The sequence below is a fragment of the Caulobacter sp. GW821-FHT12D05 genome, from assembly GCF_058807295.1.
On sequence record NZ_JBXAQO010000006.1, the window covers coordinates 108,975 to 162,730 of the forward strand.

The following is a 53,756-nucleotide window of genomic DNA, read 5'->3' on the forward strand; positions in this document are numbered from 1 at the left end:
GAGGCGCCAGCCGTTCTTGCCGATGGTGTCGTACCACTTCTTCAGCGAGGCCTCGCCGGCCATGTCGCCGATGTAGTTCCAGCCGCCGGCCGGGTTCTGGATGGCGATCAGGGCGTCGGCGGCCTTGCAGGCGGCGTCGTAGTAATACTCGTCGCCGGTGGCGTGATAGGCGTCCAGGAACAGGTGACCGACCGTGCCGGTGCCGGGGGGCTGCACCCAGATCATCGTCGGGAAGGCTTCCATCTCGCCCCAGCGGCGCGAGAAGTCGGGCAGGTAGCTCCAGACATAGCCGCCCTTGTAGGCGGCCTTCTCGACCATGAACGTGGAAGCCTTCTTCATCACGTCCAGCGCCTGGGCCTTGCTGGTCTGGGCCAGGGCCTTGAATGGCAGACCGGCGGCCGCGAACGCGGCGGCGGTGGTGGCCATCAGACGGCGACGGGAGATGGGGCTGAGCGGCATGCGGTAACTCCGGCTGGCGCGGAGCCGTCATCGTACCGGAAGGGGCTGGCCAAGGGATGGGCCTAAGAAGCGTTCCTCCCGGGCCGATCAGGGCCCCGTCGTCTTGTAGCGACGATCTGGGCGCAGCTTGCTACCGGTGTCATTGATTTGACCACCCATTTTTGCGACCGGTCCCATTCGTGGCCTATAAGTGCGGCGGCTCGTCGCAGGGAAATCTTGGTTTCTGGTCGAGCCATTGATCGCAAACGATTTCTAGCTTGACCGGCTCCTCAAAATGGGGCCTGCGACAGGGCGACGCGTTGCCTGCCGATCCGCGTTCGGCGAAAAGGCGTCATCAGTTTTGAGGCGACGCCGCCGCGCTTGAGTTTCAGCGCCGCCGACGCCGTCCTGTTGGGGAACAGGACAACGCCCCCGGACCTTCCAGGTCCGGGGGCGTTTTCATTGGTCGCTATGCTTGCGATTTAACATTCTGTGACAATCGGGCGCACGCCAAACCTTGGTTAATGAACCGTGTGCGTCCAGCGGTCGCATGGTGGTGGCGTTCATGTCCTGTAAACGTTTGCACCATGGGGAACCGAAACGACCACCTGACCGAAGCCGAGCGTCTCGAGCGTCAAGCCGAGATCGCCGACAACGCTCACGCCCGGGCGGCGCTGCTGCGCATGGCCCAGGCCTCGCGCGGGGCGGCGGCCCTCTTGGGCATGTTCGAGGACTCGTATGACGACGTCCCGTTCAGGACTCTGAACAGCTAGGACTCGAGGCAGACGGCCACGCAGCGCTTGGCCAGTTCTTCCGTCGCATCCAGGAACGGCACCGACAGGTCCGCTGCGCCCAGCACCAGCGGCACCTCCGTGCAGCCCGCCACGACGCTTTGCGCGCCCTTGCCGACTAGGCGGTGGGCCAGGGCGGCCATTGTCTCGCGCGAGCCCTCGCCGACATCACCCTGCTTGATGCGATAGAGCAGGGCCATGAACTCGACCTGCTCATGGTCGTCCAGCATCACCACCTCCAGCCCCATGTGCGAGAAGCGATCGCGATAGAGGCTTAAGGCCAGGCTGGTGCCCAGCACGCCGACGACGCTGGCGCCCTTGGCCTGGGCGGCTTGGCCGGCGGTCTCCAGCATGTCGACCAACGGCAGGCCGCTGGCGCGAACTTCCTGCGCATAGGCGTGGGCGGTGTTGCAGGCGATGGCCAGCACCTGGGCCCCGCCGTCGCGCAGGCCGGCCGCCATGGCCGCCAGCACCGGACCGGGATCGGACGTCGAGACATTGCGGTCCGGCACGTGCGGATTGATGTCGACCAGCACCCGCAGGTGATCCTGCTCGCGCTTAACCGGCGTCGCGGCCTGGAGCTTCGCGAGGAAGTCCAGGGTCGCCGCAGGTCCCATGCCGCCCAGAACCCCGAGGATCTTGCTCACAGCGCGGGTTCCAGGATGCTCTGATAGCCGAACAGGCCCTGCGCGCCGCCAGTGTGCAGGAACACGACCCGCTCACCCTTGAACGCGCCCTTGCCGGCCTGGTCGATCAGGCCTTTCAGCGCCTTGCCCGAATAGACAGGATCGAACAGCAGGCCCTCGGTGCGGGCCGCCATGGCCAGGGCGTCGATCACGCCCTGGTCGACCAGGCCATAGCCTTCGCCGACATAGTTGCAGTCGGCCACGACCATCTCGCGGGTCACACGGCCGGCCGCGCCGATCTTCTCGGCGGTCGCGACGGCCAGGTTGAAGACGTTCTCTTCCTGCTTGGCCTTGGGCGCGCGGACGCCAAAGCCCAGGATCGGGATGTCGACCGACAGGGCGGCGAAACCGGCGACCAGGCCCGCATGGGTGCCGGCGCTGCCGGTGGCGGTGACCAGGCGGTCGATCTTCAGGTCCATCTGGTCGGCCTGGACCACCAGCTCACGAGCGCAGTCGACATAGCCCAGGGCGCCGACCGTGTTCGAGCCGCCGCCGGGGATGACATAGGGCTTGCCGTCGCGCTGGCGGACGCTTTCCGCCGTGCTCTCAAGCTCGGCGACCATGTCCGTGCCGCCCGGCACATAGCGGATCACCGCGCCCATCAGCTTGTCGAGCAGGACGTTGCCGTTGCCCATGTAGTCGCTGGCCTTGGAGCCGGTGCGCTCTTCCAGGATCACCTCGGTCTTCAGGCCATAGCGGGCGCCGGCGGCGATGGTCTGGCGCACGTGGTTGGACTGGACCGCGCCTTGGGTGACCAGGGTGTCGGCGCCTTGGGCCAGGGCCTCGCCCAGCAGGAACTCCAGCTTGCGGGTCTTGTTGCCGCCGCCGGCCAGGCCCGTGCAATCGTCGCGCTTGACCCAGAGATCGATGCCGAGCTCCGCGCCCAGGCGGGGCAGGGGCTCCAGCGGCGTAGGCAGGTGGGCGAAGCGGGCGCGGGGAAAGCGGGCGAGGTGCATGGGACGCGGTTCCTGAAGGGACTCGCCGCCTCTGTTAGCACGACGCGGGAAAAGCGCGAGCTAGCGCTTGCCGGCGGCCGCGGCCGCCGCCTTTTGCTCGCGGATCTGCTCGGCCTTGCGCTGGTACTGCGCCTGAACGGCCGCGACCAGTTCGGTGGGCGGCACGTCCTCGATCGGACCGTCATTCCGTCCGCCGGTATTGGCCTGCCATCGATACCAGCCACGCAGCGTGTCGCATTGGATCCTGGGGATGCGGCTGCCCAGCGGCTTGCGGTCCAGGCAGACCACGCGATCCGGATTTTTCTTCAACAGGTCGTTCAGGCCGTCGGTGATCTCCAGCCTGGACGGGACCTCCGCAGCCTTTTTGCCTTCGATCACCAACGGAGAGACGAGGTTGCCGGGCGGTGGCGGGGCGGGGTCCTGGGTGGCCAGCAGGGCCGTGAAGACGAGAAGCAGCATGGCGCTAGCGCTTGCCGGCGGCTTCGGCCGCCTTTTTCTGCTCACGGATCTGCGTGGCCTTGCGGACGTACTGGTCCTGGACGGCGGCGACCAGTTCGGTGGGCGGCTCGGGGTTGATCGCGCCTTCAAAAACGCCGTTCCGAGTCTGGAACCGATACCACTGGCGAAGCGTGCCGCAATTCCAGCGTGGGATGCGCGAGCTGGTCGGCTTCATCATCAGGCAGATCATGCGATCCGGGTCTGTTTTCAGCAGGTCGTTCAAGCCGTCGGTGATCTCCAGCCTGGACGGGACCTCCGAGGCCTTTTTGCCTTCGATCACCAGCGGGGCGACGACGTTGCCGTCCTGCGGAGGACCAGGGTCCTGGGCGGCCAACAGGGCCACGATGGCGAGAAGCAACATGCTGGGGCTTCCTTGAAAGCTTCGCGATGGTGAACCCGGGCGAGCCGTTCCGCAACCTTGAATTTAGCGTGTCGATCTCGCGCGCCTCGCGTGGAATCCCTGTCAGGCCGGGCCTGGACGGTGCTATAATCGGGATCATGAGGCCGGCCCCGAGACCGGCCCAGGGAGGACGACATGAACCGTACGTTCCCGCTCGTCGCGCTTGGCGCGGCGGCGTTTCTTTCCGTTGCCGGCGCGGCCGCCGCCTCGAACATGGTGATCGGCAGCGGCTCTGCCCAGGAGTGCTCCGATGCCGCCCTCAAGGGCCGCGCTGACAGCCGCTCCGTCCTGGCCTGCACCACGGCCCTGCAGGTCGAGACCCTGAACTTCCGCGACCGCGCCCGCACCTATGTGAACCGCGGCGTGCTGCAGATGCGCCAGCGCCAGTTCGGCGCCGCCCGCGCCGACTTCGACCAGGCCTCCAGCATCGATCCGGACCTGGGCGAGGCCTATGTGAACCGCGGCGCGACCTTTGTCGGCGAGGACCGCTATCGCGAGGGCGTCGAGCAGATCGACAAGGGCCTGGCCCTGGGCGTGAAGGATCCCGAGAAGGCGTTCTTCAATCGTGGCCTGGCCAATGAAGGCCTGGGCGACCTGAACGCCGCCTATCGCGACTACAACCGCGCCTCGGAGCTGGCTCCCGACTGGCTGGCGCCGAAGACCGAGCTCGCGCGTTTCACGGTCAAGCGGCCCTGATACGCTTCTGCGCGTCATTGGCCGCCCAAGTCGAAGGTTTGTCGACGAGGAGTATCCGATGACGCGTGGGCTTCTATTGCTGACGGCCAGTCTTCTTTTCGGAAGTCTGGCGGTGCTGGGCGGCGGCGCCTATGCGCAGACCGCGTTGCAGGACCGGTTCATGACCGAGCACGCCCTGCAGGATGCTCGCCGCGACCTGATGGCTGCTCAGACCGAGATCCAGAACGCCCAGGCGCGCGCCGACACCACCGTGCGGCTGCGTGGTCTGGAGGAGCAGGGCGCCGCCCCGAGCCTGCGGCCGCTGACGACGGATGCGGTTCCCAGCCGCGACACCGACCTTTCCGCCTCGACCCAGCAGCTTGAGCGCTTGACGGCGGAAGCTCTGGCCGAGAGCAATGCGCGCATGCGGGCCATCCGGCCGGCCAGCGAACCGAAATAACACCAGACACGAGGATCACCCATGGAGTGGGAAGGCGGCCGTCGGTCCGGCAACATCGAGGATCGGCGCGGCATTGGGCCTGTGGGCGTCGCCGGCGGCGGCATTGGCGCGGTGGTGCTGGCCGCCATCGGCTACTTCGTGTTCGGCATCGATCCGCGCACGACCCTGGAGGCGACGCAAGGGTTGCAACAGCCTGCTCAGCAGGAAGGTGTGCGGGGCGAGGTCAGCGACCGCGACGGCCGGTTTGTCGACGTGATCGAGACCTCCAACCGCGAGGTCTGGACGCCGATCTTCCGCAACGAGGGCGTCGACTACCGGCCGCCCGAGGCCATCGTGCTCTACAAGCAGGCCACCGGCACGGGCTGCGGCACGGGCCAGTCGGCGATGGGGCCGTTCTATTGCCCGGCCGACCAGAAGGTCTATCTGGACCTGTCGTTCTGGAGCGAGCTGGAGACCCGCTTCGGCGCGCAAGGCGAGTTCGCCCGCGCCTATGTCATCAGCCACGAGATCGGCCACCACGTTCAGCACCTGCTGGGCGCCGACCAGCAGGCCCGCCGCCTGGGCGCGCGCGGCGAGGAGAGCGGCTCGGTGCGGCTGGAGCTGCAGGCCGACTGCTATGCCGGCGTCTGGGCGGCGCATGCCAACAAGGCCTCGGGCGGCCAGATCGTCATCAACCGGTCCGACATCCAGGACGGCCTGGGCGCAGCCGCCGCAGTCGGCGACGACACCATCCAGAAGCGCGGCCAGGGCGAGGTGGTCCCCGACAGCTTCACCCACGGCACCAGCGCCCAGCGCCAGCGGTGGTTCACGCGCGGCTTCGACCAGGGCGATCCCGCGGCCTGCGACACCTTCTCGGCGACGCGGCTCTAGGGTTTCGGCGGCCAAAACTACTTGGGAATGTAGGCGATCAGCTGGATCTCGACGATCCCGCCGGGCGCCAGCAGGCCGGTCGTGCCGACGGCCGTCCAGGCCGGGTTCGGACCCTTGATGAACTCGCTCTTCACGGCGTTGATCATGTTGATCTGCTCCCAGCGCGGAGCCGGTTGATCGGGGCCTTCCCAGACGTGGAAGCTGTTGATCATCACCACGTTGTCGAAGCTGGTCCCGGCGGCCTTCAGCACCGCGTCCAGGTTCGCGAAGGTGCGGCGCACCTGTTTCTTGAACGACTCCGGGTCCGTGCCTTCGTCCTTGCCGCGCCCGACGATGGCGCCCGAGACGTACAGCATGTCGCCGACCCGGCGGGCCGGGGCGTACTTGATCTCATCGTAGGATTTCTGGTGCCGCTCGCTGGGGATGATCACCTCGCCGCCGGGGGCGGGGATCTTCTTCGGATAGGCCTCCTGGGCCAGGGCGGGCGTCGCGGCGAGGGCGCAGAGGACGGGCAGGATCAGGCGGCGGATCATGGCGGATCTCCGGAAGAACGTTGGTCTCCCGGATCGCGTGGCTACCCGCCGCCGGCAAGTGAAATAACCGTCACCCGGCGAGTTGAAGCCGAGCCAGCGTGGAGCCTACGATAGGGGCATGGCAAATCGCGTGGACCGAGTGGGTCGCCCTTGGCGTGTGGCTGCGATTTCGGCAAGCGCGGGTTACTTCACGTTCTGCCTGGCATGGTCGGCCGCGATCGCGGTTTTCGAGCCCGAATTCAGCAGCATCGAAAGTCAGGGCTTGGTGTGGATTCTGGAATGGATCCTCAAGTCTCTTGCCTTTGGCCTAGTCTGGCTGGCGGTGGGCTGGATATTCTGGGGCGCGGCCTTTCTGGGCGCGCGAGGTTTGGCGGCTGCCCTTCATCGCCTTCGCGCCTTCCACCTCGCGTGGTTCCTGTTCGCCGGTGAAGTCTTCGGCTTGCTGATGGGGTGGATTTTTTTCTTGGCCTGGGATGTCGGTCCGGACCGCTGGATCTCGCCGATGGTGGCCGGTGCGGTGGCTGGGCCGGCGGCCGCGTTTGCCTCGTGGTTCGCCGACCGCGTCTATCGCGCTTGACCTGTGCGTCAGCGAGCCTAGTGTCCGCCCGTTGTTCACCGGGGGGTCGCTCGCGCGGCTGAGATTGGGCTTTGGCCCTGACCCGTAGAACCTGATCCGGGTCATGCCGGCGAAGGGAGGGAACGCGGTCGCGGCTCGCAGCCCGTCCGTAAACCGACTTAGCGCGACACGTCCGGGTCTCCTTAAAGCCGAAGGAGCGCCCGACTATGAATATCCAGACGACCATCAAATCCGTGGCCGAGACCATCTCGACCGGCCCGATCCCCGGTTCGCGCAAGGTCTATCAGGCCGGCGAGCTGTTCCCCGAGCTGCGCGTGCCGTTCCGCGAGGTGGCTGTCCACCCGTCGGCCAACGAGCCGCCGGTGACGATCTATGACCCCTCGGGCCCCTACAGCGACCCGACCGTCAGCATCGACATCGAGAAGGGCCTGCCGCGCACCCGCGAGGCCTTTGTCGTGGCGCGCGGCGACGTCGAACTGGTCACCGAGCCCCGCCTGGTGAAGCCCGAGGACAACGGCTTCGCCCAAGGCAAGCACCTGGCCCCGGAATTCCCGGACAACAGCCGCCCGATCTATCGCTCCAAGCCCGGCAAGCTGGTCACCCAGCTGGAATACGCCCGCGCCGGCATCATCACGGCCGAGATGGAATATGTCGCCATCCGTGAGAACCTGCGCCGCGAGCAGGACCGCCCGTGCGTGCGCGATGGCGAGGACTTCGGCGCCTCGATCCCCGACTTCGTGACGCCCGAGTTCGTGCGCCAGGAAATCGCCCGCGGCCGCGCCATCATCCCGGCCAATATCAACCACGGCGAGCTGGAGCCGATGGCGATCGGCCGCAACTTCCTGGTCAAGATCAACGCCAACATCGGCAACTCGGCGGTGCTCTCCACCGTCGCCGACGAGGTCGACAAGCTGGTCTGGGCCACGCGCTGGGGCGCCGACACGGTCATGGACCTGTCGACGGGCCGCAACATCCACAACATCCGCGACTGGATCATCCGCAACTCGAGCGTCCCCATCGGCACCGTGCCGATCTACCAGGCGCTGGAGAAGGTCAACGGCGTGGCCGAGGACCTGAACTGGGAGGTCTTCCGCGACACCCTGATCGAGCAGTGCGAGCAGGGCGTCGACTACTTCACGATCCACGCCGGCGTGCGCCTGCCGTTCATCCCGATGACCGCCAAGCGCGTCACCGGCATCGTCTCGCGCGGCGGTTCGATCATGGCCAAGTGGTGCCTGGCCCACCACAAGGAGAACTTCCTCTACGAGCGCTTCGAGGACATCTGCAAGATCATGCGCGCCTACGACGTGTCGTTCAGCCTCGGCGACGGCCTGCGTCCGGGCTCGACCGCCGACGCCAATGACGAGGCCCAGTTCTCGGAGCTGCGCACCCTGGGCGAGTTGACCAAGGTGGCCTGGAACCACGGCGTGCAGGTGATGATCGAAGGGCCGGGCCACGTGGCCATGCACAAGATCAAGGCCAACATGGACGAGCAGCTGAAGCACTGCCACGAGGCCCCCTTCTACACCCTCGGCCCGTTGACCACGGACATCGCGCCTGGCTACGACCACATCACCTCGGCCATCGGCGCGGCGATGATCGGCTGGTTCGGCACGGCGATGCTCTGCTACGTCACGCCCAAGGAGCACCTGGGCCTGCCGGACCGCGACGACGTCAAGACCGGCGTCATCACCTACAAGCTGGCCGCCCACGCCGCCGACCTCGCCAAGGGTCACCCCGGCGCGGCGATGTGGGACGACGCCATCAGCCGCGCGCGCTTCGAGTTCCGCTGGGAGGACCAGTTCAACCTGGGCCTCGATCCGGAAACCGCCCGCAAGTTCCACGACGAGACCCTGCCGAAGGAGGCGCACAAGACCGCCCACTTCTGCTCGATGTGTGGTCCCAAGTTCTGCTCGATGAAGATCAGCCATGAGGTCCGCGACTTCGCGGCCGGTCTCGCGCCGAACAGCGCCGAGCTCGGGATGGCGGAGATGAGCGAGAAATTCAAGGAACAGGGGTCCGAGATCTACCTGAAGACCGAGTAGGCGATTTTCACTGGCGCGGCGGGGGAGACATCTTCACCGTCGCGCCCATGAAACGTCTGAGTCTCCTCGCGGCCGTCGCCGTTGTGTCCTTCGCTGCGCCGGCCATGGCGGAAAGCCCGTTCTGGCCCGTCCAGCCCAAGGGCGGGTCCGTGGCGGCTGAGCTGCGGGGCGCCTGGAAGTCGCGGGGCTATGGCTGGATCGTGCAGTTCGGGCCGGATGGCGCCCAGCTGTTCCAGACCGCGGGCGAGGCCTGCTATCCCGACCCGCGTCGTGAGCCCGATCCCGATGGCGTGCTCAGCCAATGGCGGCCCGAGGGGCAGGGGGCGATCAGCTTGACCGGGGATCCGGACGGCACGCGCTACATGTTCGATCGCCTGCCCAACGTCCCCAACGCCTGCATCAGCGCGGCCGGCTGGACGCCCGACCGCATCGTCGCCTTTGCCGCCGACACCTTCGCCGAGCTCTATCCGCGTCCGGGCATCGACTGGAAGGCGCGCAAGGCCGCTGTGCTGGCCAAGGTCACGCCGACCTCGACCGAGTTCCAGCTGTGGACCGCCCTGGCCGACCTGCTGGCCGGCCTGGACGATCCGCATGTCGAGCTGCACGGCATGGTCGACGGTGCGCGTCGCGACCTGGAGCCCGGCGATGCTCCCACCCTGATGCGCGTGCGCGCCGCCGATCCGGCCGGCGACGAGAAGGCCTGGCTGCAGGCCTATCGCGAAGGAATCCTGACCCAGGTCCTGCAAGGTCGTGGTCGCCAGGCCGGCAACAACCGCGTCTTCTGGGGCCGGGTCGATGACATCGGCTACCTGAACCTGGTGACCATGGGCGCCTTTGCCCGCAACGCCGCGCCAGACGATCCCCGGCCGCTGGACGCCATCCTGGACGAGGCCATCGCCGCCTTCGCCGGGGCCAAGGCGGTGATCGTCGACGTCAGCAACAACCGGGGCGGCTACGACACCATCAGCGCGCGGGTCGCCGGCCGCTTCGCCGATCAGTCGCACCTGGCCTATTCGAAGGTCGGCGTCGGGGCCAAGGCGCCATTGCAGCCCGTGCGGGTCGAGCCGGCCAGCGGCGTGCGCTTCACCGGGCCCGTCTATCTGGTCACCAGCGACGTCACGGTCAGCGCCGGCGAGACCTTCACGCTGATGATGAAGGCCCTGCCCAATGTGAAGCAGGTCGGCGGGACCACGCGCGGCGCGTTCTCGGACCAGATGCCCAAGCCCCTGCCGAACGGCTGGGCTCTGGGTTTGCCGGTCGAGGTCTACAAGGGACCCAAGGGCGAGGACCTGGAGGGCAGGGGACTGGCCCCGGACACGCCGATGGCGGTGTTCCCCGAGACCGACCTGAACGGCGGCCACGCCAAGGTCATCCAGGCGCTGATGCAGAAAATTCGCGAGGACGTGCGCTAGGCTGTCGGAACCGCCGGTCTTCCCGCGTCCTTGGTTCGTCAACGACGACCAATGAGGAGGAACGTCATGGCCTATGTCGATGGTTTCCTGGTGCCGGTCCCCAAGGACAAACTGGACGCCTACAAGGAGATGGCCGAGCTCGGGGCCAAGGTCTGGATGGAGTACGGCGCGCTGTCGTACGTCGAGTGCGTCGCCGACGACGTGCCCTATGGCGAGCTGACCTCGTTCCCGCGCGCGGTGCATGCCGAGGAGGGCGAGATCGTGATCTTCTCGTGGATCACTTACAAGGACCGCGCCAGCCGCGACGAGATCAACGCCAAGGTCATGGCCGACGAGCGGCTGAACGGCTACATGGACAAGATGCCGTTCGACGGCAAACGGATGATCTTCGGCGGCTTCCAGCCGTTCCTGGAGCGCTGACGCGTCCAGGTTGCGCCGCCTGTGGGGACAGCTTCGCGGGCGGCGTCTGATTCCGGCCTCGCCGGACGCCCTGCGGCCCAATGGCGCAGTTTGTTTCCCATTTGTAACATCATTTCCGATGCAACATGTCACTGCTCAAAATGTGACGTTATTTCAATGCTCAGGCCGTGATATCGGCTCTGGAAGACACACCAGTGTGCGCTTTATGCTGCATTGCCTTGTCTTAACGCCGGGGGGCGTTGCGAGGTGGGGCGCAGGCCCGTAAGGAGCGGCAACCCAGCGTTGGCGTCGACAGGTGTCGGCGTCTTCCGTCACTCCTGTTTTACGGGCCTCAATGACCCTTTCGACCGTGCTTCTCTACGGCCTGGCCGCCGCCGCGCTGGACCCCGCGACCGCCGTGAGCGCGCCCTTGGCGCCGGTGGCCGTGGAGCAGGCCAAGTCGCAGGTGAAGGACGAGGGACCCAACGAGGTCGAGGGCCTGACCATCCAGGCCGATCCGCGCGGCAAGGTCGAGGGTATGATCGAGCCCGAGATCGAGCTGAACGAGGCCGAGATCCAGAGCTTCGGCGCGGGCTCGATCGGCGAACTGCTGACCATGCTGACGCCCCAGACGACCAGCACGCGCGGCCGCGACGGCGGCGGCGGGCCGGTGATGCTGGTCAATGGCCGCCGCATCTCGGGCTTCCAGGAGATCCAGGGCATCCCGCCCGAGGCGATCGAGAAGTTCCAGGTCCTGCCCGAGGAGGTCGCGCTCAGCTACGGCTACAAGGCCGACCAGCGGGTCGTGAACATCATCCTCAAGAAGAACTACAACGCCCTGATGACCCAGGTGGCGGCCACGGTCGCCACGGACGGCGGCCGCATCGACCCCAACGCCGGCGCCAACCGCGTGCACATCAACGGCGACAAGCGCTGGAACGTCGACCTGCAGGTCTCGCACGACCCGTACCTGCTGGAGCGGGACCGCGACATCGTCCGCTCGCCGAACGGCCAGCCGTTCGACCTGGTCGGCAATGTCGGCGGCATCGGCGGCGCCCAGCTGGACCCAGCCCTGTCGGCCCTGGTCGGCGGGCCGGTGACCTTCGCCGGCGTCCCCGGCTCGGCCCAGGCCGGCCGCGCCAGCCTGTCGGACTTCGCCGCCAACGCCAACCGCTACAACACCGGCGACCTGACCCGAGACCGCTCGCTGCTGGCCGAGTCGGACAAGGCCACGCTGAAGGGCTCCTACAGCCTGGACCTGAACAAGCAGACCCAGCTGACGATCACCGGCAATCTCGAAGACGGCAGCAGCCGTTCGCTGCTGGGCCTGCCGGGCGTGACCTTCACCCTGCCGGCCGGCAGCCCGTTCTCGCCGTTCTCGCAGGCCGTGACCGGCTATCGGTTCATCGACGCGCCCAGCGCCATGGCCCGTGACGTCGACACCCTGCGCACCCAGGTCAGCACGGCCGCCAACGGCCGGATCAAGGACTGGCGCTGGAACATCACCGGCGACTTCGACCGCACGACGACCGACACCACGACCGGCCGCGGCCTGGACATCAGCGCCTTCCAGGCGGCGGTGACGGCGCGCGATCCGAACGTCAATCCGTTCGGCTACATCTCGCCCAGCCTGTACAAGACCGCCGCGCCCGACACCGCCCACTCGGTCTCGACCTCGGCCAGCGCCGAGCTGGTGCTGAATGGCAACCTGTTCCAGGTCCCGGCCGGAGCGCTGCAGACGACCCTCAAGATCGGGGCCAACAGCAAGAGCCTGGATTCCAAGACCGTCCGCTCGGGCGTGACCACGACGCGCGACATCACCCGCACCACCGAGAGCGTTCAGGGCAGCTTCAGCCTGCCGCTGACCAGCACGCGCCAGAACGTCCTGGCCAAGGCGGGCGACCTGTCGGTCAACTTCAACGCCGGCTATGACGAGTTGTCGGACCTGGGCGGGCTGACCACCCTGGGCGGCGGCGTGAACTGGTCGCCGATCAAGAAGATCAGCTTCATCGCCAGCTTCACCGATGAAGAGGGCGCGCCCACGACCAACCAGATCAACGATCCGGTGGTGGTGACCCCCAACGTCTCGGTGTTCGACTTCACCACCGGCCAGACGGTGATCATCAGCCGCACCGACGGCGGCAACGCGGCCCTGCGCAACGACAACCGCCAGGTCCAGAAGCTGGGCGTGAACTACAAGCCGATCGAGAAGGTCGAGCTGACCTTCAACGCGACGTACACGCGGTCCGAGACCAAGAACATGATCGCCTCGTTCCCGGCCATCACGCCGGACCTGGAGGCCGCGTTCCCCGACCGCTTCACCCGCGACGCTAGCGGTCGCCTGCTGGCCATCGACGCCCGGCCGGTGAACTTCGCCAGCGCCGAGGCCGAGAACATCCGCTGGGGCTTCAACCTGTTCAAGGCGGTCGGCACACCGACCCCGGGCGCGCCGGGGGGCTTTGGCGGTCCGGGCGGTGGTCGCGGCCCCGGTGGCGGCGGCATGATGCGCATGGGCGGCGGCGGTCCCGGTGGTCCGGGCGGGGGCGGCGGCATGGGCGGCCCGCCTCCGGGCATGATGCGGCCGGGGCAGGGCATGTTCCAGCTGTCGGTCTACCACACCTGGCGCCTGACCGATGAGATCACCGTCCGTAAGGGCTTGCCGGTGCTGGACCAGCTGGACGGCTCGGCGCTGAGCGCGCGCGGCGGCCAGGCGCGGCATGAGCTGCAGATCCAGGGCGGCTACTTCAAGGACGGCCTGGGCATGCGCTTCAACGGCGCCTGGAAGGCCTCGACCTGGGTCAATGGCGGCGCGACCGGCGGCCAGACCCTGTACTTCTCGGACCTGGCCACGGTGGGCGTGAACTTCTTCGCCAACTTCAGCGTCCCGGCGCGGAAGAAGGCGGTCGACAAGTTCCCGATCCTGAAGGGCGCGCAGGTGTCGCTGAACTTCGAGAACCTGCTGGACACCAAGCAGACCGTCCGCGACCAGAACGGCGCCACGCCGCAGGCCTATCAGAAGGACTATCTGGATCCGCTGGGCCGCACGGTGCGGATCAACTTCCGCAAGCTGCTCTGATCCGCGAGGGACGGGCCTCAACCCGTCCTTAAGCTGTCAGGCGCACCCTGTGCGTCTGAGCGGTCGCTTTCGGCCGGATCGGAGACCGTCATGGCGATCATGACTTCCAGCACGCGGCGTACGGGCGACCACTTCGAGCCCAGCGACGTCGATCCCCAGGTCCAGCGGCGTCTGCGCGGCTATCTCGAGCAGATCGACTACACCGCGTTCGCCTCGAACAAGGCCGTGCTGGGCGCGACCATTCCCCATGCCGATGCCGAACGCTTTCAGCGTCTGGCGGTCGCCGCCGCCACCGCCCGCGCCAAATGGGTGGCCGAGGCCGCGTCGATGACCGAGGCGGGGGCTTCGCTATCCGAGGCGCAGGTCGCGCGCCTGGCTCACCTGCGGTCGGCCTATGACGAGCTGTCGGCGGTCTATGAGGCCACGCGGCGCATGGTCGAGCGGGGCTACATCCCGTACCGCGCCTCGCAAGCCTAATTTACCCGGATCTTATTGACTCTGCATTTCGTCCGGGTAAAAGGCGCGCCTGAGGAGGCCGTCATGTCCGGACGCAAGGCGCTGCTGCGCGAATACAAGGAACGCAAGGTCGAGGCCGGCATCTATGCCGTGCGCTGCCTGATCACGGGCCAGGCCTGGGTCGGGTCGACGGCTGATCTGTCCACCCGCCAGAACGGCATCTGGTTCTCGCTGCGCCAGGGCTCGCATCGCGAGAAGTCCCTGCAGGCCGCCTGGACCGCGCATGGGGCAGAGGCCTTTGCCTTCGAAGATGTGGAAACGATCGACGTCGAGGGGCTGGACAGGTTCGGGCGTGACAGTCGACTGAAGGAACGCCGCGCCCACTGGATCGCGACGCTGAATGCCACGGGATTGCTGTGATGGATGAGCTTTACGTGGTTTTCCACGGCCAGGATCGCGTGGCTGTCGGCTCACGCCTGGACGTGGCCCTGGCGGCCCAGCGGCTGGCGGGGGAGGCGGGTGTGCTGATCTTCGGCCCCGACGGCCGGGGCGTCGACTTCGACCTCAGCGGTGGTCCGGAGGCTCTGACCGCGCGCCTGGCGCCGCCGGAGGAAGCCCCGCGTGGACGCGGCCGACCCAAGCTGGGTGTGGTGCCCCGCGAGGTGACCTTGCTGCCGCGCCACTGGGACTGGCTGGCCAGCCAGCCGGGCGGGGCGTCGGTGGCGTTGCGCAAGCTGGTCGAGGCCGCCCGTCGCGAGAGCGAAGGCCCCGACCGCATCCGCGCCGCCCGCGAGGCGGCGTATCGCTTCGCCTCGGCGATCGGCGGCGACCTGCCGGGCTTCGAGGAGGCGATGCGCGCCCTGTTCGCCGGCGACGACGCGGGCTTCGAGGCGAAGATCCAGGTCTGGCCGGCTGACATCGCTGCCCAGCTGCGCAACTATGCCGCCGAGGCCTTCGGAGCGGACTAGCCGCCGGACTTGGCGACCACCTCGTCCAGCACCGCCTTATAGGCCGTTTCGAACGGGGCCTTGTCGCTGTCGGGCTTGGCCGGCCACAGCGGGCGCAGGGCGGCGGTGCGGGCGGCGGCGTCGCGCAGCCAGGCCGGATTGGCCTTGGCCAGCTTGGCGACGCGGGCCTCCACGTCCGCCTTGGGGCGGCCGTCATAGGCCAGCAGCGAGCGCAGGGCCCACAGGGCCTGCTCGTCGGCATTGGGCTTGGCAGAGCCGGGCGCGCGGTGCGCCGTCCAGCGGACGGCGTCGACGATCTGGGCGCGGTAGCGCGGATCGTCCCAGGTGCTGGGCGTGTGGCCCAGGTTGGAGTGGTAAAGGCGACCCTGGCCGATCTGGCGGGTCCAGGTGATCGGCACGAACCATGGGCGCTTCAGCGGCGTCTCGGTGAAGTCCAGGGCCTGCAGCACGCGGACCTTGGCTGGGTCATAGTCCGAGTACTGATAGATCTCTTCGGCGAAGGCGAAACGGGCAGGCCAGGCGGTGTTCAGCGGGTCCTTGCCGCCCAGAGCCTGGACGGTGATCGGCGTGCCTTGCGTCCACGGATGGCCGGCGAATTTGCCGTTGATGAAGGCGGTGTAGGTCTGGCCGGGGCCCGTATAGTCCCAGTGGGTGTCGGTCGAGCTGTGCAGGCCGACGAACCCGCCCTTGCCGCTCTCGACCCACTTCTGGATGGCCGCCCAGCTCTCGGCCGGGATCGGCAGCTCGCCGGTGGTGTAGAAGGCCAGGACGTCGACGTCCTTCAGCTTCTCGGGGGTGATCGTGCGGGCGTCCTGGGTCGACTCGACCGTGAAGGCCCCTGACTTGGCGCCGATCTCGGCCAGGGCGATCTCGGACGGCGTCGGGCCGTTGCTGTTCTTGGGGCGGGCGACCGGGCGGTGCACGAAGCCGACGGACTGGTCGAGGTACAGCACCCGGATCTTCGGCGCGGCTTCGGCCACGGATGTGGAGAGCGCGGCGACCGCCGCGATGAGGGTCAGCAGGCGGGCCATTGTTCTTCTCAGTGCTTGGGTTGCAGCAGGTCCCAGCGATTGCCGGACAGGTCCTCGAACACCGCCACCGTGCCGTAGGCCTCGTGGCGTGGCTCCTCCAGGAAGGTGACGCCGGCGGCGCTCATGCGGGCGTGGTCGCCGGCGAAGTCGTCGGTGTGCAGGAACAGCCAGACGCGGCCGCCGCCCTGATTACCGATCGCCGCGGCCTGGTCGCCGACGGCGCGGGCCAGCAGGAAGTTCGTCCCATCGCTGCCGGGCGAGACCACGACCCAGCGCTTGCCGTGGCCCATGTCGGTGTCTTCGACCAGGGTGAACCCTAGCTTGCCGACATAGAAGCCGATCGCCTCGTCATAGTCGGCGACGAGCAGGGACACGAGAGCGACGCGGCGGGCCATTTGCGACTCCTTGTTCGGAGCCGATTGCATAGCATGCGTCAGCCGGTTGTCAGCGTGGTCAGTCTAGAAGCGCGTCCATCCTTCCCGAAGACCAGGAGATTACCCCATGAACCGCGCTCTCATCCTGACCCTCGCCGCGCTCGCCATCGCCCCGGCGGCGTTCGCCGACGCGCCCAAGACCAAGGTGACCGAAGTCGCGGTCAAGGACATCCCCGCTGCCGTGGTGACGGTGGTCAAGGCCGCGGCGCCGGGCATGACCATCAAGGAAGCCGAGCTGAAGGAGCGCGCCGACCGCCGCTACTACGACGTCGAGGGCGTGATGCCGGACGGTTCCGAGATCGAGTTCGACCTGCTGGAGAAGAACGGCGCCTGGGAGATCGTCGAGACCCAGCGCGACATCGCCTGGGCCTCCGCCCCGCAGCTGGTGCGCGACACGGCCGCCGCCTCGGGCAAGGCGATCAAGCCGGTCCGCGTGATCGAGAGCAAGCAGACTGACGGCATGGTGATCTACGAGCTGTTCGCGGCCGGCAAGCCCGACGAGCCCTCGATGGAGGTCAGCCTGAAGGACGGCAAGGCCAAGGTGCTGGCCGAGGTCTGGCCGCACTAACCCCCGTTGTACCCACCGATAATCGGCAGGATCTCGCCCGTGATGTAGCTGGCCGTCTGCGGCGAGGCCAAGAAGACATAGGCCGGCGCGATCTCCTCGGGTTGCGCCGCCCGCTTCATCGGGGTCTTGGCCCCGAACTGGGCGACGTCCGGGCCCAGCTTGTCGGCCGGGTTCAGCGGGGTCCAGACCGGGCCGGGGGCCACGGCGTTCACGCGGATGCCCTTCTCGATCAGATGCGTGGCCAGCGAGCGGGTGAAGGCGTGGATGCCGCCCTTGGTCAGGGAGTAGTCCAGCAGGTCCTTGTTGCCGAGCAGGCCGGTCACCGAGCCGGTGTTGATGATCGAGCCGCCGTTGGGCAGGTGCTTCACCGCCGCCTTGGCCATGTGGAAATAGCCGTAGAGGTTGGTCCGCAGGGTGCGGTCGAAGTGCTCCTCGGTCAGGTCCTCGAAGTCGAGCACGTGCTCCTGGAAGGCGGCGTTGTTGACCAGGATGTCCAGCCGGCCAAACTCGGCCACGGTGCGCTCGACCGCCGCCTTGGCGTAGGCCGGGTCGGCCACGTCGCCGGGCAGCAGGATGGCGCGCCGGCCTTCCTTCTCGACGGCTTCCTTGGTCTCCTGCGCGTCGGTGTCCTCGCTGAGATAGCCGATGGCCACGTCCGCGCCTTCGCGGGCGAATAGCACCGCCACGGCCCGGCCGATGCCGCTGTCGGCGCCGGTGATCAGGGCGACCTTGTGCTCCAGCTTGCCCGAGCCCTTGTAGAAGGGGGCGTCGTACATCGGGGCGGGGTCGAGCCTGTACTCCTCGCCCGGCTTGGCCTGGTGTTGCTCGGGGTAGGGCGGGGCGGGGTAGGGACGGGCGCCGGCCTGCATGGCGTGGCTGCGCTTGTCGTCCTCTTCCTTCGGCTCGAAGGACCGCTGCTCCTTGGCGTCCAGCGGGGCCTGGATGTCGCGATAGGCCTGGGCGACGCGTTCGCCGGTCTGTTCGAACTCGGGGGTCTGGGTCTCGGACATAGCGCGCTCCTGAAGGGCTGAGCCCCGAAAACCACTGGGCTCGCGCGACGTTCCAACCTGCGCCGAATGCGGGTTGCCCGAAAAACGGGCATGGGCCACCCTGCGCGCCTTCTTTGACATTGGTGACGACCATGCCGCGCGACGCGGCCGGAACGGCGCTTCCTCCGAAGCGGCCGCGCGGCCCCATCATGACCGATCTGATCGAACTGCTCCGTTTGGCGGGGCCGGTGATCCTGTCGCGCCTGGGCATCATGGTCATGGGCCTCACGGACGCCATCGTCGTCGGTCACTTCTCGGCCCAGCAGCTGGGCTTCCACGCCATGGCCTGGGCGCCGTCGTCGATCTTCGTGACCATGAATGTCGGCCTGCTGGTCGGGGTGCAGGTGATGACCGCCCGCGCCATCGGGGCCGGCAAGCGGCACGAGACCGGCGCGGTGCTGCGCCGGGGCCTCAGCTATGGCCTGGGGCTGGGCCTGGCCTCGATGGTGCTGCTGGCGCTGTTCGGTTCGCTGTTCCTGCACAGCCTGGGCTTGAAGGATGGCCTGGCCGACGGTGCGACCGTTCCGCTGATCGTCTTTTCGCTGTCGCTGCCAGTCTACGCCATCTCGGTGGTCCTGACCTTCTGGCTGGAGGGGCTGGCGCGGCCAGGGCCGGGGGCGGTGTTCATGTGGCTGGCCAATCTCGTCAATCTGGCCGCCAACCTGCTGCTGGTGCCGGGGACCTTCGGCCTGCCGGCGCTGGGCGCGACAGGCGGGGCCTGGTCGACCTTCATCGCCCGCACCGCCCTGATGCTGGCCCTGGCCATCTACGTCCTGCGCATGAAAGAGGCCCGCGCGCTGGGGGTCTTCGACAAGCCGGCCCGCGACCGCCCGGCCGAGATCGAGCAGCGCAAGATCGGCTACGGGGCCGGCGCGTCGAACTTCTTCGAGGTCTCGGCCTTCGCCGGCATGAACCTGGTCTGCGGCTGGATCAGCGCCATCGCGGTGGCCGCCTACACCGTGGTGCTGAACGTCTCGGCGATTATCTTCATGATCCCGCTGGGCATGGCGACCGCCACGGCCGTCCAGGTCGGCCGGGCCTATGGCGCGCGCGATCCGGAAGGCATGAAGCGCGCCGGCTGGATCGCCTTCGCGGTGATCGGCGTGGTGGGCGTGCTGTCGGGCCTGATCCTGTACCCGACCAAGCACTGGGTGGCCCTGGCCTATACGACCGACCCGGCGGCCCTGCAGATGATCCTGCCGGCCCTGGTGCTGGCCTGCTTCTTCCTGGCCCCGGATGCGGTGCAGGTGGTGGCGGCCCAGGCCCTGCGGGCGCGGGGCGAGGTGTGGGTCCCGACGGTGACCCACCTGATCAGCTACGCCCTGGTCATGGGTCCGCTGGCCTGGTTCCTGGCCATCCCGCGCGGCATGGGCCTGAACGGGGTGCTGATCTCGATCATCGTCACCAGCTTCCTGGCGGCGGCCTTCCTGCTGACCCGGTTCCGGATGCTGGACTGGCGGGACCGGAAGCTGGCGGAAGAGCGGGTCTAGGCCCCCAGGATCCAGCCCTCTTCCGTCTCGGCGGCTGCGACGGCGTCCTCGGGCAGGCTCTTGGGCGCGGCGAAGATCGCGCCCAGCTTGCCGGCTTCGTCCAGCTTGGCGAAGTGTTCGGCGAGACCCCGCACCTGGGCCAGGTCCTTGACCTCGCCGGCGCCCGGCACGGCCTTGATCAGCGACGGATAGACCTCGGCGACCACGGTGGCGACGCCGTCCAGATCGGCCTCGGTCAGGGTCTTGAAGCCGGTCTCGAACGGCCACACCCGCACGGTGTCGCCGCGCGCGTCCTTCAGGCGGCGCACGGCCGGGATGCCGACGATCGCCTGACCGCCGACCGAGCCGTTGTAATAGAGCTTCCAGATCGAGTGCGCGCCCTTGGCGGCCTCGTCAGCGTAGCGGAACTCTGGCAGGTCGTCCGGACCGTGCTCACGCGGGCGCTTGGGCTGCAGGGTCGTCAGGGCGTCCTTGGGCGGGCAGCCCCAGAACGGGAAGGGACCCCCGGTCAGGCGCCGGTTGATCTCCGAGCCGACGCCGAAGCGGTTGTTGGTGTTATCGGCCTTGTCCTTGACCATCTTGGCCAACTGGTCCCAGACCGCGCGCCAGCGGACCTCGCCCGGCAGCGACAGGGCCGCTGAGAGCCCGCGCGGGAAGCCCAGTGGGAAGTCGAAGCCCACCAGGGCCCGCTCATTGCGCTTCTTCAGATCGTCGAGGACGGCGGCCAGCCGGGTCTCGGCCTCGCCGCGCGTGGCGGGATTGTAGCTCTCGAAGGTGAGCCGGAAGCGCACGTCGCGCTTGAGCACGCCGATCCAGATGGAATCCGCGCCCGTGGTCGGCTTGGCCGCCGCGCTCCAGTCGACGATCACATAGGCGCTGAACAGACGCGACACGGCACGCGGCTCCGTCGAGGTGAGGGAAGCCGCGCTTCTACTCCCCCGAGAGCCTCCGGGCCAGCCTAGGAAAGCGCTTGACGCCCTTTATCAGGCGGCGTCGCGCACTTCGTTGCTGGGGCCGATCGGGCTGCCGTTGCGGGCGAACCAGCGGATCGGCGGTTCGCACGACGGACCCAGGGCCGCGCGGACGATGGCCGGCGGGCGGCGCTCTTCTGGGGTCATGAACAGACCGTTGGTCTTCAGCTTCAGGCCGGCGACCTTGTTGGCGCCCAGCATGGTCAGCGGCACGGCGACGATCAGGCCCAGCAGGATCGGGGCGGTCGAGGTGAACAGGTCCGGCGTGAACCAGAACACCGCGCCCAGGGCCAGGCCGGTGGCGCTGATCCAGCCCATGGCGGCGCAGGCCTCCTTGAAGCTGACCTTGTCGGCGTCGCGGCGCTGGGTGGCCCAGCCGCCGACCTTGCCGGCCATGATCTCGATGATCGCGCGGGTCTGGGTGAACATCAGCATCGGGGCGACCAGAGCCGAGAGCAGCATCTCGACGGCCAGGCCGGCGGCCACGCGGCGCTTGCCGCCGAAGCCCTTGGTTTCCTGCTTGCGCGAGAAGACCAGGATCGAGCCCAGGATCTTGGGGCCGAACAGCAGCACGAAGGTGATGATCATGGCCCAGGCGGTGGCCTGGATCTCGCGCCAGTCGATCAGGGCGTGAGCGGCCGCTTGCAGGTCGGCCATGGTGAAGGCCGCCTTCTTCAGCTCGGGCATCAGGGCGCGCGAGGTGATGCCGGCCGACAGGGCGATGAACCACAGCGGCGACAGGGCGTAGCTCAGCACGCCGATCACCAGGTGCAGGCGGCTCATCCAGTGCAGGCCGGGCAGGGCGATCAGCGGCACGTGCTGGACGTTGCCCCGGCACCAGCGACGGTCACGGGTGGCGAAGTCCAGCAGGTTCGAGGGGCTCTCTTCGTACGAGCCTTCCAGGTACGGAGCCAGGTGCACGCTCCAGCCGCCGCGGCGCAGCAGGGCGCTTTCCAGGGCGTCGTGGCTCATGACCTCGCCGCCGAAGGGCTTGGGGCCGCCCAGGTGCGGCAGGCCGCAGGTCTCGGCGAAGGCGCGGGTGCGGACGATGGCGTTGTGGCCCCAGAACGAGCTCTCGGTGCCCGACCACCAGGCCAGACCCGTCCAGGCGACGCGGCCGTACAGGCGCGTGGCGAACTGCAGGGTGCGCGCGAAGATCGTCTGGGCGTTGATGATCATCGGCATGGTCTGGATCAGGCCGGCGCCCGGATGACGCTCCATGGCGTCGGCCAGGCGGACCATGGCCTCGCCGGTCATCAGGCTGTCGGCGTCCAGCACCAGCATGTGCTCGTAGGCGCTGCCCCAGCGGCGCACCCAGTCGGCGACGTTGCCGGCCTTGCGGCCCGTGTTTTCCTTGCGGACGCGATAGAAGACGTTGCTGTGGGCCTCGCGGCGGAAGCGGGCGAAGCAGGCCTGCTCGGCCAGGGCCACCTGGGCGTCGCGGGTGTCGCTGAGGACGAAGATGTCGAAGTGGCGGCTCATGCCCGTCTCGGCGATCGAGGCGTCCATGGCGCGCAGGCGGGCGAAGACGCCGGCGGCGTCTTCGTTGTGCACCGGCATCAGGATGGCGGTGCGGGTGTGCAGCTTGGGCATGGGCGCTTCGCCATCGATGCCCAGCGGATCCTTGGGCTTGCCCAGCAGGATCGCGAAGCCGGCCACGGCGGTGCAGAACCACAGCGACAGGGCCAGGAACAGCGGGGCCAGCAGCACCACGACCACGGCTTCCAGGCGGGTCACGCCGCCCAGGGCCACGGTGTCGAAGGTGGCCTTCCAGCCGGCGAAGCCCATGATGATGGTCGCCACGGCCACGATCCAGCGGCGCATGGTCATGTTGGCGGCGAGCGCCGTGGCTCGGCGCGAGCCGCCTTGCCAGAAGCCCAGCGGCTGGACCGGCATGGCCAGCGGCACTTCAGCCGGGATCTCGACCGTGTCACGGCGAACGACCTGATCGAGGGTGACGCTCGTGGAGGAGCGTACGTCGAAGAGGCTGGAGCGATCGCTCATATCGTCAGATCTCGGACTTTTCCGGCGGGCCGGGCTCTCTCCGCACGCTTCGACGTCTGGAGCCTCTTTCCGCTGGCCCGCGCATCCGCTAGGGACGGGCAGGGCGGTTGTGACAGCTTCGTGACGGTCGAAACCGGCGTGGAGAGCCGCCGGTCATCCCTACAGTAAAACTTCGATCACAAATTCGCTACCGGAAATCACGCCGATTTCGCAGTTGCGAGAAAAAACGTCGGAAACGCGTCGCGCGAGCGGCGCTCGCCGATCTGGGGAATTTCGGTAAGGCTATGAATATTAGGTACTTTGTCGCCGCTGTCGCCGTTCTGAGCTTGACCGCATGCGGACAAGCTTCGCAGGACGGCCGTTCAAAACCGGGCGTGGTCGAGGTCATGCCGTCAACGGAATCGCTACCCGCCTATGATGCGCAGGGAGTGATTTCCAGCCTGGACGGCCAGATTCTCACGCTCGATCACGACGGCGCGAGCGCGGCGGGCCTCAAGCCCGGCCGTAACCAGTTCAAGGTCTATGCGGACGTGATCGCCGAGGCGCCGATCACGCCGGGGACGCGGGTGAAGTTCCAGTTCAAGAAGACGCAGGCGGGGCTCGAGCTGTCGAAGCTCGAACCCCGCGAGTAGGTGGCCGCTACTTCAGCTTCACCAGCATCTTCCCCAGGTTCTCGCCCGAGAACAGCTTCAGGAAGGCGTCCGGCGCGCGCTCGACGCCGTCTTCCACCGTCTCGTTCCACTTGATCTTCCCGGCCTTGATCCACTCGCCCATGTCTTTGGCGAACTGCGGATAGAGGTCGTAGTGGTTCGAGACGATGAAGCCCTCCAGGCGCAGGCTCTTGCCGACGGCCAGGATGATGTTGGAGGGGCCTTCCGGCTTACCGGTCTCGTTATATTGCGAGATCATCCCGCACAGGGCGAAGCGGGCGAACGGGCGGGCGGAGTTGATGGCCGCCTCCAGGTGGATGCCGCCGACATTCTCGAAATAGACGTCGATGCCCTTGGGGGCGACCTTGGCCAGTTCGGCGACGACGTCGGGCGTGGCCTTGTAGTCGATGACGTGGTCGACGCCGATCGACTTCAGGAACGCCACCTTCTCCGGTCCGCCGGCCGAACCGATGACCGTGTGGCCCTTCAGCTTGGCGATCTGGCAGACGACGGAGCCCACCGCGCCGGCGGCGGCCGAGACGAACACCACGTCACCGTCCTTCAGCGCCGCGACGCGCAGCAGGCCGGCATAGGCGGTCATGCCGGGCATGCCCGCCACGCCCAGGAACGCCTGGGGCGGGACGCCCTGCGTATCGATCTTGGTGATCGCCCCCATGCCGGCGGCGGCCAGGGCTTTCGGATTGGCGTTGAAGGCCTCGCGCCAGCCGAACATCGAATTGACGATGTCGCCCGGCTTGAAGTCCGGATCATTGGAAGCCGTGACCTCGCCGATCGCGCCGCCCTGCAGGGCCTGGCCGATCTGGAACGGCGGCACATAGCTGGGGCGGTCGTACATGCGGCCGCGCATATAGGGGTCGACCGACATCCACAGGTTCCGGACCTGGACTTCGCCGTCGCCCGGCGCGGCCAGCTCGACGGTCGCCAGGTCGAAGTCCGAAGCCTTGGGCAGGCCGACGGGACGGCTCTTCAGGCGGATCTCACGCGAGGTGGTCATGGGCTTCCTCCGACAGGCTCTTGGCGAGCGTTGCTAATTTAAACGGATGTTTAGCGCGCCCTTACGGAAGTCTCCAGTGCTTCTAAGCGGTCCCGAAGCGCGGTAGACAGCCGGCATGACCCAAGACCTCAAGGCAGGCGTCGTCGGCGCCGGTGTGTTCGGCGGCTATCACGCCAAGAAGTATGTCGAGCTGGATGGCGTCACGCTGGTCGGCGTCTACGATGTCGACCTGGCCCGCGCCGAGGCCTTGGCCGGTCCGCTGGGCGCCAAGGCCTTTGACGACATCGACGCCTTCCTGGCCGAGGTGGACGTGGTCACGGTCGCCGCGCCGGCGGTCCACCATGCCGCGCCGGCCCTGGCCGCGCTGAAGGCGGGCAAGCCGGTCTATTCCGAAAAGCCGATCGCCGTGACGCCCGAGGACGCCGACAAGATGGTCGCCGCCGCCGCCAAGGCCGGCGTGCCGCTGGCCTGCGGTCATCAGGAGCGCGTCGTGTTCCAGGCCATGGGCCTGTTGGACATTCCCGAGCAGCCCCTGCGCCTGGAAGCCGTCCGCCGGGGCACGCCCTCGGACCGCAACCTGGACGTCTCGGTGGTGCTGGACCTGATGATCCACGACATCGACCTGGCGCTGGCCCTCTGCGAAGGCCAGCCGATCACGGTGGAAGGCGAGGGGGACGTCACCCGCTCGAGCTCGCTGGACTGGGTGAGGGCCGAGGCCACCTTCGACAACGGCTTTGTCGCCATCTTCGACAGCTCCCGCGTGGCCGAGGCCCGCGAGCGGACGATGAAGGTTGTCTACCCCTCGGGCGAGGTCGAGATCGACTTTCTCGCTCGCACCTTCCGCAACACTACCTCGTTCCCGCTGATCGAGAACTTCACCGAGACTTCCGCCGGCAAGGACCCCCTGGGCCTGTCGGTCGCCGGCTTCCTGAAGGCGGTGCGCGGCGAGGCCCCGCGTCCGGTCGTCACCGGCGAGGAGGCCGCCCGGGCGCTGGACCTGGCGCTGGCGGTGGAGTGGGCGGCGGAGGGCTAGGATCGTCGGATGCGGGAAACGTTCTGCGTATACCTTTCGCAGTGGTGGGTTCGGCGAGACGTTTTTACCTGGCTGGACAGGTTTGATCGGATGTCGGCCGTCTTGGACGGCGCACGCTTTCCCGTGAGATCGGCGTTTGAGAGCGACGCCAGGCTGTCGATTTCCGCAGGAGGCATTCCCGAGAACGTCGTGGCGGCGCTCAAAAGCAACGACAAGACCTTGCTGGTGCGGACTGACTTCACGTCAGCCTTGAAGCTGGAATTCGAATACGAAGTCCCTTCGGACGAAGAGCTGAGACGTCAGATCAGCGCATCGGACGGGCGCGACCTCGACCACCTGGCTTTGTGGCGCTTCGCCGTCGAGAGCGAAGTCCACCACGAGGTCGCCATCTTCAATATCGCGATGGACCTGTCGCTGCCCGGATCCAGCTTCCATGGTCTCTATGCCCTGGAAAATCGTGGCGTGGTCACGGTGCACGATAGCAAGAGCGCGCATATCAATGACGATTTTGACTATATGGAAGAACAGGGCCTGGCGCCGCGTCCTGACCTGAGCTTCGAGGCAGTCTGGAAGACGCTGAACTCGACCCGCGGCTTGAGGGAAGGCGTTTCGAACACGCCTTTCGGCAAGATGATCGGCGCGATCACCTACTTCTATACGGAGGGCGGTGACCCGGCCCGTTTCCAGGACGTGGGATGGATCTGCCGCGGGCTTGAAGGCTTCTTCTGCGAGGGATGGGCAAAACGCGCCCAGCAGGTGGAGAGGAACGCGTCCGTTTTTCTGGGGATCGAGAAGAAGCGGGCTCGATCCCTTCTGAAAAATCTCTACGCGGTGCGGTCGCCGCACATCCACGGAAACAGCGACATTTCGAGCGCGTTCGTCGATGTGGAGCCGCACCCAGGCGAGGCCTCCACCGAAGAGTGGAATGCGAAGCACATCGGCGCGTACTTCCTCATCGAGACCGCCCGGGAATGTATCCGGCGTGGAATAGATCGTCAGGCGTTTGCGTAGGTCGCGCGGGAGCATGACGCGCGCTCGACGGTGACGCCCTCAACCTCATCGCCGTCTTCCGCCCGAGACCTGCAGCAGCACGGCGATCATCGCCAGGCCGCCGCCCAGCACCGCCACCGCGCTCCAGCCGCCGTGGGTCCAGGCCGCCGCCGCGGCGGCCGAGCCGCCTGCGCCGCCGAGGAACATCGCGCCCATGAAGAGGGTGTTCAGCCGGGCGCGGGCCTGGGGCTTGAGGGCGTAGACCAGCGCTTGGTTCGAGACCAACGCGCCCTGCACCGCGAAGTCCAACACGACCACACCCACCAGCAGGCCCGCGACCGAATTCCATAGGCCGAAGATCAGCCAGGCTACCAGAGTCAGGATCGCGCCGAGCGCAATGGCCAGGTGCGGGCCGCGCTTGTCGGCGAACTGTCCGGCCAGCGGCGCGGCCATGACGCCCACGACACCGACGATCCCAAACACGCCGGCGACGTCGGCCCCCAGGCCAAAGCGCGGCTCCTGCAGGTGCAGGGCCAGGATCGTCCAGAAGGCGGTGAAGGCGGCGAACAGGTTGGCCTGGGTGAAGGCGGCCAGGCGCAGGGCAGGGTGCTCGACCCACAGCTTGCCTAGCGAAGCGAGCAGGGCGCCGTACGACAAGTCGCTGTCGGGCTTGCTGCGCGGCAGGGTGGCGGCCATCAGCAAGCCGGCGGCCGAGGCGATCGGCGCGGCCAGCCAGAACATCGCCCGCCAGCCCAGGCCCGTGGCCACGAAGCCGGCGACGGTGCGGCTCAGCAGGATCCCGCACAGCAGGCCCGACATCACGATGCCCACCGTGGCGCCGCGCTTGTCGGCCGGGGCCAGATGCGCGGCCAGCGGCACGATCTGCTGGGCGACCGTGGCGGCCATGCCCAGCAGCAGCGAGGCGGCCAGCAGCCAGCCGGCGGTCGGCGCCTGGGCCGCCAGGACCAGGGCGAAGGTCAGCGCCATGAACTGGCCGACGATCAGCGTCTTGCGCTCGACGCGGTCGCCGAGGGGCGCGAGCAGCAGCAGGCCGGCGGCGTAGCCCAGCTGGGTCGCGGTGGGCACGAAGGCCGTCAGCGGGCCGGGCAGCTCGCGCTCGATCAGGCCCAGCATCGGCTGGCTGTAATAGATGTTGGCGACGGCCAGGCCGGCGGCGGTCGCCATCGAGAACGTCAGGCCCCGGCCCAGAGGCGCGGCCTTGAAGGCCGCGCGGGGGATGATGAAGGTCATGGTCGGCTCCAGGGAGAGCAGCGTTCGCTCTCCGTCGGGCCGGGATGTATGGACTATCGATTTCGCGTATAATTGGCCATATTTGATAAGGCGGCCGATCGGATTTCGATATAATGGACCTCGCGGATGTAGGCGTGTTTGTCGAGGCGGCGCGAGCGGGCAGCTTGGCCGCTGCAGCCCGGCGGTTGGGCATCGCGGCCATGGCGGCCTCGCGCCGGCTGGCGGCGCTGGAGGATGAGGTCGGAGCCCGACTGGTCCACCGCACGACCCGCGCCCTGTCCTTGACCCCCGAGGGCGAGGCGTTCCTGCCCCACGCCCAGGCCATGCTGGAGGGCGAGGCGGCGGCGCGGGCGTCGATCCGGCCGTCCAGCGCCGGGGCCTCGGGCATGTTGCGGGTCACGGCCTCGGCGCCGTTCGGGCGCAAGATGGTCGCGCCGATGATCCCCGCCTTCATGCGGGCCAATCCGGACCTGCAGGTCGACCTGCAGGTCACGGACGCCATCACCGACATCGTTGCCAGCGGCATCGATGTGGCCATCCGCATCGCGGTGCTGCGCGACAACTCGCTGATCGCCCGCCGTCTGGACGCCAATCCGCGCAAGCTCTACGCCTCGCCGGCCTATGTGGCCGAGCACGGCGCGCCGAAGGTCCTGACCGACCTGGCCGATCACCAGTGCCTGGCGATCACCGGCGTCAGCCACTGGACCTTCATGATCGGCGACAAGCCGGTCCAGCAGCGGGTGGCTGGACGCTTCACGGCCAGCGGCATCGAGACCCTGCACATGGCCTGCCTGGGCGGCCTGGGTCTGGCCATGCTGTCGGACTGGAACATCCGCGAGGACGTCGCCGCCGGCCGCCTGGCCGAGATCCCGCTGGCCGACGCAGTGCTGGAGTCCTGGTCGATCTGGGCCGTCTATCCCAGCGCCCGGCTGGTGCCGGCCAAGACGCGCCTGTTCATCGACGCGCTGGGCCGGCACTTGAAGAGTCCTACAAACTGACCTGAGCGCCCAGCTCCACCACCCGGCCCGGAGGCAGGTGGAAGAAGGTCGTCGGGTCGGCGGCGTTGCGGGTCAGGAAGGTGAACAGCTTGCGCTTCCAGGCCGGCAGGGCGTCGCTGGCCGTCGACGGCACGATGGTGCGGCGGCTGACGAAGAACGAGGTGCTCATGATGTCGAACTTCAGGCCCTGCTTGCGGCAGGCGGCCAGGGCCTTGGGGATGTTCGGGCTTTCCATGTAGCCGTAGCGCAGGGTGACCAGCGAGAAGCGGTCGTCCAGGGTCTGGGTCTCGATCCGCTCGGCGTCGGGCACGTAGGGACGGGTCTCGGCGACCACCTTCAGCAGCACGTTGCGCTCGTGCAGCACCTTGAAGTGCTTGAGGCTGTGCATCAGGGCCGGCGGGGTGGTGTTCGGGTCCGAGGTCAGGAACACGGCGGTGCCGGCGGTCGAACCGGCCGGGCGGCGCAGGATCATCTCGCGGAAGTCGCCGAACGGCAGGCCGTCCTTGCTGAGCTTGAGCCGCAGGCGCTCGGTGGCGCTGACGAAGATCGACATCAGCAGGCACAGGCCCGCGCCCAGGGCCAGCGGCGCCCAACCGCCGGTCAGCACCTTGAGCAGGTTGGCGGTGAAGAAGGTCAGGTCCAGCGCGAACAGCGGCACGATCAAGGCCAGGGCCGTGACCAGGCGCCATTTCCAGACGTGGCGCACGACGATGTAGGCCAGCAGGGTGGTCACCACCATCGTGCCGGTCACCGAGATGCCGTACGCATGGGCCAGGGCGCTGGACGAGCGGAACGACAGCACCACCAGCACCACGCCGACGAACAGCAGCCAGTTGATCGGCGCGACATAGATCTGGCCGGCCTCGGTCGACGAGGTGATCTTGATGTCCATGCGCGGCAGCAGGCCCAGCTGGATCGCCTGCTGGGTCAGCGAGAAGGCGCCGGTGATCACCGCCTGGCTGGCGATGACGGTGGCGACGCCGGAGAACAGGACGAGGCCCAGGCGCCACTGGTGCGGGGCCATCAGGAAGAACCAGTCGGCGTTGGGCAGAGCGGTTCCGCTGGCCTCGGCGATGGTCAGGGCCTTCGAGGCCAGAGCTCCCTGGCCGAAGTAGTTCAGGGCCAGCATCGGCAGGGCCAGGCCGAACCACGACATCTGGATCGGGCCGCGGCCAAAGTGGCCCATGTCGGCGGTCAGGGCCTCGGCCCCGGTCACGGTCAGGAACACCGCGCCCATCACCAGGAAGCCGGTCAGGCCGTGATGGGTCAGGAAATAGATGGCGTAGGTCGGCGAGATCGCGCCCAGCACGCTGGGATCGTCCTTGATGTGCCAGACGCCCAGGGCGCCCAGGCACAGGAACCAGCAGACCATGATCGGGCCGAAGATGCCGGCCACCTTGGCCGTGCCCTTGGCCTGGAAGCTGAAGAGCCCTGTCAGGATCACCAGGCTGACGACGATGACTTCCTGCGTGCCGAACCAGTGCTCGAAACCCTTCACCGACTTCAGGCCCTCGACCGCCGACAGCACCGAGACCGCCGGAGTGATGACGCCGTCGCCGTAGAACAGCGCCGCGCCGATGGCGCCGAGGGCGAAGATCAGGCCGGTGCGGCCCGCCGCGCCCTGTTGGGCCAGGGCCATCAGCGACAGCACCCCGCCTTCGCCCTTGTTGGAGGCGCGCATCAGGAACAGGACGTATTTGACCGTCACGACCAGGATCAGCGCCCACAGGGCCAGGGACAACACGCCCATGATCTCGGGACGGACCAGCCCGTCGCGGGCGGCCTCGCCCAGCGCGTCGCGGAAGGCGTAGAGGGGGCTGGTGCCGATGTCGCCGAACACGACGCCCACGCTGCCCAGCGCCAACGGCCAGAAACGCGACGCCGCGTGACCGGTGTGGTGGGAAGCTTGAGTTGTCGGGGTGGTTGGTTCGGACGCGGCGAGGGGGTCTTTACCCGCCATGCAAGCACGAGGCTCCAAAGCGCCGGTTCGCGACCGGCGGCCGGCGCTTTACGCCCGTCGCTGCGTCGCAGCAATCGAAAAAGGCAGAACGGCGATAGCCGATCCCGAAAGCGTGATCAGCGCTAGTCGTCCAAGTCGAACGGCAGCTCGTCCTGGTCGCTGGCGGTCTCGCGACGGGCCTTCGAGACGGGTTTGTATTCCGGTTCCGGCGCGGGACGCAGAGCCGGCAGCTCATCTTCGTCGTCCCACGGCGGGTCGTCGAACATGTCGGGCTCGGCCGTGCGCGCCTTGGCCGGAGCCGGAGCCGGCGCGGGCGCGGGCGCTGGCGTGCTCGGGCGCGAGATCGGGCGGGCCGCGCCAGCGCGGGGAACGTTGTCGAACGACGAGCGACGCGACAGCGGCGGCGGGGTGTCGGGCAGGGGCGGAGGCGGCGCCTGGAAGTCGTCGTCCTCGTCCTCGAACGCCTCGTCGTCGAAGTCGTCGACCAAGGGCGCGGGGGCCGGCGTTGGCGCGGGAGCGGGGCGAGTGGCGACCGTCGCCGGCGCCGCGGCCGGCTTCTCCGGACGTGGCGGCAGCGGACGGCGGACGATCGCCTCGCAGCGGGCCAGCCAGCGGTTGGCCTCCTGCACCAGCTCGGCGGGCGAGGCGGTCTCGCGGCGCTGCTCGTCGCCGGGGGCCCACAGGTCCAGAGTGAAGTCAGGGTGGCGCGGGTCGTCGAAGATCAGGCGCAGGGTGACCCGCTCGGCCTGGGGCGCGACGTGGTCGATGGCCCGGCGGCCTTCGCCTCGGAACACCCGGCCCATCACCTGGCCGTCGACCAGCAGCTCGGCGCCCATCATCTCGTCCAAACGATAGACCAAGCACCAGGCGCCCCGGTCCCAGGCCACGGCCAGGAGGTTGGTGGCGAACGAGAAGCCCGCGCCGCGACCCCGACCGCGCGCGACGATCAGGCCTTCAGGCTCGCTTTTCAGCACGTTGCGCAGGGCGCGGCGGATACGTCGGTCCTCGTCGCCGTACCAGATGGCCAGGCTGCCGAGGAACGTCACCGCCGTACCGGCGATGGCGACAAACAACAGGAGACGCGCAAGCTCGCTCATAGTGAGGCTCAGGCTAACGAGAGTCGTGTTTCTGGGACAGGCGGCGGCTAGTCGCGGAAGTGGCCGACGACAGGCACGTGGTCGGAGGGCTTTTCCTTGTCGCGCTCGTCGCGGTGGATGACGACGGCCTCCAGGCGGTCGGCGGCCTGGGGCGAGCACAGCAGGTGGTCGATGCGGATCCCCAAGTTCCGAGGCCAGGCGCCGGCCTGATAGTCCCAGAAGGTGTAGCCGCCCGGCGCGCCGTCGACCTGCATGTAGGCGTCGGCGAAGCCCAGGTTCTTCAGCGCCCGGAACGCGCCCCGGCTCTCGGGCTGATAGAGCGCGTCGCCCAGCCAGGCTTCGGGATTGGCCACGTCTTCGGCCTCGGGGATGACGTTGTAGTCGCCTAGGATGACCAGGGGCTCCTCGAAGGCCAGCAGGCCTTGGGCGTGGGCGTGCAGCCGGCGCATCCAGGCCAGCTTGTAGTCGAACTTTTCCGTGCCGATCGGATTGCCGTTGGGCAGGTAGATACCGACCACGCGGAACGGCGTGGGCGCATTGATCACCGCCTCGACGTAGCGCGACTGCTCGTCGACCTCGTCCTCCGACAGGAACGGCAGGCCCTTGCGCACGTCGTCGATCGGGAGCTTCGACAGCAGGGCCACGCCGTTATAGGTCTTCTGGCCGTGGACGACGACGTTGTAGCCCAGGCGCTCGAAGGCTTCGGTCGGGAACTTCTCGTCGACGCATTTGATCTCTTGGAGCACCGCGACGTCCGGGGCCTCCGATTCGAACCAGGCCAGCACGCCTTCCAGGCGAGCGTTGATCGAATTGACGTTCCAGGTGGCTATACGCATTGACGGCTCCAGACAGCGGCGGGAGGCTAGGGCGCATGACGGGCGCACTCAAGTCGAGCAAACGAACGATCGACAAGAGACAGGTCATCCTGATGGTCGTCGCCACCGGCGCATGCCTAGGCCTGGCCGTGTTGGGCGGCATCCTGGCGATCTTCACGCCGCTGGTCTTCGACCGCTCGGGCAACCTGATGAACCCGGTCGCCTGGCTGGGCTTCGTGTTCGCCGCCTCGTTCTGGGTGGTGTGCCTGCTGGCCCCGCTGGCCGGCTGGATCCTGTGGCGCAAGAACGAGACGACCCTGTCCTGGGCCGCCATGGCCGCCCCGCTGGCCTGGGGCGCGGTAGCGTTGACGCTCTTACAGTTTGTCCCGACCTAGATCGAGAAGCTGACCCCGCAGCCGCAGCTGGACTTGGCGTTCGGGTTGCGGACGCGGAATTCGGCGCCGGCCAGTTCGTCGACGAAGTCGATCTCCGAGCCCTTCAGCAGGGCCAGGGAGACGACGTCGACCAAGGCCACGGCGTCGTCACGCTCGATCTTCAGGTCATCGTCCTCGACGGTATCGACCAGGTCGAAGCGATACTGGAAGCCCGAGCAGCCGCCACCGTCGACGGCGACGCGCAGCATCAGGGGGCGGCCCTCGCTGGCGGCGATGGTCTTGATCCGGCGCGCGGCGTTTTCGGAAAGCGTTAAGTCTGTCTGGGTCATGGCTGTGGAAAAGTCACCTTGCGCTTATATGAGGGTGACGCGGCCTCTACGGAAGAGGTCAAATGGTCAAACGCGATAAAGGCGGTTCATGTCCTCGACCCCGTACTTCGTCCCCCGCGCGCCGTATGCCGAAGATCCCTTCAAATCGAAGGGCCGCCGGTTCCAGGAGGACGAAAGCCGCACCCGGACCCCGTTCGCGCGCGATCGCGACCGCATTATCCATACCTCGGCCTTCCGCCGCCTGAAGGAGAAGACCCAGGTCTTCGTGGCGCACGAGGGCGATAATTTCCGCACCCGCCTGACCCATTCGCTGGAAGTGGCGCAGGTGGCGCGCTCGCTGGCCACGGCCCTGGGCCTGGACAGCGACCTGGCCGAGACCATCGCCCTGGGCCACGATCTGGGCCACCCGCCGTTCGGCCACGCCGGCGAGGACGAGCTCGAGATCCAGATGCGCGAGTACGGCGGCTTCGACCATAACGTCCAGACGTTCCGGGTCGTGACCGAGCTGGAGCACCGCTATCCGGACTATCTGGGCCTGAATCTGACCTGGGAGACCCTGGAAGGGATCATCAAGCACAACGGCCCGGTGACCAACAAGCTGGGCAAGCCGTCCTGGAAGGCCATCCAGAAGTACGACAACGAGTACGAGCTGGGCCTGAACACCTGGGCGTCGGCCGAGGCGCAGGTCGCGGCCCTGGCCGACGACATCGCCTACAACAACCATGACGTCGACGACGGCGTTACGGCCGGCCTGTTCACCCTGGACGAGCTGCTGGACGTGCCGCTGATCGGCCCGATCCTGTTCGCGGTGAAGAGCGAGCGTCCCGACCTCGACCCGCGCCTGACCCATCTGGAAGCCGTCCGCCGCATGATCGGCGCGATGATCGACGACGTGATGGGCGAGACCCTGCAGCGCGCCGCCGCCACCGGCGTGAGCTCGGCCGACGACGTCCGCGGCCTGGACCACGCCCTGGTCGCCTTCTCGCCCGACATGGCCGAGGACCTGGCCCGCCTGCGCGCCTTCCTCTACGAGCGCATGTACCGCCACTGGCGCGTCAATCGCACCCGCAGCCAGGCTCGCCGTATTCTCGGCGAAATGTTCACGCTATTCCTGAGGGAGCCGGAGGTCCTGCCGACCGTCTGGTTCGCCAAGTCGCAGAACCGCGACGAAGCCGGCCGGGCTCGCGTGGTGTGTGACTATATCGCGGGCATGACCGACCGCTTCGCGATAGAAGAACATCGCAAGCTGTTCCACCTCGACGTCTGGAACTAGGCCGTAAGGCTCAAGACTCGGAACGGGGACGCGAGCGGCTTGAAGTCTGCCACCTGAGCGGGGCGGACGCTTCTGAGACGCGCCCTCGAAGGGTAACCTAGGGTCGCGCGCGTCTGATTCGAGGCGTTCGATCCGCGTGCCTGAGTACTTTGGAGCCTAGCTGAAATGTCCGATCCGCACCGCGGGGCCTATACGCCGCCCACCGACGCGCCGCTGTCGTTCGACGCGCGTCAGCCCGTGCGCGGCGCCCGTCCTCTGCCCATGACCCTGATCATCAGCGCGGTGGTGCTGGTGACGCTGGTCGTCGCGGTGGTGATGATCTATCGCGGCGGCATCCGGAATCCGAACGAGCCGCCGCAGGCCGTGGGGACCGAGGTCGCCCAGATGAAGACCCCGCCGCCGGCCGGCAGCCAGCCGCAGGACCCCGCCGCGGGCCTGCAAATCTATCACAACGAGGACCCGCAGCCGTCGGCGACCTTCGCCGCGCCGCCCGAGACGCCGCAGGCTCGCCCGGCCGCGCCGATGCCCACCGCGCCGGTCCAGACCGCCGCTCTGCCGGCCGCCAAGCCCGCGCCGACCGTGACGCAGCCGGCCACCCCGGCCGCTAAGCCGGCCCCGACCATCGAGTCGCTGGCCACTGCCGCCGCCCAGCGGCCGGTCGCCGCCGCGCCCAAGCCTGTCCAGGTCGCCGCCACGGCGCCGGCGCCGGCTCCCAAGCCTGTCGCTACGGTTTCCGGTCCTGCCTCGGTGCAGATCGGCGCGCTGTCGTCGCCCGCCCTGGCCGACAAGGCCTGGACCGAAGCCACCCGCCTGGCCCCCGGCCTGGCCGCCGGCAAGGGCAAGAAGGTCGAGGCGATCGATAAGAACGGCGCCACGCTCTACCGCACCTCGGTCACGGGCTTTGCCTCGCGCGAAGCGGCCAAGGCGTTCTGCGAGGCCATCTCGGCCTCGGGCAAGTCCTGCTTCGTCAAATGAGCCTCCTGATGGGCGCCTCGTCTTCCGCCGCCATCCTCGGCTGCGCCGGAACCACGCTGACGGCCGAAGAGGTCGCCTTGTTCAAGGACGTGAAGCCGTGGGGCTTCATCCTGTTCAAGCGCAACATCGCCGATCCCAACCAGGTGCGCGCTCTGACGGCGGCCCTGCGCGAGACGGTGGGTCGGCCTGACGCGCCCATCCTGATCGACCAGGAGGGCGGCCGCGTCGCTCGCCTGCAACCGCCGCACTGGCGCATCTATCCGCCGGGCCGCGCCTATGGCGAGCTGGTGGCCAACGACCCGCTGACGGCGCGTGAGATCACCCGCCTGGGTTCGCGCCTGATCGCCCATGACCTGCTCAGCCTCGGCATCAATGTCGACTGCGTGCCGGTGCTGGACGTGCCCGACCCCAAGGGCCACGAGATCATCGGCGACCGCGCCTATGGTGACACGCCCGAACAGGTGGCGACCCTGGGCCGCGCGGCGGCCGAAGGGCTGCTGGCCGGCGGCGTCCTGCCCATCATCAAGCACATCCCCGGCCACGGCCGCGCCATGAGCGACAGCCACCTGGAGTTGCCGGTCGTGAAGGCCAAGCTGGAAGAGCTGGACAAGCGCGACTTCGCGCCGTTCCGCGTGCTGTCCGACATGCCGATGGCGATGACGGCCCACGTCGTCTACACGGCCATCGACCGCAAGAACCCGGCCACCACGTCCAAGAAGGCCATCAAGAAGATCATCCGCGAGTCGATCGGCTTCGACGGCCTCTTGATGAGCGACGACCTGTCGATGAAGGCCCTGAGCGGTGACTTCAAGCAGCGCGCCAAGGACAGCCTGTCGGCCGGCTGCGACGTCGTCCTGCACTGCAACGGCGACATGGCCGAGATGAAGGCCGTGATGTCGGGTGTCGGCAAGCTGAGCAAGGAAGCCCGCCGCCGCGCCCAGGCCGTGATGGGCCGCCTGGTCAAGGTTCCCGAGCCCTTCGACGTGGCCGAGGCCCGCGCCCGCTTCGACGCGGCGTTCGACGGCAAATACGCTTGAACACGGGCTTCCAGCCCACTTTCGACTTTGCCGCCGCCGATGAAGCGGCCGAAGACGGCGCGGCGCTGGTCATCGACATCGACGGCTACGAAGGCCCGCTGCACGTGCTGCTGGCGCTGGCCCGCAGCCAGAAGGTCGACCTGCTGCAGCTGTCGATCACCAAGCTGGCCGAGCAGTACCTGGCCTTCGTGCAGCAGGCGCGCCGCGTGCGGTTCTCGCTGGCCGCCGACTATCTGGTGATGGCCGCCTGGCTGGCCTACCTCAAATCCCGCCTGCTGCTGCCCAAGCCCGAACGCGCCAAGGCCGAGGAGCCGCCAGCCGAGGAGATGGCCGCGCAGCTGGCCTTCCGCCTGGCCAAGCTGGACGTCATGCGCAAAGCCGTCGAAGCCCTGAAGGAGCGTCCGATCATTGGCCGCGACGTCTTCATGCGTGGCGACCCTGAAGCCGTAAAGATCGTCTCCTCGACCCGGCTGGAGGGCGACCTCTATGGCCTGATGAGCGCCTACATCACCCAGCGCAAGCGCGAGCACAGCCGCCACTACGCGCCGCGCCCGCCGACGGCCTATCCGCTGGAGGACGCCCGCGACCGCCTGCGCAGCCTGCTGCCGAAGATGGAGGACTGGACGGTCCTCTCCACCATCGCCCCGATCGAGAAGGCGCTGGAGGACGATGACGGCCCCACGCCGGCCTCGTACCTGGCCTCGACCCTGTCGGCCTCGCTGGAGCTGGTGAAGGAGGGCATTCTGGAGGCTCGTCAGCTGGAGCACTTCAAGGACATCTACTTGCGGACGAGAGCGGAGCCGCTAGAGGTCACCGAATGACCGTCGAACTGGAACCGCTCTTCGTCGAGCGCTGCATCGAGGCCCTGCTGTTCGCGGCGGCCGAGCCGCTCAGCGACGTCGACCTGGCCAAGCGCCTGCCGGAAGGCGCCGACATCGCCGCTGGCCTGACGGGTCTTCGGGCGCGCTATGAGGGCAGGGGGATCGAACTGGTCGAGGTGGCCGGCCGTTGGCGCTTCCAGACAGCGGTCGACCTGTCGTTCCTGATGACCGAAGAGCGCGAGGAGCCGCGGCGCCTGTCCAAGGCCGCCCAGGAGACCCTGGCCATCGTCGCCTACCACCAGCCGGTGACTCGGGCCGAGATCGAGGCCGTGCGTGGCGTCCAGGCTAGCCGGGGCACGATCGACGTCCTCTTGGAGCTGGGTCTGATCCGCATGCGGGGCCGTCGGCGCACGCCGGGCCGGCCGGTGACGTTCGGGACGACGGATGCGTTCCTGGAGCACTACGGCCTGGCCAATCTGGGCGACCTGCCGGGCATTGCCGAGATGAAGGCCGCGGGCCTTCTGGAAATGAACCTGCCGCCGGGCTTCTCGGTGCCCGATCCGCTGGGCCTGCGCCCGAACGAGGACGAGGATCCGCTGGACCTCGACGACGGCGAACAGCCAGAATTCGCCCAGGACTTCCTGGGCGAGCCTGAAAAGGCGGATTAGGGCTTAGGCGAAGATGTTCGCCACCAGGCCCTTCTGATCCTTGCGGTTGGGGTCCTGCTCGACCTCCTGCTTGATCATTTCCTTGAGCTTGTCTTCGACCTTCTTGCGCTCTTCCGGCTTCATGGCCTTGAGCTCTTCCTCGGTCACGCCCAGCTTGGCCAGCATCATGGCCCGCATCTTCTCGGCGGGCGTCATCTTCTGGAACTTCAGGAACTCGTCGCGGGCCGACGGCTCGCCGACCGGCGCGTTGGACGAGGTGCTCAGGCCGGGGGAGACCCCGGCGTAGGGGGAGAAAGAACCGATCGAGGAAATCGACATGCGAACGCGCTCCCGGGCACAATGGGTGCGACATTCTGGCAAGAACCGCGCCAGCTGCGCTTAGCTATGCTTTTCAATGGCTTGTGGCGTAAGGGGTTGGTGAAAGCGCTACCAGGCGGTCAACTTGACCGAGCAGAACTTGCCGAGGCTCACGCGACGTCTCGCCCTACTGGCGAACGATGGTCGGCGGCCCCGCGAGCGCCTATATTGTCCGGCATGTTGTAACGACGCGTCACAGCGGCTACAGGGCGCTTGTCGCAAGGAGTCTCGGTTATGGGAAGTTTCGGTCCTATCCACTGGATCATCGTCGCTATCGTGGTGCTGCTGCTGTTCGGTGGCCGCGGCAAGCTGTCGGGCATCATGGGTGACGCGGCCAAGGGCATTAAGGCGTTCAAGGAAGGCCTGAAGGACGACGACACGAGCAGCGAAGTGGCTGACAACAAGGCCAAGGGCGCGCTGCCGCGCACCGAGCAGGAAGCCGAAGAGCTTCGCAAGTCGTAAGGCTTTAGGGCGCGCGGGGAGGGGCTCTTCGCGCGCGACGATCCAACCACGCGGGGGGCAGTAACGCTCCGCCGTTCTAAGGCGCGTCCATGCTACCTGATATCGGCGGCACTGAACTCCTTGTCATCGCCGCCGTCGCCCTGATCGTGGTCGGTCCCAAGGATTTGCCCGTTCTCCTGCGCAAGCTCGGCCAGTTCGTCGGGCGCATGCGTGGCATGGCTTCGGAATTCCGAGCCAGCTTCGACGAGATGGCGCGCCAGTCCGAGTTGGACGAGCTGCGCCGCGAAGTGCAGGCCATGCGCGCCGGCCAGTTCACCAATCCCGTGCAGGACACCGGCGTCGACCGGGTCTTCGCCGACATCGACGCCTCGCTGTCCAGCGGCGCCACGCAGATGCATCCTTATGCCGGGTGCGAGATCCACAATCCGGCCCTGACCACCGACAACGCGATCCTTCCACCGGCCGAGCCGGGCGTGGAGATTGTCGAGAAGCCCAAGCGCGCGCCGCGCAAGAAGGCTGTCGCTGCTGCCGAGCCAGTGGTCGTCGAGCCCACCAAGGCCGCGCCGCGCAAGAAGGCCGCCGCCGCGACCAAGAAAGACATTACCGTCGAAGCCCCCAAGGCCGTTCGCGCGCCGCGTAAGCGCGCCGCCAAGGCCGGCGGCTCGACCGCTTCGGACATCGTCTCGTGAACGATAAAGCCATCGGATACGACACCGAGGACGAGATTGAGTCCTCGCGCGCCCCGCTGCTGGACCACCTGGTCGAGCTGCGCACCCGCCTGATCATCTGCGTCGGCGCCATCGCCGTGGCGTTCGGCATCTGCTTTGCGTTCGTGAAGCCGATCTTCCTGTTCCTGGTCCGCCCGTTCACGGTGGCCGAGGGCTTGAAGGCCGTGCAGGACGCCGGCGGCCACCATGGCTCGTTCGACCTGATCCTGGCCCTGATCGGCGTGAAGAAGGTCCCGGCCGCCTCGCTGGCCCAGATCACCCTGCAGGCCACCGCGCCGCTGGAGCAGTTCTTCACCAACATCAAGCTGGCGGCGTTCGGCGCGATCATCATCGCCTTCCCGATCATCGCCTGGCAGCTGTACCGCTTCGTCGCGCCGGGTCTGTACAAGAAGGAGCGCAACGCGTTCCTGCCGTTCCTGATCGCCTCGCCGGTGCTGTTCCTGATGGGCGCGTCGCTGGTCTATTACGTGATGCTGCCGTTCGTGCTGTGGTTCTCGCTGAGCCAGCAGATCGTCGGCGACGGCGTGAAGGTGGTGTTGCAGACGCGGGTGTCGGAATATCTGACCCTGGTCACGACGCTGCTGCTGGCCTTCGGTCTCAGCTTCCAGCTGCCGGTGGTGCTGTCGCTGGGCGGCCTGGCGGGCCTGGTCACCTCGCAGATGCTGCGCACCGGCCGTCGCTACGCCATCGTCGCCGTCTTCGTGGTGGCCGCCGTCGTCACCCCGCCGGACCCGATCAGCCAGATCACCTTGGCCGTGCCGCTGTGCCTGCTCTACGAAATCTCGATCTGGTGCGTGTGGCTGATCGAACGCCGCCGCAAGCGCGAGGACGACGAAGAAGCCGGCACGGATATCGTGTCGGTCTAGCGACCGTCACGCCGGCGGGCTCGACGGGAAGTATGCTTCCTGGAACCACAGAGGTATAGCGGCCAGCTCGGCCTCGACCGACGGATCCTTGGCGAAGACCTCGATCCAGCCCAACATCACCGCCTCGGTGAAATGGCTCCGTACGGCCTGCATCGCGGCGTCCAGATTGGCCCTGGGAATGAAGTCGATCGGGGCGCCGCCATCGACCTCGGGATAGTTTCCGTTGAAGCAGTGGCTCCAGGCCCATTGGATGTCGGGATAGAGCTTCTCGAACTGGCTTGGTTGCCGCACGGCTCCGACCAGAGCGGGGTGGGCGCCGAGCAGCCAGGACATGACCAGGGCGCGCCAGTGCGGGTCCTCGATCTCGAAGACCGACGTGAGCCATGGACCGATCTCCTCGTGCCGAAGATATTTCAGGCACAGAAACATCGAGGCCGACAGCGGGCCGCTCGCGCTATTCCAGCCCCATATCCCATTCCGGGGCGAGAGGCAGCGGTTCAGGCCCAGTTCCACATTCAGGACACCAACTGGCCAGCGTTCGGCGTCCATCAGGGCGTGTCCCAGCGTCGCCAGGACATCTTCACGAAAGCCCGAATACGGCCCGTCGTCGAGCCCCTGCGGATGGACCGCGAACACCGCGTTGGCCAGATACTCCAGAAGCTGCTCGCGGGTGGGTGACTCGTGAGCGCGAGGAACAAGGCGCGGCAGCAGGTAGAAAAACCAGTCGCGCCATTCGTCCGCCGGGCCGAAGGCGGTCGTCCCGTTGGCGATCTCCGTCAGCGCGGTCATCAGATCCGCGGCGGGAACGAGGTCGAGATCGCCGAGAAGCTCGGTGAAGAACCTTCGCTCTTGGCTCATGAACCAGGCCTCGCCCATGGCGGCGTGCGGGCGGGGAAACGCGTTTCGCAGACGCTCGAGCGCGGTCGGATCGGGGCCCTTGTCGGGACGCCATCGAAAGGCGGTCTTCGCTGAAGGATCCATCACCGCCAACCTGATCTGTCGTCTGCAATCTAGGCGTATGGCGACCCTCTACCAACCCTCAGATTGTGGCGTGCGGCATAGAAAAGGGCCCCGCGGCTTAAGCCGCGGAGCCCTCCGTATTCCACTCAGATAAGCGAGTGAAACTTAGGCGGCGGCGCCCATGCGCGCCTGCAGTTGGGCCTTGGCGGCGCGGACGGTGTCGGTCACGCAGGCCTGGTAGCTCACGACGCTGAAGTTCGGCTGGGCCTTGCAGACCGTGGCCGCGGCGGCGCGGATTTCCGAGTGGATCTGGTCGCGGGTCTTGCCCTTCAGCGAGATGCGGACGACCGAAACGGTTTCGTTGGCGAAGGCCTTGCCCGAGTCGCGAGCGCGCAGCAGCGAGGCCAGCTGGCGGTGAGCGCTGGTGGTGGCGCCTTCGATGCAGTCCTGGGCGTTCAGCTTCGAGCTGTCGGCGCAGACGGTGGCGGCGGCGGCCTTGATGTCGTTTTCGATCTGGACCGAGTTCTTGCCGGCGATCGAGACGCGGACTTCAGCGGCGGCGGTCTTGGCGCCAGCCGGGGCGGCGATGGCGGCGGCGATGGCGAGGGCGGCGAAAGCGGCGAACGTCTTCATGGTGTTTCTTGTTCCTAATGAATGATCGGGAGGGCCGGGGAGGGCCGCTGAAAAAGGACGCGTACTGAACTTGGCGCGGCTTTTCGGGCATCGGGATTAAGCCGTCATGACAAAGCGCGGCTAATTTCCGTTAACAGTTGGATGGTTCGTGCGGATCGGCGCGAAAACAGGGAAAGAACGGCTTTTCAGCCCTGCGTCATGCGGTCGCACGTGTCCCGAAATCGGGTTTTTGCGCAATGACGCCCAGGTTTCGCCGCCGTCGCGCCGGATCACGAAGCCGTTGAGAGCCGGGCAGGCCGCCTGGAAAGCTTGGCGCCCCCGCCGACGCGCCTTAGAGAGGGCGTTTCTCCTGCCTCTTCCGAGCTAGCGTTCGATGCACGACATCAAGGCCATCCGCGACAATCCCGAAGCGTTCGACCTGCATTGGTCGGGCAAGGGCCGGTCGGGCGCGGCCGCCGAGGCCGTGAAACTCGACGCCCAGCTGCGCGCGGCCCAGACCGCCCTGCAGGAAGCTCAAGCCAAGCGCAACGAGAGCTCCAAGCTGATCGGCCAGGCCAAGGCCAAGAAGGACGAGGCGGAAGCTTCGCGCCTGATGGCCGAGGTGGAGGCGCTGAAAGGCGTCATGGCGACCGCCGCCGAAGAGGAAGCCATCGTCGGCGGCAAGCTGAAGGAGCTGCTCGCCTCGCTGCCCAACGTCCCGGCCTCGGAAGTTCCCGTGGGCGAGGATGAGAGCGGTAACGTCGAGCAGCGCGTCTGGGGCGACGCCAAGGCCCTGCCGGCCGGCAAGCTGAACGCGCCCAAGGACCACGTCGACCTGGGCCACGCCCTGGGCGGCATGGACTTCGAGGCCGCCGCCCGCATGAGCGGCGCGCGCTTCGTGGTCCTGAAGAGCCAGATCGCTCGCCTGGAACGCGCCATCGGCCAGTTCATGCTGGACGTCCAGACCGTCGAGCACGGCTACACCGAGATCAGCCCGCCGCTGCTGGTGAAGAGCGAGGCGCTGTTTGGCACCGGCCAGCTGCCCAAGTTCGCCGACGACCTGTTCCACACCGAAGACGACCGCTGGCTGATCCCGACCGCCGAGGTCTCGCTGACCAATATCGTCCGCGAGCAGCTGGTGGCCGAGGAAGAGCTGCCGCTGCGCCTGACGGCCCTGACGCCCAGCTTCCGCGCCGAGGCCGGCTCGGCCGGTCGCGACACGCGCGGCATGATCCGCCAGCACCAGTTCTACAAGGTCGAGCTGGTCTCGATCACCACGCCCGACCAGTCGGAAGCCGAGCACCAGCGCATGGTCGAGTGCGCCGAGACCGTGCTGAAGAAGCTGGAGCTGCCGTTCCGCACCATGCTGCTGTGCACCGGCGACATGGGCTTTGGCGCCAAGAAGACCTACGACCTGGAAGTCTGGCTGCCGTCGCAGGACATGTACCGCGAGATCAGCTCGTGCTCGAACTGCGGCGACTTCCAGGCCCGCCGCATGGACGCCCGCTACCGCAAGACTGGCGAGAAGGGCGGCCACTTCGTGCACACCCTGAACGGCTCGGGCCTGGCCGTCGGCCGCACCCTGGTGGCCGTGCTGGAGAACTATCAGGACGAGGCCGGCCGCATCCACATCCCGGCCGTGCTGCAGCCCTATATGGGCGGGGTCACCCACATCGGAGGCGATGCGTGAGGATCCTCCTCACCAACGACGACGGCATCAACGCGCCGGGCCTGAAGGCCCTGGAGACGATCGCTCGCGCCCTGAGCGACGACGTCTGGATCTGCGCGCCGGAATACGAGCAGTCGGGCGCCAGCCGGGCCCTGACCCTGTCGGACCCGATCCGCGTGCGCAAGCTGGACGACCGCCGCTTCGCCGTCGAGGGCACGCCGACCGACTGCGTGATGATGGCCGTGCAGCAGCTGATCGACGGTCCCGCGCCGGACCTGGTGCTGTCGGGCGTCAACCGCGGTCAGAACCTGGCCGAGGACGTCACCCTGTCGGGCACCGTGGCCGGCGCCATCGAGGGCATGGCCCACGGGATCCGCTCGATCGCCCTGTCGCAGACCATGACCTTCTTCCATGACGAGGTCGTCGCCCACTGGGAGACGGCCGAGCACTTCGGCCCCGGCATCGTCCAGCGTCTGCTGGAGGTGGGCTGGCCGAGCGACGTGGTCATGAATGTCAACTTCCCGGCCCTGCCGATCGAAGAGGTCACGGCGGTCGAGGTGACCCGTCAGGGTTTCCGCGACGGCCTGCTGCGCAACATGGAAAAGCGCACCGACCTGCGCGGCCGCGACTACTACTGGATGGGCTTCTCGGCCAAGGCGTCGCAGCCGGCCGAAGGCACCGACCTGCGCGCCATCTATGAAGGCCGCATCTCGGTCACGCCGCTGCACATCGACCTGACGCACCACGAAAGCGTTCACAAGCTGAAGAGCGTCCTGGGCGGCGCTCCGCCAAAGCTCAAGGTGAGCGAATGAGCGGAAGGACGACCAAGGCCGCCGAGAACGCCAAGGCCGACCTGCCGCGCCTGATGCAGGCCCTGCGCGACCAGGGGGTGACCGATCAGCAGGTGCTGAAGGCCATCGAGACCACGCCGCGCGACCTGTTCACGCCGGACCTGTTCAAGGACCGCTCGTGGGAAGACTCGGCCCTGCCGATCGCCTGCGGCCAGACCATCAGCCAGCCCTATATCGTCGGCCTGATGACCCAGGCCCTGACGGTCGAGCCGCGCTCGCGCGTGCTGGAGATCGGCACGGGGTCGGGCTACCAGACCACCATCCTGAGCAAGGTCTCGCGCCTCGTCTATACGATCGAGCGCTATCGGACCCTGATGAAGGAGGCCGAGAGCCGCTTCAACACCCTGGGCCTGACCAACGTCATCACCAAATTCGGGGACGGTGGTGAAGGTTGGGCCGAACAGGCGCCGTTCGACCGTATTATGGTCACGGCTGCGGCCGAAGATGATCCCAAGCGGCTGCTTTCGCAGCTGAAGCCCAACGGCGTGCTGGTCGCGCCGGTCGGGAAGGGGCCTGTGCAGAGCCTTCGCCGCTACGCCGGCGACGGCAAGGGGGGCTTCCGGGTAGAGATCCTGTGCGACGTGCGCTTCGTGCCGCTGCTGGCGGGCGTCGCCAAGGATCAGTGAGTTTGGAGGTCGCGGCATCCGCGACCTTCGGTGTTAAAGGTTGATTCACCCTGACGAAGCCCTTTGGTGGCTCCGGCGGGAAAGGAGACGTTATGAGGCAGTTGTGGACGCAAGCGGCGGTGATCGCCCTGACGGCTGGAACGCTCTCCGCCTGCGCGACCGACGCGCCGCAGTATCCGGCGCGTGAAGGCCAGGCGCCGGCGACCACGCGTCCGACGCCGAACTTCCCGATCACCCAGGCCCCGGCCCAGCCGCAGGCCGAGGCTCCGGTCCCGACCTCGCCCCCCGAGAGCGAGCGCCTGCCGCCGCCTCAGCCGATCCAGAGCCAGCCCCTGGCCCCGCCGGTGAGCCGCACCGAGCTGCCGCCCGCGCCGGCCCCGCAGCCGGTGATCCGTCCGGTTCCGCCCAAGACCGTGGTCACCACCACCGTCACGGGTTCGGTGGTCACTGTGCCGGGCAAGCCGCAGGTGCATGTGGTGAAGTCTGGCGACACCCTGACCTCGATCGCCAAGCGCTTTGACGTCAACGTCAACGACCTGGCCAAGGACAATGATTTCAAGAAGGGCCAGACCCTGCGCCTGGGCCAGAAGATCACCGGCCCCGCCAGCGAGCAGAAGGCCTATGTGGTCCAGACCGGCGACACCATCTTCGCCATCGCCAAGCGCTTCAACGTCACCGCCGCGGCCCTGGCCGACGAGAACGACCTGAAGACCGGCTCGGCCATCAAGAAGGGCCAGAAGCTGGTCCTGCCGGACGGCTTCAAGGACAAGGGCCCGATCAAGACCACGACGGTGATCCCGGGCACGCCCGGCTCGTCGACCAGCCTGGCCGGCGCCGAGCCCGCCGCGCCGACACCGACCCGTCCGACGCCCTCGCGTCCGACCTACACCCCGCCCGCCGACGAAGAGCCGGCGACCACCCAGGTCAGCACCACCACGCTCAGCGTCACCGGCGCCGTCGTTTCGGTGGCCGGCCCGCGCGAAGTCCACACGGTCAAGTCGGGCGACACCCTGACGGCGATCGCCCGCAAGTTCGACATGAGCATCAAGGAGTTGGCCGACGCCAACGACCTGGACAGCGACAAGCCGCTGAAGCTGGGCGCCAAGATCAAGGGGCCTGCGACGACGTCCAAGGCCTATGTCGCCCAGAGCGGCGACACCCTGACCGGCGTCGCCAAGCGCTTCAATGTCAGCGTCAAGGAACTGGCGGCCGAGAACGACCTGAAGACCAGCGCCTCGGTCAAGAAGGGCCAGAAGCTGGTCCTGCCCGACGGCTTCAAGGACAAGGGTCCGATCAAGACCACGACGACGGTGACCAAGCCGGCGCCGTCCACGCCGTCGAACAGCTATGCCAAGGTCGAGACGCCGACGAGCTCGCGTCCGGCCCCGACGCCGTCCAGCCCGGTTCCGTACCAGCCCAGCGGCAACACCTATTCGCGTCCTAGCGCGCCGATCGCCGCTCAGCCGGTGACGCCGCCGCCGTCGTCGGCCCGTCCGATCATCGAAAGCAGCGCCGCCCCGACCGAGGCCGAGATCATCGCCTCGGGCCGCGGCAAGTTCGCCTGGCCGGTGCGTGGCGAGATCATCTCGGACTTCGGCGCCAAGAGCACGGGCCAGCGCAACGACGGCCTGGACATCCGCGCCGCCTCGGGCACGCCGGTCCTGTCGGCCGCTGAAGGCAAGGTGGCCTATGCCGGCAACCAGGTGCCCAGCTACGGCAACCTGGTTCTGGTGCGTCACGCCGACGGCTGGGTCACGGCCTACGCTCACCTCTCCAGCATCAATGTGAAGATGCAGCAGGACGTCCGTCAGGGCGAACAGCTGGGCGCGGTCGGCGCCACCGGCGGGACCAACGAGCCCAAGCTGCACTTCGAGATGCGTTACGCGCCCACGCCCAAGGACAAGGCCAAGCCGGTCGATCCGGCGCTGGTCCTGCCGCGCTAAAAACAAACGGCCCGCTTCGAAAGAGGCGGGCCGTTTTGCTTTAGAGCTGGCGGGTCATGAAGGCGCTGTTCGGGTCGGGCTTGTAGTCGCCGAACGGCTCGCAATCGGCGAAGCCGTTGCGGGCGTACATGGCCCGGGCGGGGATGAAGAAGTCGCCGGCTCCGGTCTCCAGGCTCAGGCGCGACAGGCCCAGGGCGGCCGCATGGGCGATCAGGTGATCAAGCGTCGCCTGGCCCACGCCGCGCCGGCGATAGGTGGCGGCCGTGTGCATCGACTTGATCTCGCCATGCGTGGCGTCCAGTCGCTTGATCGCCCCGACGCCGGCCAGGGTCTCGCCGTCCCAGGCGGCGAAGAAGTCCAGGCCCGCCTCGCGCATGGCGTCCAGCGGCATGACGTGACAGCTCTCCTCAGGGCCGGTCGAGCGCATGGCCGCGAAGTGGCCGGCCAGCAGGGCGACGACCCGTGCGTCGTCGAAGTCGCCGGGAACGATACGAAGGTCGGTCATGGGCTCAGGTCGTCGTGCTGTTGATGATCAGGTAGCGGGCCGGGACCGCGCCCGGATTGCCAATGCGGGTGGCGTCGACGCCCCGGTGGCGCAGGCAGTCGCCGGGCTCGAGGCGGTAAGTCTCACCCTCGACATCCAAGCTCAGCGCGCCCTCCAGCAGATAGAAGAATTGCTCGCGCCCCGGCGCCTGACGGCCGTCATAGTGGATCTCGGCCCCGGCCGGCAGCTCGCCCAGGGCCAGCTCGGTGGCGTAGTCCTGGCTGGGCGGGGCGATCAGGGTGCGCAGGTAGCCGCTCTCGGGATCGCGCCATTGGGTCGCCAGGGCGCCGCGCAGCAGGCGAGGGGCGTTCTCCTCGACCGCCGCCATCAGCCGCGACATGGTCAGGCCATAGGCGCCGCACAGCCGGCCCAGGGCGTTGGCGGTCGGGCTGGTCTCGCCGCGCTCGATCCGTGAGATGGTGGCGCGGCTGAGGCCCGTCAGGCCGGCGGCGACGTCCAGCGACAGGCCTCGCTCGTGGCGCAGGGCCTCCAGGCGGGCGGCCAGGGCGTGGTCGGAAGGCTCGGCGGCGTCAGATGCGATTCCCATAAGGGGGAATTATTCTCACATCTGATCGCCACGCAAGGGCCGGCCCGGAACTAGGCCGGCAGCTTGACCCCCAGCTCGCCCGCCAGGTCGCGGATGAACTGCCAGGCTACGCGACCCGAGCGGGCGCCGCGCTGGGTCGACCACTGCAGGGCGCGTCGGTCCAGGTCCTGGGCGTGTAGGCCGAACTGCTCGGCATAGCCCCGGATGGCGGCCAGGTAGGTGTCCTGGTCCATGGGCGGGAAGCCGATCCACAGGCCAAAGCGGTCCGAGACGCTCATCTCCTCTTCCGCATTTTCGGCGGCGGCGATGGCGCCCTGGCGCTCGACGTGGTCGCGCGGCATCAGGTGACGGCGGTTCGAGGTGGCCACGAACAGCACGTTCTCGGGCGGACCCGAGACGCCGCCTTCCAGCGCCGACTTCAGGGCCTTGGCCGCGGCCGCGCCGTCCTCGAACGAGAGGTCGTCGCACAGCACCACGAAGCGCTCGGAGCGGGCGCGCAGCAGGTCGAACAGCGGCGGCAGGGCGGTGACCTCGTCGCGGTCGACCTCGATCAGCTTCAGCGCGGGGAACTCGTCGGCCAGGGTGACGAAGGCGGCCTTGGTCACCGAGCTCTTGCCCGTGCCGCGCACGCCCCACAGCAGGGTGTGGTTGCTGGGCACGCCCACGGCGAAGCGGCGCAGGTTCTCGACGAAGCGGGTCTTCTGGCGATCGATGCCGACCAGGCTGTCCAGCGACAGCGGATAGTCCGGCGCGGGTACGAAGGCGCCGCTCTGGGGCTCGTGCCGGAAGAGGCGCGCAGCCGCAAAATCCGGGGCGGGCGGGGGCGGGGGCGCCAGGCGTTCCAGGGCGTCGGCGATGCGGGCGAGCAGAGGAGTGGACGCTTCAGTCATGGGCACGCTGCATACCGGGTGCGCTTGCATTGCAAAAGGGGAGGCGAACGCATAGCTTCCGCCGACTTGGCGCGACCCTATCTAGAGGCGGCGCGCCTAACGGAATTCTCGGAGTCCCTATGAACAACCTGAACGCCCAGATCATCCAGCTCGCCCCCATCCTCCTGATGGTCGTGCTGTTCTACTTCATGCTGATCCGTCCGCAGCAGAAGCGCGCCAAAGAGCACCAGAACATGCTGGGCAACCTGAAGCGCAACGACACTGTCGTGCTGTCCAGCGGCATCATCGGCAAGGTGATGCGCGTCGAAGACAAGGAAGTCGGCGTCGAGATCGCCAGCGGCGTGACCGTGAAGGTCGTCAAGGGCATGATCACCGAGGTCCGCGCCAAGGGCGAACCGGCCGCGGCCAACGACGCCAAGAACTAAGGCGCTTTAAAACCCTGTCTCGAGGCGTTCGTATGGACGCCGCCTGAAAAGTCACTGATCCATGCTGACCCTTTCCCGCTGGAAGATCATCGCCGTTACGCTGTCGGTGATCTTCGGCATCCTGTTCTCCCTGCCCAACGTGCTTCCGCAGAAGACGTTGGACGCCATGCCCGGCTGGCTGCCGCACCAGAAGCTGAACCTCGGCCTCGACCTGCAGGGCGGTTCGTATCTGCTGTACGAGGTCGACACCGACGCTCTGCACCGCGAACGCCTGTCGAACCTGGTCGAAGACGTGCGCCTCCAGCTGCGCAACGAGCAGATCCCGTTCGGCGAGCTGGCCCAGCAGGGCGACGTCGTCAGCGTCCGCATCGGTGACGCCTCGCGTTACGACGACGCGATGAACGTGCTGCGCAAGAACATCGGCGCGCCGCTGGCCGGCGTGATCGGCGGGAAGGACGTGGCGGTCACGGGCAAGGGCGATCAGCGCATCCAGCTGGAATACGTGCCGGAAGCGATCCGCGCCGACGCCGCGAAGGCCGTCGACCAGTCGATCGAGACGGTCCGTCGCCGTATCGACAGCCTGGGCACCAAGGAACCCTCGATCAACCGCCAGGGCGCCAACCGGATCATGATCCAGGCGGCCGGCGAGAGCGATCCCGAGCGCCTGCGCGCCGTCATCGGCAAGACCGCCAAGCTGACCTTCCAGATGGTCGACGAGACGGTCACGCCCGAGGACATGCAGGCTGGTCGCATCCCGCCTGGTTCGGAACTGCTGAAGGGCGACCGTTTCGCACCGGTCTACGTCGTCAAGAAACGCGCCGTGGTGTCGGGCGACGAACTGACCAACGCGACGCAGACCTTCGACCAGAACGGCTCGCCGGCCGTCGGCTTCGCCTTCAATGGTTCGGGCGCCAAGAAGTTCGGCGACGTCACCACCCGCAATCGCGGCAAGCGCTTCGCCATCGTCCTGGACAAGCAGGTGATTTCAGCCCCGACGATCAACGACCCGATCACCGGCGGCAGCGGCATCATCACCGGCAGCTTCACGGCCCAGAGCGCCAACGAGCTGGCCCTGCTGCTGCGCTCGGGCGCCCTGCCGGCCCCGCTGAACATCGAAGACCAACGCACCGTGACCGCCGAGCTCGGCGCCGACGCCGTCAAGGCCGGCTCGATCTCGCTGGCCATCGGCGCCCTGTCGATGTTCGTGTTCGTGATCCTGGCCTATGGCCTGTTCGGCGGCTTCGCGGCCATCGCCCTGGTGATCAACGTGCTGCTGATCATCGGCATCATGTCGATGACCCAGGCGACCCTGACCTTCCCCGGCATCGCCGGCCTGATCCTGACCCTCGCCGTCGCCGTCGACGCCAACGTGCTGATCTACGAGCGCATGCGCGACGAGGCCAACGCCGGGCGAACGCCCATGGCCGCGGCCGACCACGGCTACAAGCTGGCCCTGACCTCGATCCTGGACGCCAACATCACCAGCCTGATCTCGGGCCTGATCATGTTCAGCTTCGGCTCGGGCCCGGTGAAGGGCTTCGCCTGGACCCTGGTGATCGGCGTGTTCACGTCGCTGTTCACCGCCATCATCATCACGCAAGTGCTCATCGGCTGGTGGTTCAAGGCCACCAAGCCGAAGAAGCTGCCGATCGCATAGGAGATCCGACCATGCGTTGGCCCCTCATTCGCTACATCCCGCGCGCGACCCACTATCAGTTCGTGCGCTGGGCTCCCGTCGCGGCCGTCTTCTCGGCCATCCTGATCCTGGGCTCGATCGGTTCGCTGGTCTTCCACGGCCTGAACCTGGGCATCGACTTCAAGGGCGGCGTCGCCCTGGAAATCAACATGCCGCGCCCGGTGCCTCAGGGCGAGCTGCGCACGGCGCTGGACCAGATCGGCGCCCATGACGGCCAGGTCCAGGGCTTCGGCTCGCCGAACGCCGCCATGGTCAAGTTCCGGCCCGCCGAGGGCGAGGCCGCTACGGCCGCGTCCAAGCACGTCGAGACCGAGCTGGTGAAGCGCTTCCCCGACCTGAAGGTGACCAGCCGCTCGGAAGTGGGCGCCAAGGTCTCGGGCGAGCTCCTGATGTCCGGCTTCAAGGCCCTGGGCGTCGCCCTGCTGCTGACCCTGGGCTACATCTGGTTCCGCTTCGGCCTGTCGTACGGCACGGGCGCGGTCGTGGCCGTGATCCACGACATCGTCCTGACCCTGGGCCTGCTGTCGGTGGTGGGCATCGAGTTCTCGATGACCGAGATCGCGGCCCTGCTGACGGTCATCGGCTACTCGATGAACGAAAAGGTCATCACCTTCGACCGTCTGAAAGAGAACCTGCGCAAGTACAAGACGACCCCGCTGCGCGACATCATCGACCTGTCGGAGAACGAGCGTCTGTCGCGGACGATCATCACCGGCACCACGGCCCTGCTGGCCCTGGGCGGCACGATGGCGTTCGGCGGTCCGGTGCTGTTCCCGCTGGTCTTCACCATGGTGTTCGGCATCATCATCGGCACCTATTCGTCGATCTACATCGCCCTGCCGCTGATCCTGGTGTGGGGCGTCAAGCGTGGCGACGAAGAAGCCACGCCGATCAAGCTCGGCGCGGCCTCGCGTCCCTGATGCGTCAGCCGCCGTCCATCGACGCCTGGGGCGGCGGCGGCTTTCGAGTCGCCGGCGACTGGCGGCCCGGCTCGCTGCTGATCATCGACGATCAGCCGCGCGACTGGGCCGCGACCGCCCTGGCGGACCTGACGCCCGAGGCCTTCGCCGAGGTGTTCGCCGCCGGCGGAGCCGTCGAGTTCGTCCTGTTGGGCACGGGCCTGGTCAACGCCTTGCCGCCGCGCCCCATCCGCGACGCGATCAAGGCCGCCGGCCTGGGCCTGGAGTTCATGAGCACCGAGGCCGCCGCGCGGACCTACAACGTGCTGGCCAGCGAAGGCCGGCGGATGGCCGCGGCCCTGATCGCGGTCTGAGATCGCGGTCTGATTTCAAGTCCAGGCGCGGGCGAAGTCGCTGACTTTGCCCGACTCTGCAAACGGTCCTAAGGTCCTGTTCAAGCAATAGGGATCCGAGGGGGAAACCGATGTCTGGACTGCTTTCGAACTTCCGCAACACCATCACCGTAAGCGTCGTGCTGGGCCTGGTGATCATCATCGGCTACGGGCACAGCCCGCACGGCCATGACAGCAGCTACTTCCAAGCCATCTTCCGGCTGCTGCACGTCTGGTTCGGCATCCTGTGGATCGGACTGCTGTACTATTTCAACTTCGTGCAGATCCGGGTGATGCCGCAGATCCCGGCCGAGCTGAAGCCGGCGGTCAGCAAGTACATCGCGCCGGAAGCCCTGTTCTGGTTCCGCTGGGCGGCGCTGTTCACCTGGGTGATGGGCGTGATCCTGGCCTTCAGCCGCGGCTACTTGCTGGAAGCCGCCACCCTGGGCCTGGCCGGCGGCTACACGCCCGGCGTCGACATGGGCTTCACCTTCATCGGCACCGGTATGTGGCTGGCCACGGTGATGTTCATCAACGTCTGGGTCTTCATCTGGCCGAACCAGAAGATCGCCCTGGGCATCGTGGAAGCGGACGCCGACGCCAAGGCCAAGGCCGCCAAGCTGGCCATGCTGTTCTCGCGCACCAACGTCCTGCTCAGCATCCCGATGCTGGCGACCATGGCGATGAACCAGACGCTGTTCGGCTGACGCCGGGCGCGACACGCTGTAAGGGGAGGGCCCGCCAGGTTCGGCGGGCCTTCTTCGTTTTGAGCTCATGGCCGATACCGAAACCCTCGACGACCTCGTCCGCCGCGTCGATCCCGACCGCTGGCTGGCCAGCCGGTTCATCGGCGACGCCGCCGCGCGGGCCGACGTCATCGCGCTGTACGCCATGAACTACGAGCTGGCTCGGGTGGCCGGCGGCGTCACCAACGCGCTGATGGGCGAGATCCGCCTGAGCTGGTGGCGTGAGGCCATGGAAGAGATCGCGGCCGGCAAGGCGCCGCGCAAGCATCCCAATGTCGAGGCCCTGGCTGCTTCGAAGTTCGATCCCAACGCCCTGGCGGCGCTGTCGGAAGCCCGCTTCACCGACCTGGACGAAGGTCCGCTGAAGGACGAGGCGGCGGTGCTGGCCCATGTCGATGGCACGGCCGGCGCGCTGGCGGTGCTGGCGGCGCGTCGGCTGGACCCGAGCG

60 protein-coding genes and 1 riboswitch (2 of these 61 cut by a window edge) are annotated in these 53,756 nt (G+C 67.7%); of the genes, 37 read left to right on the plus strand and 23 right to left on the minus strand.

Annotation, left to right across the window (positions count from 1 at the left end; translation table 11 throughout):
• Positions 1-459, minus strand: partial view of a pectate lyase gene (locus tag AC1RRR_RS25385; protein WP_492817362.1) — the 5' portion only. Its footprint begins 1,182 nt before the window's first position; only the first 459 of its 1,641 coding nucleotides appear in the window; it begins with the start codon at positions 457-459; its stop codon lies beyond the left edge, outside the window.
• 566 nt (positions 460-1,025) lie between these two features.
• On the opposite strand from AC1RRR_RS25385, the gene AC1RRR_RS25390 reads away from it, so the two are divergent.
• The gene (locus tag AC1RRR_RS25390) at positions 1,026-1,211 is read left to right on the plus strand and encodes a hypothetical protein (protein WP_454715135.1); all 186 of its coding nucleotides are present in this window, start codon (positions 1,026-1,028) and stop codon (positions 1,209-1,211) included.
• On the opposite strand, the gene cuyB is transcribed toward AC1RRR_RS25390, so the two are convergent.
• Genes cuyB through AC1RRR_RS25410 form a run of 4 tightly spaced genes read right to left on the minus strand, consistent with a single transcriptional unit; the run spans position 1,208 to position 3,730 of the window.
• Complete coding sequence (cuyB, locus tag AC1RRR_RS25395; RefSeq protein ID WP_492817364.1) at positions 1,208-1,876, minus strand: cysteate racemase; 669 nt, start codon at positions 1,874-1,876, stop codon at positions 1,208-1,210. The two genes, AC1RRR_RS25390 and cuyB, sit on opposite strands and share 4 nt — an antisense overlap.
• Positions 1,873-2,871, minus strand: coding sequence for a D-cysteate sulfo-lyase (gene cuyA, locus AC1RRR_RS25400; RefSeq protein ID WP_492817366.1), 999 nt, complete (start codon positions 2,869-2,871; stop codon positions 1,873-1,875). Before cuyA ends, cuyB begins: the two co-directional genes overlap by 4 nt.
• A 60-nt stretch (positions 2,872-2,931) precedes the next feature.
• The gene (locus AC1RRR_RS25405) at positions 2,932-3,330 is read right to left on the minus strand and encodes a hypothetical protein (RefSeq protein WP_492817368.1); all 399 of its coding nucleotides are present in this window, start codon (positions 3,328-3,330) and stop codon (positions 2,932-2,934) included.
• 4 nt (positions 3,331-3,334) lie between these two features.
• Positions 3,335-3,730 carry a hypothetical protein gene (locus AC1RRR_RS25410; protein WP_492817370.1) on the minus strand — a complete coding sequence of 132 codons (396 nt, stop codon included), beginning with the start codon at positions 3,728-3,730 and terminating at the stop codon, positions 3,335-3,337.
• Positions 3,731-3,904: 174 nt separating this feature from the next.
• Here AC1RRR_RS25410 and AC1RRR_RS25415 point away from each other — a divergent pair, with 174 nt between their 5' ends.
• The 3 genes from AC1RRR_RS25415 to ypfJ are packed head-to-tail and all read left to right on the plus strand — an operon-like array spanning position 3,905 to position 5,774.
• Complete coding sequence (locus AC1RRR_RS25415) at positions 3,905-4,465, plus strand: tetratricopeptide repeat protein (RefSeq protein ID WP_492817372.1); 561 nt, start codon at positions 3,905-3,907, stop codon at positions 4,463-4,465.
• 58 nt (positions 4,466-4,523) lie between these two features.
• Positions 4,524-4,904 carry a hypothetical protein gene (locus AC1RRR_RS25420; RefSeq protein ID WP_492817374.1) on the plus strand — a complete coding sequence of 127 codons (381 nt, stop codon included), beginning with the start codon at positions 4,524-4,526 and terminating at the stop codon, positions 4,902-4,904.
• Positions 4,905-4,925: 21 nt separating this feature from the next.
• On the plus strand, positions 4,926-5,774 hold the full coding sequence (gene ypfJ / locus AC1RRR_RS25425; RefSeq protein ID WP_492817376.1) for a KPN_02809 family neutral zinc metallopeptidase: 849 nt from the start codon (positions 4,926-4,928) through the stop codon (positions 5,772-5,774).
• A gap of 17 nt (positions 5,775-5,791) precedes the next feature.
• Here ypfJ and AC1RRR_RS25430 read toward each other — a convergent pair whose 3' ends face one another.
• Positions 5,792-6,307, minus strand: a complete 516-nt coding sequence (locus AC1RRR_RS25430; protein WP_492817378.1) for a RidA family protein — start codon at positions 6,305-6,307, stop codon at positions 5,792-5,794.
• Between the two features lie 118 nt (positions 6,308-6,425).
• Between AC1RRR_RS25430 and AC1RRR_RS25435 the strand changes: the two genes are divergently transcribed.
• The 8 genes from AC1RRR_RS25435 to AC1RRR_RS25470 all read left to right on the plus strand — a co-directional run bounded on the left by AC1RRR_RS25435 (position 6,426) and on the right by AC1RRR_RS25470 (position 15,240).
• Positions 6,426-6,884 (plus strand): hypothetical protein, encoded by a 459-nt coding sequence (locus AC1RRR_RS25435; RefSeq protein ID WP_492817380.1) that lies wholly within the window; start codon positions 6,426-6,428, stop codon positions 6,882-6,884.
• A 29-nt stretch (positions 6,885-6,913) separates the two neighbouring features.
• A riboswitch (TPP riboswitch) is annotated at positions 6,914-7,019 on the plus strand.
• Between the two features lie 71 nt (positions 7,020-7,090).
• A complete protein-coding gene (gene thiC / locus AC1RRR_RS25440; protein WP_492817382.1) occupies positions 7,091-8,929 on the plus strand; it encodes a phosphomethylpyrimidine synthase ThiC in 1,839 nt (612 codons plus the stop codon).
• A gap of 47 nt (positions 8,930-8,976) precedes the next feature.
• Positions 8,977-10,341, plus strand: a complete 1,365-nt coding sequence (locus AC1RRR_RS25445) for a S41 family peptidase (protein WP_492817384.1) — start codon at positions 8,977-8,979, stop codon at positions 10,339-10,341.
• 66 nt (positions 10,342-10,407) lie between these two features.
• The gene (locus AC1RRR_RS25450; protein ID WP_492817386.1) at positions 10,408-10,761 is read left to right on the plus strand and encodes a DUF1428 domain-containing protein; all 354 of its coding nucleotides are present in this window, start codon (positions 10,408-10,410) and stop codon (positions 10,759-10,761) included.
• Positions 10,762-11,095: 334 nt separating this feature from the next.
• A complete protein-coding gene (locus AC1RRR_RS25455; RefSeq protein WP_492817388.1) occupies positions 11,096-13,816 on the plus strand; it encodes a TonB-dependent receptor in 2,721 nt (906 codons plus the stop codon).
• A 90-nt stretch (positions 13,817-13,906) separates the two neighbouring features.
• Complete coding sequence (locus AC1RRR_RS25460) at positions 13,907-14,293, plus strand: hypothetical protein (RefSeq protein ID WP_492817390.1); 387 nt, start codon at positions 13,907-13,909, stop codon at positions 14,291-14,293.
• A 63-nt stretch (positions 14,294-14,356) separates the two neighbouring features.
• A complete protein-coding gene (locus tag AC1RRR_RS25465) occupies positions 14,357-14,692 on the plus strand; it encodes a GIY-YIG nuclease family protein (protein WP_492817392.1) in 336 nt (111 codons plus the stop codon).
• Positions 14,692-15,240 (plus strand): DUF2239 family protein, encoded by a 549-nt coding sequence (locus tag AC1RRR_RS25470; RefSeq protein WP_492817394.1) that lies wholly within the window; start codon positions 14,692-14,694, stop codon positions 15,238-15,240. The genes AC1RRR_RS25465 and AC1RRR_RS25470 overlap by 1 nt, the downstream gene beginning before the upstream one ends.
• Here AC1RRR_RS25470 and AC1RRR_RS25475 read toward each other — a convergent pair.
• Complete coding sequence (locus AC1RRR_RS25475) at positions 15,237-16,271, minus strand: ThuA domain-containing protein (RefSeq protein ID WP_492817396.1); 1,035 nt, start codon at positions 16,269-16,271, stop codon at positions 15,237-15,239. The genes AC1RRR_RS25470 and AC1RRR_RS25475 overlap by 4 nt on opposite strands.
• Before the next feature lie 8 nt (positions 16,272-16,279).
• A complete protein-coding gene (locus AC1RRR_RS25480; protein WP_454715158.1) occupies positions 16,280-16,666 on the minus strand; it encodes a VOC family protein in 387 nt (128 codons plus the stop codon).
• Positions 16,667-16,772: 106 nt separating this feature from the next.
• Between AC1RRR_RS25480 and AC1RRR_RS25485 the strand changes: the two genes are divergently transcribed.
• Positions 16,773-17,273: a hypothetical protein gene (locus tag AC1RRR_RS25485; RefSeq protein WP_492817398.1), complete on the plus strand. Its 501-nt coding sequence runs from the start codon at positions 16,773-16,775 to the stop codon at positions 17,271-17,273.
• Here AC1RRR_RS25485 and AC1RRR_RS25490 read toward each other — a convergent pair.
• Positions 17,270-18,283 (minus strand): SDR family oxidoreductase, encoded by a 1,014-nt coding sequence (locus tag AC1RRR_RS25490; protein WP_492817400.1) that lies wholly within the window; start codon positions 18,281-18,283, stop codon positions 17,270-17,272. The two genes, AC1RRR_RS25485 and AC1RRR_RS25490, sit on opposite strands and share 4 nt — an antisense overlap.
• Positions 18,284-18,396: 113 nt before the next feature.
• On the opposite strand from AC1RRR_RS25490, the gene AC1RRR_RS25495 reads away from it, so the two are divergent.
• Complete coding sequence (locus AC1RRR_RS25495) at positions 18,397-19,812, plus strand: MATE family efflux transporter (RefSeq protein ID WP_492817402.1); 1,416 nt, start codon at positions 18,397-18,399, stop codon at positions 19,810-19,812.
• Here the strand turns inward: AC1RRR_RS25495 and AC1RRR_RS25500 are convergent.
• Positions 19,809-20,705: a cobalamin biosynthesis protein CbiG gene (locus AC1RRR_RS25500; RefSeq protein WP_492817404.1), complete on the minus strand. Its 897-nt coding sequence runs from the start codon at positions 20,703-20,705 to the stop codon at positions 19,809-19,811. The two genes, AC1RRR_RS25495 and AC1RRR_RS25500, sit on opposite strands and share 4 nt — an antisense overlap.
• 90 nt (positions 20,706-20,795) lie before the next feature.
• Positions 20,796-22,787, minus strand: coding sequence for a glucans biosynthesis glucosyltransferase MdoH (mdoH, locus tag AC1RRR_RS25505; RefSeq protein ID WP_492817406.1), 1,992 nt, complete (start codon positions 22,785-22,787; stop codon positions 20,796-20,798).
• Between the two features lie 374 nt (positions 22,788-23,161).
• On the opposite strand from mdoH, the gene AC1RRR_RS25510 reads away from it, so the two are divergent.
• Positions 23,162-23,419 carry a copper-binding protein gene (locus tag AC1RRR_RS25510; RefSeq protein WP_492817408.1) on the plus strand — a complete coding sequence of 86 codons (258 nt, stop codon included), beginning with the start codon at positions 23,162-23,164 and terminating at the stop codon, positions 23,417-23,419.
• Positions 23,420-23,426: 7 nt separating this feature from the next.
• Here AC1RRR_RS25510 and AC1RRR_RS25515 read toward each other — a convergent pair whose 3' ends face one another.
• The gene (locus AC1RRR_RS25515; protein WP_492817410.1) at positions 23,427-24,452 is read right to left on the minus strand and encodes an NADP-dependent oxidoreductase; all 1,026 of its coding nucleotides are present in this window, start codon (positions 24,450-24,452) and stop codon (positions 23,427-23,429) included.
• Positions 24,453-24,567: 115 nt separating this feature from the next.
• On the opposite strand from AC1RRR_RS25515, the gene AC1RRR_RS25520 reads away from it, so the two are divergent.
• Both AC1RRR_RS25520 and AC1RRR_RS25525 read left to right on the plus strand, forming a co-directional pair.
• Positions 24,568-25,485 carry a Gfo/Idh/MocA family protein gene (locus AC1RRR_RS25520; RefSeq protein WP_492817412.1) on the plus strand — a complete coding sequence of 306 codons (918 nt, stop codon included), beginning with the start codon at positions 24,568-24,570 and terminating at the stop codon, positions 25,483-25,485.
• Positions 25,486-25,494: 9 nt separating this feature from the next.
• Positions 25,495-26,496: a hypothetical protein gene (locus tag AC1RRR_RS25525; RefSeq protein ID WP_492817414.1), complete on the plus strand. Its 1,002-nt coding sequence runs from the start codon at positions 25,495-25,497 to the stop codon at positions 26,494-26,496.
• Between the two features lie 45 nt (positions 26,497-26,541).
• On the opposite strand, the gene AC1RRR_RS25530 is transcribed toward AC1RRR_RS25525, so the two are convergent.
• Positions 26,542-27,726 (minus strand): MFS transporter, encoded by a 1,185-nt coding sequence (locus AC1RRR_RS25530; RefSeq protein WP_492817416.1) that lies wholly within the window; start codon positions 27,724-27,726, stop codon positions 26,542-26,544.
• 113 nt (positions 27,727-27,839) lie between these two features.
• Here AC1RRR_RS25530 and AC1RRR_RS25535 point away from each other — a divergent pair, with 113 nt between their 5' ends.
• Positions 27,840-28,724 carry a LysR family transcriptional regulator gene (locus tag AC1RRR_RS25535; RefSeq protein ID WP_492817418.1) on the plus strand — a complete coding sequence of 295 codons (885 nt, stop codon included), beginning with the start codon at positions 27,840-27,842 and terminating at the stop codon, positions 28,722-28,724.
• On the opposite strand, the gene AC1RRR_RS25540 is transcribed toward AC1RRR_RS25535, so the two are convergent.
• The 3 genes from AC1RRR_RS25540 to xth all read right to left on the minus strand — a co-directional run bounded on the left by AC1RRR_RS25540 (position 28,714) and on the right by xth (position 32,617).
• The gene (locus AC1RRR_RS25540; RefSeq protein WP_492817420.1) at positions 28,714-30,684 is read right to left on the minus strand and encodes a potassium transporter Kup; all 1,971 of its coding nucleotides are present in this window, start codon (positions 30,682-30,684) and stop codon (positions 28,714-28,716) included. The genes AC1RRR_RS25535 and AC1RRR_RS25540 overlap by 11 nt on opposite strands.
• Positions 30,685-30,806: 122 nt before the next feature.
• A complete protein-coding gene (locus tag AC1RRR_RS25545; RefSeq protein ID WP_492817422.1) occupies positions 30,807-31,781 on the minus strand; it encodes a hypothetical protein in 975 nt (324 codons plus the stop codon).
• Between the two features lie 47 nt (positions 31,782-31,828).
• Positions 31,829-32,617 carry an exodeoxyribonuclease III gene (gene xth / locus AC1RRR_RS25550; RefSeq protein WP_492817424.1) on the minus strand — a complete coding sequence of 263 codons (789 nt, stop codon included), beginning with the start codon at positions 32,615-32,617 and terminating at the stop codon, positions 31,829-31,831.
• Between the two features lie 35 nt (positions 32,618-32,652).
• Here xth and AC1RRR_RS25555 point away from each other — a divergent pair, with 35 nt between their 5' ends.
• Positions 32,653-32,991: a hypothetical protein gene (locus AC1RRR_RS25555; protein WP_454715180.1), complete on the plus strand. Its 339-nt coding sequence runs from the start codon at positions 32,653-32,655 to the stop codon at positions 32,989-32,991.
• On the opposite strand, the gene erpA is transcribed toward AC1RRR_RS25555, so the two are convergent.
• Positions 32,988-33,320, minus strand: a complete 333-nt coding sequence (erpA, locus tag AC1RRR_RS25560) for an iron-sulfur cluster insertion protein ErpA (RefSeq protein ID WP_295111471.1) — start codon at positions 33,318-33,320, stop codon at positions 32,988-32,990. The two genes, AC1RRR_RS25555 and erpA, sit on opposite strands and share 4 nt — an antisense overlap.
• Before the next feature lie 88 nt (positions 33,321-33,408).
• On the opposite strand from erpA, the gene AC1RRR_RS25565 reads away from it, so the two are divergent.
• The 5 genes from AC1RRR_RS25565 (at position 33,409) to scpB (ending at position 38,094) form a co-directional block, all read left to right on the plus strand.
• Positions 33,409-34,593 carry a deoxyguanosinetriphosphate triphosphohydrolase gene (locus AC1RRR_RS25565; RefSeq protein ID WP_492817427.1) on the plus strand — a complete coding sequence of 395 codons (1,185 nt, stop codon included), beginning with the start codon at positions 33,409-33,411 and terminating at the stop codon, positions 34,591-34,593.
• Positions 34,594-34,758: 165 nt separating this feature from the next.
• A complete protein-coding gene (ftsN, locus tag AC1RRR_RS25570; RefSeq protein ID WP_492817429.1) occupies positions 34,759-35,568 on the plus strand; it encodes a cell division protein FtsN in 810 nt (269 codons plus the stop codon).
• Positions 35,565-36,605, plus strand: a complete 1,041-nt coding sequence (gene nagZ / locus AC1RRR_RS25575) for a beta-N-acetylhexosaminidase (RefSeq protein WP_492817431.1) — start codon at positions 35,565-35,567, stop codon at positions 36,603-36,605. Before ftsN ends, nagZ begins: the two co-directional genes overlap by 4 nt.
• Positions 36,602-37,426, plus strand: a complete 825-nt coding sequence (locus tag AC1RRR_RS25580) for a segregation and condensation protein A (RefSeq protein ID WP_492817433.1) — start codon at positions 36,602-36,604, stop codon at positions 37,424-37,426. The genes nagZ and AC1RRR_RS25580 overlap by 4 nt, the downstream gene beginning before the upstream one ends.
• On the plus strand, positions 37,423-38,094 hold the full coding sequence (gene scpB, locus AC1RRR_RS25585; RefSeq protein WP_492817435.1) for an SMC-Scp complex subunit ScpB: 672 nt from the start codon (positions 37,423-37,425) through the stop codon (positions 38,092-38,094). The genes AC1RRR_RS25580 and scpB overlap by 4 nt, the downstream gene beginning before the upstream one ends.
• Positions 38,095-38,097: 3 nt before the next feature.
• Here scpB and AC1RRR_RS25590 read toward each other — a convergent pair whose 3' ends face one another.
• Entirely contained in the window at positions 38,098-38,412 is a 315-nt protein-coding gene (locus tag AC1RRR_RS25590) for a hypothetical protein (protein WP_492817437.1), read from the minus strand.
• Positions 38,413-38,685: 273 nt separating this feature from the next.
• Here AC1RRR_RS25590 and AC1RRR_RS25595 point away from each other — a divergent pair, with 273 nt between their 5' ends.
• The 3 genes from AC1RRR_RS25595 (at position 38,686) to tatC (ending at position 40,507) form a co-directional block, all read left to right on the plus strand.
• Positions 38,686-38,913 (plus strand): twin-arginine translocase TatA/TatE family subunit, encoded by a 228-nt coding sequence (locus tag AC1RRR_RS25595; RefSeq protein WP_291870457.1) that lies wholly within the window; start codon positions 38,686-38,688, stop codon positions 38,911-38,913.
• Positions 38,914-39,002: 89 nt separating this feature from the next.
• Positions 39,003-39,602, plus strand: coding sequence for a Sec-independent protein translocase protein TatB (gene tatB / locus AC1RRR_RS25600; protein WP_492817439.1), 600 nt, complete (start codon positions 39,003-39,005; stop codon positions 39,600-39,602).
• Positions 39,599-40,507: a twin-arginine translocase subunit TatC gene (gene tatC, locus AC1RRR_RS25605; protein ID WP_492817441.1), complete on the plus strand. Its 909-nt coding sequence runs from the start codon at positions 39,599-39,601 to the stop codon at positions 40,505-40,507. Before tatB ends, tatC begins: the two co-directional genes overlap by 4 nt.
• Before the next feature lie 6 nt (positions 40,508-40,513).
• Here the strand turns inward: tatC and AC1RRR_RS25610 are convergent, their stop codons facing one another.
• The gene (locus AC1RRR_RS25610) at positions 40,514-41,488 is read right to left on the minus strand and encodes a hypothetical protein (RefSeq protein ID WP_492817443.1); all 975 of its coding nucleotides are present in this window, start codon (positions 41,486-41,488) and stop codon (positions 40,514-40,516) included.
• Between the two features lie 144 nt (positions 41,489-41,632).
• A complete protein-coding gene (locus tag AC1RRR_RS25615; protein WP_492817445.1) occupies positions 41,633-42,100 on the minus strand; it encodes a hypothetical protein in 468 nt (155 codons plus the stop codon).
• A gap of 373 nt (positions 42,101-42,473) precedes the next feature.
• Between AC1RRR_RS25615 and serS the strand changes: the two genes are divergently transcribed.
• From serS to dipM, 4 genes are all read left to right on the plus strand, one after another.
• Positions 42,474-43,769 carry a serine--tRNA ligase gene (gene serS / locus AC1RRR_RS25620; protein WP_492817447.1) on the plus strand — a complete coding sequence of 432 codons (1,296 nt, stop codon included), beginning with the start codon at positions 42,474-42,476 and terminating at the stop codon, positions 43,767-43,769.
• Positions 43,766-44,560 (plus strand): 5'/3'-nucleotidase SurE, encoded by a 795-nt coding sequence (surE, locus tag AC1RRR_RS25625; RefSeq protein ID WP_492817449.1) that lies wholly within the window; start codon positions 43,766-43,768, stop codon positions 44,558-44,560. Before serS ends, surE begins: the two co-directional genes overlap by 4 nt.
• A complete protein-coding gene (locus tag AC1RRR_RS25630; RefSeq protein WP_291870469.1) occupies positions 44,557-45,225 on the plus strand; it encodes a protein-L-isoaspartate(D-aspartate) O-methyltransferase in 669 nt (222 codons plus the stop codon). The genes surE and AC1RRR_RS25630 overlap by 4 nt, the downstream gene beginning before the upstream one ends.
• A 92-nt stretch (positions 45,226-45,317) precedes the next feature.
• Positions 45,318-47,168 carry a cell division endopeptidase DipM gene (gene dipM / locus AC1RRR_RS25635; RefSeq protein ID WP_492817451.1) on the plus strand — a complete coding sequence of 617 codons (1,851 nt, stop codon included), beginning with the start codon at positions 45,318-45,320 and terminating at the stop codon, positions 47,166-47,168.
• A 40-nt stretch (positions 47,169-47,208) separates the two neighbouring features.
• On the opposite strand, the gene AC1RRR_RS25640 is transcribed toward dipM, so the two are convergent.
• From AC1RRR_RS25640 to AC1RRR_RS25650, 3 genes are read right to left on the minus strand one after another with little or no spacing between them, the layout of a single operon-like run.
• Complete coding sequence (locus tag AC1RRR_RS25640; RefSeq protein ID WP_492817453.1) at positions 47,209-47,673, minus strand: GNAT family N-acetyltransferase; 465 nt, start codon at positions 47,671-47,673, stop codon at positions 47,209-47,211.
• Positions 47,674-47,677: 4 nt separating this feature from the next.
• Complete coding sequence (locus tag AC1RRR_RS25645; protein ID WP_492817455.1) at positions 47,678-48,259, minus strand: helix-turn-helix domain-containing protein; 582 nt, start codon at positions 48,257-48,259, stop codon at positions 47,678-47,680.
• Between the two features lie 50 nt (positions 48,260-48,309).
• A complete protein-coding gene (locus AC1RRR_RS25650; protein WP_492817457.1) occupies positions 48,310-49,149 on the minus strand; it encodes an ATP-binding protein in 840 nt (279 codons plus the stop codon).
• Between the two features lie 119 nt (positions 49,150-49,268).
• On the opposite strand from AC1RRR_RS25650, the gene yajC reads away from it, so the two are divergent.
• The 6 genes from yajC to AC1RRR_RS25680 form a co-directional block, all read left to right on the plus strand.
• Complete coding sequence (gene yajC, locus AC1RRR_RS25655) at positions 49,269-49,574, plus strand: preprotein translocase subunit YajC (RefSeq protein ID WP_454715204.1); 306 nt, start codon at positions 49,269-49,271, stop codon at positions 49,572-49,574.
• 61 nt (positions 49,575-49,635) lie between these two features.
• The gene (gene secD, locus AC1RRR_RS25660; protein WP_492817459.1) at positions 49,636-51,231 is read left to right on the plus strand and encodes a protein translocase subunit SecD; all 1,596 of its coding nucleotides are present in this window, start codon (positions 49,636-49,638) and stop codon (positions 51,229-51,231) included.
• A gap of 11 nt (positions 51,232-51,242) precedes the next feature.
• Positions 51,243-52,190, plus strand: coding sequence for a protein translocase subunit SecF (secF, locus tag AC1RRR_RS25665; RefSeq protein WP_492817461.1), 948 nt, complete (start codon positions 51,243-51,245; stop codon positions 52,188-52,190).
• Positions 52,190-52,543: an Mth938-like domain-containing protein gene (locus AC1RRR_RS25670; protein WP_492817463.1), complete on the plus strand. Its 354-nt coding sequence runs from the start codon at positions 52,190-52,192 to the stop codon at positions 52,541-52,543. The genes secF and AC1RRR_RS25670 overlap by 1 nt, the downstream gene beginning before the upstream one ends.
• Before the next feature lie 110 nt (positions 52,544-52,653).
• Positions 52,654-53,268 carry a urate hydroxylase PuuD gene (locus tag AC1RRR_RS25675; protein WP_492817465.1) on the plus strand — a complete coding sequence of 205 codons (615 nt, stop codon included), beginning with the start codon at positions 52,654-52,656 and terminating at the stop codon, positions 53,266-53,268.
• A gap of 67 nt (positions 53,269-53,335) precedes the next feature.
• A protein-coding gene (locus AC1RRR_RS25680) for a squalene/phytoene synthase family protein (RefSeq protein ID WP_492817467.1) crosses the window boundary here: on the plus strand, positions 53,336-53,756 show its 5' portion. It continues 293 nt past the right edge of the window; the window shows 421 of its 714 coding nt (coding positions 1-421); its start codon is at positions 53,336-53,338; its stop codon lies beyond the right edge, outside the window.

Coding starts and splice junctions, on each gene's coding strand:
- AC1RRR_RS25525 (WP_492817414.1), top strand. CDS start 25,495: ATGCGGGAAACGTTCTGCGTATACCTTTCGCAGTGGTGGGTTCGGCGA.
- AC1RRR_RS25485 (WP_492817398.1), top strand. CDS start 16,773: ATGAACCGCGCTCTCATCCTGACCCTCGCCGCGCTCGCCATCGCCCCG.
- AC1RRR_RS25435 (WP_492817380.1), top strand. CDS start 6,426: ATGGCAAATCGCGTGGACCGAGTGGGTCGCCCTTGGCGTGTGGCTGCG.
- AC1RRR_RS25670 (WP_492817463.1), top strand. CDS start 52,190: ATGCGTCAGCCGCCGTCCATCGACGCCTGGGGCGGCGGCGGCTTTCGA.
- AC1RRR_RS25430 (WP_492817378.1), bottom strand. CDS start 6,307: ATGATCCGCCGCCTGATCCTGCCCGTCCTCTGCGCCCTCGCCGCGACG.
- AC1RRR_RS25475 (WP_492817396.1), bottom strand. CDS start 16,271: ATGGCCCGCCTGCTGACCCTCATCGCGGCGGTCGCCGCGCTCTCCACA.
- scpB (WP_492817435.1), top strand. CDS start 37,423: ATGACCGTCGAACTGGAACCGCTCTTCGTCGAGCGCTGCATCGAGGCC.
- AC1RRR_RS25530 (WP_492817416.1), bottom strand. CDS start 27,726: ATGACCTTCATCATCCCCCGCGCGGCCTTCAAGGCCGCGCCTCTGGGC.
- ypfJ (WP_492817376.1), top strand. CDS start 4,926: ATGGAGTGGGAAGGCGGCCGTCGGTCCGGCAACATCGAGGATCGGCGC.
- nagZ (WP_492817431.1), top strand. CDS start 35,565: ATGAGCCTCCTGATGGGCGCCTCGTCTTCCGCCGCCATCCTCGGCTGC.
- thiC (WP_492817382.1), top strand. CDS start 7,091: ATGAATATCCAGACGACCATCAAATCCGTGGCCGAGACCATCTCGACC.
- AC1RRR_RS25470 (WP_492817394.1), top strand. CDS start 14,692: ATGGATGAGCTTTACGTGGTTTTCCACGGCCAGGATCGCGTGGCTGTC.
- serS (WP_492817447.1), top strand. CDS start 42,474: ATGCACGACATCAAGGCCATCCGCGACAATCCCGAAGCGTTCGACCTG.
- AC1RRR_RS25490 (WP_492817400.1), bottom strand. CDS start 18,283: ATGTCCGAGACCCAGACCCCCGAGTTCGAACAGACCGGCGAACGCGTC.
- AC1RRR_RS25675 (WP_492817465.1), top strand. CDS start 52,654: ATGTCTGGACTGCTTTCGAACTTCCGCAACACCATCACCGTAAGCGTC.
- AC1RRR_RS25450 (WP_492817386.1), top strand. CDS start 10,408: ATGGCCTATGTCGATGGTTTCCTGGTGCCGGTCCCCAAGGACAAACTG.
- AC1RRR_RS25420 (WP_492817374.1), top strand. CDS start 4,524: ATGACGCGTGGGCTTCTATTGCTGACGGCCAGTCTTCTTTTCGGAAGT.
- AC1RRR_RS25650 (WP_492817457.1), bottom strand. CDS start 49,149: ATGACTGAAGCGTCCACTCCTCTGCTCGCCCGCATCGCCGACGCCCTG.
- AC1RRR_RS25415 (WP_492817372.1), top strand. CDS start 3,905: ATGAACCGTACGTTCCCGCTCGTCGCGCTTGGCGCGGCGGCGTTTCTT.
- AC1RRR_RS25595 (WP_291870457.1), top strand. CDS start 38,686: ATGGGAAGTTTCGGTCCTATCCACTGGATCATCGTCGCTATCGTGGTG.
- xth (WP_492817424.1), bottom strand. CDS start 32,617: ATGCGTATAGCCACCTGGAACGTCAATTCGATCAACGCTCGCCTGGAA.
- AC1RRR_RS25640 (WP_492817453.1), bottom strand. CDS start 47,673: ATGACCGACCTTCGTATCGTTCCCGGCGACTTCGACGACGCACGGGTC.
- tatB (WP_492817439.1), top strand. CDS start 39,003: ATGCTACCTGATATCGGCGGCACTGAACTCCTTGTCATCGCCGCCGTC.
- AC1RRR_RS25540 (WP_492817420.1), bottom strand. CDS start 30,684: ATGGCGGGTAAAGACCCCCTCGCCGCGTCCGAACCAACCACCCCGACA.
- AC1RRR_RS25615 (WP_492817445.1), bottom strand. CDS start 42,100: ATGAAGACGTTCGCCGCTTTCGCCGCCCTCGCCATCGCCGCCGCCATC.
- AC1RRR_RS25590 (WP_492817437.1), bottom strand. CDS start 38,412: ATGTCGATTTCCTCGATCGGTTCTTTCTCCCCCTACGCCGGGGTCTCC.
- ftsN (WP_492817429.1), top strand. CDS start 34,759: ATGTCCGATCCGCACCGCGGGGCCTATACGCCGCCCACCGACGCGCCG.
- AC1RRR_RS25630 (WP_291870469.1), top strand. CDS start 44,557: ATGAGCGGAAGGACGACCAAGGCCGCCGAGAACGCCAAGGCCGACCTG.
- AC1RRR_RS25405 (WP_492817368.1), bottom strand. CDS start 3,330: ATGCTGCTTCTCGTCTTCACGGCCCTGCTGGCCACCCAGGACCCCGCC.
- AC1RRR_RS25445 (WP_492817384.1), top strand. CDS start 8,977: ATGAAACGTCTGAGTCTCCTCGCGGCCGTCGCCGTTGTGTCCTTCGCT.
- AC1RRR_RS25515 (WP_492817410.1), bottom strand. CDS start 24,452: ATGACCACCTCGCGTGAGATCCGCCTGAAGAGCCGTCCCGTCGGCCTG.
- AC1RRR_RS25465 (WP_492817392.1), top strand. CDS start 14,357: ATGTCCGGACGCAAGGCGCTGCTGCGCGAATACAAGGAACGCAAGGTC.
- erpA (WP_295111471.1), bottom strand. CDS start 33,320: ATGACCCAGACAGACTTAACGCTTTCCGAAAACGCCGCGCGCCGGATC.
- AC1RRR_RS25390 (WP_454715135.1), top strand. CDS start 1,026: ATGGGGAACCGAAACGACCACCTGACCGAAGCCGAGCGTCTCGAGCGT.
- AC1RRR_RS25610 (WP_492817443.1), bottom strand. CDS start 41,488: ATGGATCCTTCAGCGAAGACCGCCTTTCGATGGCGTCCCGACAAGGGC.
- AC1RRR_RS25480 (WP_454715158.1), bottom strand. CDS start 16,666: ATGGCCCGCCGCGTCGCTCTCGTGTCCCTGCTCGTCGCCGACTATGAC.
- secD (WP_492817459.1), top strand. CDS start 49,636: ATGCTGACCCTTTCCCGCTGGAAGATCATCGCCGTTACGCTGTCGGTG.
- mdoH (WP_492817406.1), bottom strand. CDS start 22,787: ATGAGCGATCGCTCCAGCCTCTTCGACGTACGCTCCTCCACGAGCGTC.
- yajC (WP_454715204.1), top strand. CDS start 49,269: ATGAACAACCTGAACGCCCAGATCATCCAGCTCGCCCCCATCCTCCTG.
- AC1RRR_RS25555 (WP_454715180.1), top strand. CDS start 32,653: ATGACGGGCGCACTCAAGTCGAGCAAACGAACGATCGACAAGAGACAG.
- AC1RRR_RS25545 (WP_492817422.1), bottom strand. CDS start 31,781: ATGAGCGAGCTTGCGCGTCTCCTGTTGTTTGTCGCCATCGCCGGTACG.
- cuyA (WP_492817366.1), bottom strand. CDS start 2,871: ATGCACCTCGCCCGCTTTCCCCGCGCCCGCTTCGCCCACCTGCCTACG.
- AC1RRR_RS25460 (WP_492817390.1), top strand. CDS start 13,907: ATGGCGATCATGACTTCCAGCACGCGGCGTACGGGCGACCACTTCGAG.
- secF (WP_492817461.1), top strand. CDS start 51,243: ATGCGTTGGCCCCTCATTCGCTACATCCCGCGCGCGACCCACTATCAG.
- AC1RRR_RS25455 (WP_492817388.1), top strand. CDS start 11,096: ATGACCCTTTCGACCGTGCTTCTCTACGGCCTGGCCGCCGCCGCGCTG.
- AC1RRR_RS25410 (WP_492817370.1), bottom strand. CDS start 3,730: ATGTTGCTTCTCGCCATCGTGGCCCTGTTGGCCGCCCAGGACCCTGGT.
- dipM (WP_492817451.1), top strand. CDS start 45,318: ATGAGGCAGTTGTGGACGCAAGCGGCGGTGATCGCCCTGACGGCTGGA.
- AC1RRR_RS25520 (WP_492817412.1), top strand. CDS start 24,568: ATGACCCAAGACCTCAAGGCAGGCGTCGTCGGCGCCGGTGTGTTCGGC.
- AC1RRR_RS25535 (WP_492817418.1), top strand. CDS start 27,840: ATGGACCTCGCGGATGTAGGCGTGTTTGTCGAGGCGGCGCGAGCGGGC.
- AC1RRR_RS25565 (WP_492817427.1), top strand. CDS start 33,409: ATGTCCTCGACCCCGTACTTCGTCCCCCGCGCGCCGTATGCCGAAGAT.
- AC1RRR_RS25645 (WP_492817455.1), bottom strand. CDS start 48,259: ATGGGAATCGCATCTGACGCCGCCGAGCCTTCCGACCACGCCCTGGCC.